The organism is Ponticaulis koreensis DSM 19734, assembly GCF_000420665.1.
GTDB classification, from domain to species: Bacteria; Pseudomonadota; Alphaproteobacteria; order Caulobacterales; family Hyphomonadaceae; genus Ponticaulis; species Ponticaulis koreensis.
The window spans coordinates 1,076,917-1,134,092 of record NZ_ATVJ01000001.1; the positions used below are offsets into that span (position 1 = coordinate 1,076,917).

Here is a 57,176-nt window from a genome sequence, read left to right on the forward strand (position 1 = left end):
ACAATAGCCTCGCTGGCCTGGGCTTCTTCTTCGCCGCGTCCGGAGAGGAGTACAGCACGCTTCACGCCATGTTTAATGGCCTTTTCAACGAAGCCCTGAATTTTGTCCGTCGCGCCCGGAACGGCGAGGTCTGGCGCGTAATTGATGTAGACGGCCTCAACGCCCGAAAGGACATCATCCCAGCCGGCCTCATTATCCCAGTCAAAGGCAGGTGACGCGCTGCGTGAGCCCTTGCGGACCGGCACACCGAGGTCTTCAAGGCGATTGTAAATTCGGCTGCCAGTTTTTCCCGTTGCACCCAGAATGAGTGTCAGCGCGGCAGCTTTTGAGTGTTTGCTGAGTGTCTGTTCCATGATTTGCTCCGTTCATCTGGATTGGGTCCAGTGATGACGGAAGCGTGATTGGTTTTCTTGACCGGCTGCGCCTGAGTTTTGACACTCCGTGCCAGAACGGGCGCTTAATGCGTTGTCAGCCGGTAATTGCGAGGTGTCTGACCCGCCCAGCGGCGAAAGGCGCGTGTGAACGCGCTTTGTTCTGAAAACCCGGTCAGAAAGGCAATTTCTGCCAGCGAGTATTCAGTGTTTGCCAACAGTCTTTCAGCCAGTTCCCGCCGCGAGGCATCAATCAGGTTCTGAAACGTATAGCCGCGCTCAGACAAACGGCGCTGCAGAGACCTCGCGCTCATTCCCAGACGAAGCGCAATGTCGTGTAAAGTCGGGATGCCTCCTGAAAGGCTCTGAGTTATCTGAATACGAACACGTTGTTCTAGGCCCATATCATGTTCGAGCTCGGCCAGTTCTTTTTCCAGATGCGTATCGAAAAAGGCTGAAAGCCCGGGATCGCCCAGACGGTTGGGAATATCGAGCGCATCGCGCGTGAGTTCCAGGGCATCCTTGTCTGAACCATGAATGATGCGACAGCCAAAATAGTCCTCATGTGCTGAAAGCGCCCTCGGCCGTGAGTGTTTGAAATGGACAGCCTTCGGGGTGAAGGGCAGTGAAACAACCTCACGTGCAATGGCCATTATGGCGGCCAAAGTCTGTTCGTTGGAAATACCCATTCCGGCGCATGGCGCACCAGCGCGATGATGGATAAAGAAATTGGTCAATGGGCCTGTTTCGAGCTCATAGGTAGAAACACTGGTCAGCATACGTCCATAGCGTTCAGCCCGGGCAAATGAGTCTTGAAGCGTTGGCGCAGATTTCCAGGCAAGCCCGAACGCCTTGTAGTCTGCACATCGCATCGACCCGCCGACCTGCATGGTCAGGCTGGTCTTATCCGGAAATGTTTCGGCAATGCGCTCGCAAAGGCCGTAATAATCGATATCGGCGACCATGACCGCTGCGTCGATGGGCGCGCTGGCATCAATACCGACCCTGCTCAAAAGGTCAGCGCGGTATTGCTCGTGAGAGAGTTCGCCCTCCACGGCCATGGAAACCATTTTATGGACGAAGAGTGATGATATGAGCCCCAAATTCCTGCGCCTCTGATCCGGTCGAGGCTAAAACCTTAAGTTGGGTGATGATCCAGTAAAACCCCTCGTGCGATATGTTACGATAACACTTCACATTTGCCTGAAAACTGGTTGCGCGGCAGTGTCACTTGTTTGATGCTGCAAAAAAATGGGGAGACATCCGGATTATGGACGAAACGCTACGTGCTGCGCTGACGGGCGGAATTTCGCTCATGGCCATCATCGGCCTCGCCTCTTGTTCTGACACAGATGAGCCAGAGGTTGATCGTGGGCGTGAAATTACTGAACTGCCGCAGGGCTCCAGCTGTGCTGATCTGGAAGGGCTCGCGCTGACTGATACTGTAATACTCTCCTCTCAAATGATTGAAGCCGGGACGTTCGAAATTCCGGTCACTCCAGGGTCGAGGCCGGTTGATGCTTCCGGGTTGCCGGAGTTTTGCCGCGTATCGGGCTCCATCCGCCCTACGGTAGAATCCGACATTTTATTTGAAGCCTGGCTTCCACTCGAGACGAGCTGGAATGGTCGCTTCATGCAGGTTGGCAATGGTGGTGCGGCTGGCTCCATCGTTTACACTTCCATGCTGGAGCCGCTGGCGCTCGGCTATGCGGTGATCAACACCGATACGGGGCATCGCGGCGCTATGGGAGATTTCTCTTGGGCGCTTGGCGAGCCCGAGCTGCTGACAGATTATCAATTCCGAGCTGTTCGTGAGACGACCCTCAAAGGCAAGGATATCACCGAGGCGTTCTACGGGACGCCGCCAGAAGCATCCTACTGGTTTGGCTGTTCTACTGGCGGGCGTCAGGGGCTTGTCGAAGCTCAGCGCTATCCGGAAGATTATGACGCGATCATCGCCGGCGCGCCGGCCAATAACTGGGAGCCGTTGCAGCTGTCTTCGGTCGCTTTTTCCAATGCTCTGGGTGATGATGGACTTCCTGTCTCGCAACTCGGCCTTCTGAAAACCGCTGCTATTGCTCAATGCGACGGGCTGGATGGTCTCGACGATGGCATCATTTCCAATACAGCGGCGTGCCAGTTTGATCCGGCCAGCCTTACCTGTTCAGACGGGGATGAGGCCGACAGATGTCTCTCGCCGGCCGCTATAGACGCTGCGCGCCGCCTTTATGCGGGTGTCGTCACCGGCAACGGTGCGGTTGCTTTTCCGGGGCCTGAGTATGGTAGCGAAGCAGAATGGGCGGCACACGCCACGCCGTTCTTTCGTATTGGCACCAGCTACATGCGCAATGTCGTCCTCGAGGACCGCGACTGGGACCCGACTACGCTGAATGTTGATGCCCACCTGACTGCTATTCGGGACCATGATCAGGGCCGTACTGCCGCAATGGACCCCGACCTTTCCGTCTTCGTTGAGAATGGTGGGCTTCTCCTGATGTATCACGGCGCGGCGGACGGTATTATCGCGCACGACAACACGCTGAACTATTATGAGAGCGTCGTTGAAACGCTGGGTGAGGACGTTGCGGGCCAGCATGTCCGCTTCTTCTCAGTGCCAGGCATGGGCCACTGTTCCGGCGGCAACGGAGCTTCGGCCGTCGACTGGATCTCTGCCATTGAAGACTGGGACGAAACCGGCGTTGCTCCAGTTCTTCTGGAAGCCACTCACCCTGACGAGGGTTTTACCCGCCCGATTTGCCCACATCCATATTCCGTGACCTATGATGGCGAAGGGCCTGAGGACGAGGCCACCAGCTTCACGTGTGAGGCGCCATGACCCCGCTTAAAACCGGCCTTCTGGCGCTCGCCTTCAGTTTTACCCCGATCACGGAAATCGCCATGGCAGAGGATACCCCGCCTGTTTCAGCCCCGACCCTCAGCCTCGTAATGGAGGGCGTGGTCGATATCGGCATGCCGCGCCAGATGGGCGAAAGCCCGAATGGCGTGCGCCGTGAAATCCCGATCACCGGCGGCACGTTCAGCGGGCCGGACTTTGCCGCAACGGTTCTGCCGGGCGGGTCGGACTGGCAGCTCCAGCGCGCAGATGGCGGGCTTGAAATCGTGGCGGATTACACGCTGCAAACCGAAGATGGCGTCTTCATCCGTGTCATCAATGAAGGGGTGAGCTATCCCGCCAGTGACGATCGCGCGCGCTACACCATGACGACGCCGCGCTTTATCGCGCCGGAAGGGCGTTATGGCTGGCTGAATGAGGCGGTATTTGTCGGCACGCTCCGCGTTTCGGGCGATACTCCGCCGAAAATTCTCATTGGCGTCTATCGGGCGGAATAGGGCGCACATGAAGGACCCGACCCCGAAGACTATATTTGTGCGGTATGCCCTGTTCGTCATCACGGCCATCGCCGTAGGTGCCGTCTACAGGTTCTGGGGGGCACCCATTCCGGCGAGCTATCATTGGCTGGGTGCCGTCTGGATTGTCCTGATCATTGTGCTCGCCTTGTTCGGCACGATTTCACGCAGAGACCGTTTGAAGAAGATGCGCCGCGAAATCTGGTTCGGTGAGCAGGACGATACCTGAGGGCGTTGTTTCAAAACGCTCCGAAGATGCCCTTGCAGAAGGGCATCCATGCTCAGGTCTTTGACTAGGTGTTGGTCTATACATCTGAGTATGTTTCCCGCCTTCGCGGGAACCTGCGGGCATAAATCAGGGTGACCCACCTCACCCTGCGAATGTATGTGAGGGCGCTGGTAGGGGATAGTTTATTGCGGTCAAAACGATTTCATACGCAAAGTGTTTAATAGCGAGCTGTTCGACAGACGTTTAAAAACATCCTCAATCAGTTCTTTGATTTCGTTCGGATTTGCAGAGCGTGGCGAGCCCTCCATATATCGTAAAGACTGGATGATGCCCCGTGCATCCCTTGGTGTATGTAGAAGAATTTTGGCCAACTTTTCCGCACCGAGAGAAAGAATTTTTATCTCTATCGAACGGTCGTGCCATTTGCCCTGCTCAAGCTTATCTAAAATGCTTTCTGTAGTAATTTGTTGAGATCTAGCGGCGAATTCTTCTTCCATTTTCGATACAAGGAGTTTGTTTGGGTCTTTCAAAAAGAATATCTCGTGCGAATTGATATTGAAGAACTCTGTCTCCTTCCCAGAATTTTTGGACAAATAATTGTCAATCAATTTCGGAATAAGGTCGTCTTTTTTTAGATCAGACAAAAGCCTCAGCGCACCATTGAAATTTGAGAGGTCTATTTGGTCGGCCCATTCAATTTGGGCGTCGTACATGGTTTGGATGAATTCGTCATCGTTTGGGGCCAATGAGTGGTGAAAATTATGCCAAGCTAAACCCACGGGCGTTTTAACGCGTGCGTCAATCGGCACATTCGCCTCCAATCCTTTCTTTAATTTTGACTTGTCGAACCAGCCTCTAATGATCCCTTCGCCTAGCGCTCGTTCAAACTCCGTAGTGTAGTGATAATTATGTTTTTCTAAGATAGGGTATGAAGGCGCGTCTTGAGAAACGACGGAGCCAATTGCCCCATAGACTGATTTGTCGTCCAGAATAGCACTCAGAGCTGGCCACCCTTCGATCTCTGCATGACACAACGACAGTATGGTGCATTGCTTTACACAAAAAACTTGGGCTTCCTCTCTCGTATCATCAACTGCTTCAAGTATTTCTAAGCACCGTTCAATGATAATGCGTAAGAGTCTGATGTTTCCAATAGAAAACTTGCTGAGTTCCTCAGTTGCTTGAGAGGGTAATTTCTTCTCAGAACCAAGCGCGATATTTATTAGGTCGCTAGTGTCTCGCTCAATTTTCAGCGTCTTTTGGATGCACTTATCAGACTGCTTCCGCAAGGTTTCTGCGTCGCTGGGTTTGAGCTGAGAAATGTTGCAAACTATAATGACTTTGCAGTTTTGCGTTTCTTGAAGCCGCGAGGAGAATGAGAGGACAGATTCTAATCGTAAATTGGGGCCCCTTCTTTCCAGATCATCTAGAACCACCACAGCATCCTTAGTTGTCAAGGCTGAGGCGGCCGCCGGAATTCGATCATTCAAAAGGCCACTAAATTTCGATGCGATATCCAAAACCTTTTGTTGCAACTCTGTTGTTTCGGCTGAACCGAATTGCGCCATGACGGTAGCGGCTTCCATTTCAGAAACTGAATTAACGTCGTACAATGAGGCGTGGATCACTGTCTGTTTGGTGTCGTTTTGATACCTTTTTGTCGCTTGGTTGACAGCGAACGTTTTTCCGGAACCCCAATATCCATCCACCAGCATGCCGGTCAGTAGCTCGTTGGCAAGGAAGCGGTAGATTGAATCTGAAAAAACGTCTGAGTGTGCCATCCATGACTTTCTAAAATGCTCGTTCGAGCTTCGCGAAGTTTCTTCTTTTGAGAATAAGAAGCCTGGAAACTGAACACAAGAAAAAGCCCGGGCACTGCCCGGGCTTTTCTGATTTGGATGTTTGTTCACTTTGCTCCCGCGAACCTGTGGTTCGCATGGAGCGTGCTCAGGGCTGCTGCCCTTACAGAGCGTCTGTGAGCTCTGGAACGGCTGTGAACAGGTCAGCAACCAGACCGTAATCAGCAACCTGGAAGATAGGTGCTTCTTCGTCTTTGTTGATTGCGACGATGATCTTGGAGTCTTTCATACCAGCAAGGTGCTGGATCGCGCCGGAAATACCGATGGCGATGTAAAGCTCAGGCGCAACAATCTTACCTGTCTGACCAACCTGATAATCGTTCGGCGCATAGCCAGCGTCGACAGCCGCGCGGGACGCGCCGATGCCTGCACCCAGCTTGTCAGCGAGCGGCGTCATGTACTTGTTGAAGTCTTCTTCAGACCCAAGTGCACGGCCACCGGAAACGATGATCTTGGCAGATGTGAGCTCTGGACGATCGCTCTGAACGATTTCCTGAGACACGAATGCAGACTTGCCGTTGCCAGCTGCCGCGTCGACAGTTTCAACCGCTGCAGAACCGCCTTCTTCAGCCGCGTCGAACGCCGTACCGCGAACGGTGACGATTTTCTTTGCATCAGCTGTAGAGACAGTCTCGATTGCGTTACCCGCATAGATCGGGCGAACGAATGTGTCAGCGCTTTCAACACCGATAATGTCAGACAGCTGCATGACGTCGAGCTTCGCAGCGATGCGAGGCGCTACGTTTTTGCCGGTTGTCGTTGCTGGTGCGAAGAATGCGTCATAGCCGTCCATGAGTGGAACAACCAGAGCTTCAACCGCTTCAGCCAGAGCGTTCTCAAGCGCGTCGCTCTCAGCCACGAGGACTTTACGAACGCCAGAGATTTTCGCCGCTGCTTCAGCAACCGCACCGCAGCCTTTACCGGCCACGAGAACGTCAACGTCGCCACCGAATTGGGTCGCAGCCGTTACAGTTTTGTGAGTCGCGTCACCAAGAGACGCATTGTCATGATCTGCAAATACAAGAACAGCCATTAGAGTGCGCCTTTCGCTTTCAGTTTGGAAACGAGGGTCGGAACGTCTTCAACGATTTCGCCAGCTTCGCGAACCGGTGGCTCGGTCACTTTGACAGTTGTGAGACGTGGAGCAACATCAACGCCGTAGTCACCGATCTCTTTCATGTCGATCGGCTTCTTCTTCGCTTTCATGATGTTTGGCAGAGACGCATAGCGTGGCTCATTCAGGCGAAGGTCAGTTGTGACGATCGCTGGCAGGTCGAGTGCAACAGTCTGCAGGCCGCCGTCGATCTCACGGGTGACGTTAGCTTTGCCGCCGTCAACTTTAACTTCGTTCGCGAATGTACCCTGTGGCCAGTCGAGCAGAGCTGCGAGCATCTGACCGGTTTGGTTGGAGTCGTCGTCAATCGCCTGCTTGCCGAGGATAACCAGCTCAGGAGATTCTTCAGCGACAACAGCTTTCAGAAGCTTGGCAACAGCCAGTGGCTCAACCTTGTCGTCTGTCTTGATCAGGATGCCACGGTCAGCGCCCATAGCGAGGGCTGTGCGGAGTGTTTCCTGGCACTGCTGAGGACCGATAGAAACGACAACGACTTCAGTTGCTGTACCAGCTTCTTTCAGGCGAACCGCTTCTTCGACGGAAATTTCGTCGAATGGGTTCATGGACATTTTGACGTTCGCGAGGTCAACACCTGACTGGTCAGGTTTCACGCGCGCTTTCACGTTGTAGTCAATTACCCGTTTGACGGGTACCAGGACCTTCATGGCGTTCTCCGTGATCACCGCAGGAATAGGTTTTCCTGCTTATTATCTTTACGGATTCCGGACGGGCCGTAATCCGTTCGCTGCAGGTGCTAAATGCTAGGAGCGACCTCGTCAAGCTTACGCAAGCGTAAGCGACGAAATGCCCGATCAGAGAAACTTTATTCCGCCTGCGCATAATTTGGTGTGCAGGTGCGAAAGATTTCTCCTCTGACCATTCAACACGTCAATCTGTTCCGCCGCCGGGGCGGGAGAGACTGAGATAGTTTGTGATCGCGGTGTGACAAGTTGTTACTGCGAGTAGCTCGCATTTGCTCTTGATAATCTCGTTTAGGTCTGCGAATGAGCCTGAAAATCATTCTCATAAGGGGAGCCCTCGAAAGGGGAGGGCGATATTTCATGACACGATTGGGCAATCGACTTCTCAGCGCGACCATGCTGTCCATGGCGCTTTCCGGCTTCGCGGCTATGGCGGATGACGCTGACGATACGCTGGTGCAGAACACGGTCGAGGTAACGGGCAATTACCTCTACACAGATCAGGTGAACGCGCTGAAGACGCCGACGCCGATCATCGACGTGCCCCAAAGCCTTTCCATTGTGACGGCGGACCAGATCGCAGAGCAGGGCTTCAGCTCTATTGGCCAGATCATCGAATATACACCTGGTGTGTCTACCTCTCAGGGCGAAGGTCACCGCGACTCTGTCGTCTTCCGCGGCGTGCGGTCTACGGCGGATTTCTTCCTCGATGGCGTGCGCGATGACGTTCAGTATTATCGTCCGCTTTACAATCTGGAGCAGGTGGAAGTGCTGCGTGGCCCGAATGCGCTGCTCTTCGGGCGCGGCGGCACGGGGGGTATTCTGAACCGTGTGACCAAGAAGGGTGAGATCGGCGAGACCTTTACCGGCTACCAGCTCGGCCTGAATTCCTTCGGCGGCTATAACGGCCAGATCGATTACAATATCTCCCCGAATGACACCTCAGCGTTCCGCATTAATGCCATGTATGAAAGTCTGGAAGGCCATCGTGACTTCTTTGAAGGTGATATCTTCGCGGTAAATCCGACGGCGCGTTTCCAGCTCTCTCCGCAGACGACGCTGGATGTCTCTTACGAGTATATTGATCAGGAACGCTTCATCGACCGCGGCATCCCGACAGGTGCGGACGGGCGTCCGGTTGAAGCATTCGAAGATATCGTTTTCGGCGACCGCGACATCAATACGACCACGCTGGAAGCGCATATCCTGCGCGCAGCCGTCAGCCATTCTTTCTCTGAAAATCTGAAAGCCAATGTCAGCGCCTTCTATGGCGACTATGACAAGATGTATCAGAACTTCTATGCGGCGGGTTATGACCCGGTGACCAACATCGTCACGCTGGATGGCTATCTGGACACGACACAGCGCGAAAACCTGATCCTGTCCGGTAATTTGATTGGCCAGTTCGAGACAGGTCCGCTCGGCCATACGGTCGTTGCTGGCGCAGAATACATCGACACGACGAACAATAATGACCGCTGGAACAGCTTCTTCGATCAGTCGGCGGACGATCAGGAAGACTTCTTCGTTCAGCGCCCGATCAACCTCATCAATGGCGTCGGTACGAATGCGAATGGCCTGACCACAACGAACGACTTTACCGTTGATCTGAATGACGACACGCATGCCAGCGTCGATGTCTTCTCGGCCTATGTGCAGGACGAAATCGAGATTGCAGACTGGCTGGATGTGATCGTTGGCGCGCGCTTTGACCGTTTCGAGATTGAAGTGCTGAACGTCGTCGCAAACGACACACGATCACGCACGGATGAAGAGATTTCTCCGCGCCTTGGCGTTGTTCTGAAGCCGCAGGAAAACATCTCCTTCTATGGCAGCTATTCAGAGACCTTCCTGCCGCGTTCAGGTGAGCAGTTTGCCAATATTAATGGCGCGAACGATGCGCTCGATCCGGACACGTTCACCAACCTCGAAGCGGGTGTGAAATGGGATTTCGCCTCTGGTCTCAGCCTGACCGCTGCGATCTTCGAAATCGAGCAAAGCTCTCCGCAGGTGGCGGATAATGACCCGTCTACGCTGGATGTGATCGATTCTGAAATCACCGGTTTTGAAGCGCAGCTTCAGGGCTATCTGACAGATGACTGGTTCATCACGGCGGGGTATTCAAACCTTGACGGTGAGATTGTGAACCGGTCGGGCCCGACAGGTCTGCGCCCGCGCGAGCTGCCAGAGCATATGTTCTCCGTCTGGAGTACATATCAGCTGACAGAAGCGTTCGGCTTCGGTCTTGGCGCGACTTATCAGGATGAGAGCTTCATCGATAACGGCAATAATGCGGTTCTGCCGAGCTATACCCGTATCGATGCGGCAGCCTTCTACGATGTGTCAGAAACGCTGCGCGTGCAGCTGAATGTTGAAAACGCAACGGACGAGCTTTACTTCCCGAATGCGCACAGCACCCATCAGGTGACCGTCGGTGCGCCGCTCAATGCACGCCTTGCAGTGATAGGACGTTTCTAGGCGCGCGGTTCAGAATTGAAATCAGGAAAAGCGGCGGACGAACGTTCGCCGCTTTTTTGTTGGTAACTACCGGTTCTTGCCAGGCACCCATTTAACGTCCGCTGCGCCATTCTCATTGGCGCGGCGGCCCGCCACAAACAGCCAGTCTGAAAGCCGGTTGATGAAGGCCAGAGCTTCATCAGAGATGATCTCGCTCTCGTCATTATAGGCTTCGGCAACATGACGCTCGGCGCGGCGAGCGGTCGTGCGGGCTACGTGCAAATATAAGGCAAGCGGTGATCCACCTGGCAGGATGAAGCTATCCAGCGGGGGGATACCGGCGTTCATCTCGTCAATCTCGGTTTCAAGGCGCTCTACCTGCTTCTGAACGATGCGCAGAGGTTCCCAGCCTAGGTCTTTGCCGCGGTCGGGTGTTGCAAGGTCTGCGCCCAGATCGAACAGGTCATTCTGCACATGGAGAATGGCGTCTTTCAGCCAGTCGTCGCCGTCAGCATGCAGGGCAGCAAGGCCGAGTGCAGCATTGACTTCATCAACGGCGCCATAGGCTTCCACGCGTGCGCACCATTTTGGAACCGGCTCACCTGTTGCTAGCCGTGTTGTGCCTTTATCGCCCGTGCGGGTGTAGATCTTGTCGATTTTTACCATCTGTATCGTGCTCGCTGCGTTACTTCGACTTCGTCTCAGCGCAGCTGCGCCTGCGCGTTGCTTGTGGGGGGGCTCAGCCTTGAGCCTGTTCTATGTGAGCTATCGGCTCACGAGAGTGAACTAAAAGCTGATCATTCCGGAAACGATGCCGACGCCGACCAGAAGCGCAATCGCGACGGCCTGAACGATGACGCGAAGACGCATCAGCTTGTTAGAGCGCGAGGCCTGTTCAGGGTCGGTGCGTGCCAGATTGACGATACCGAAAATCAGAATGACGACCAGAAGCGCCATTGCGCAATACATGGCAATTGTCAGTGCCTGTTCCATGAGAACTCCGTTTCTTACGCCTCTGATATGGACCCAACGGACCTAAAAGAACAGGCGTGAATTGTCACGGGGTAACAATCAGCCATCACCTTGCGCTGAGGAAAACGTTGCCTGTGATGAAACTGGCGTGTCTGCCGCGCATTAGTGTCTCATGACTTCGTTATCTGATATTTCGCTGCCCTTCTTCAAACGAAACCCGGCGCGGCCCAACCGTTTGCGTGAGCGCGTTTCGGAATTTCTGGACAGTAAATGGGCGCTGCCCTGGTGTGCGTTTATCGGATTTCTTGAGAACTCAATCATCCTGTTTGCGATGGAGCCGCTTTTTCTGCCCGCCATGGCAAGTCGCGGTCGCGGAGCATGGAAGGTCGCTGCAGCGCTGCTCATCGGTAACGTTATCGCCGGCGTGATGATGTATTTTCTGGGCATGTGGGCAGATGAGGCGCTCCTGCAGCCAGCATTCGCCATGTTCGAGGCGACAGGCACATATCAGAACCTCACCAACGAGCTTCAGGCAGACGGTTTCTGGCCGCTCTTCATGGTGGGGATTACGCCTATACCGTTCCAGCTTGGCGCTGCGGCCGCTGGTGCCGCGAGCTATAGCTTTGCATTTTTCCTGCTTGCGGTGACCCTGTCACGCGCGATCCGTTATTTTACGGAGGCCGGTATCGTCATGGCGCTTGGTGAGCGCGGAGAGAAATTTATCGAGCGCCACGAGCTGGAAATCTTCCTGCTCGGCATCGGTATCTTTGCCGGTATGGCGCTCGTCTATTTCCTGATGTGATTAATGGTGCGGATCGACATTGATCTTTCCGCACTTTCCGCATTTCACGATGAGGCCGTGGGCATCATGGTGTGAGACATTCACAAACAGCTTGGTCTTGCACGCGCCGCAGCGATAAGTTTCGTTGCTGTCGCCTTCTTTGACCGGTGCGCCTTTGGTGTGCTCGATCACGTCCATGCCTGCAACGGCAGATTCCGGGACGACGCGCATATCAAGCTGAGGCATGAGGAACTTCCTTATCTATTCGCCAGACCGCGCGCGCGCAGCTTCGCGGACGGCCTGACTATATGGTTGTCCATTGATTGTTTCAGGTGACAAGTCAATTCGCTCATCTTCAGCGCAGTCCCAGCCGTCAGCCATGCTGGTGATGACCTCTCGAGCAGCGTGGTCTACACCTCGTACCTGCCCGAATTCGACACGCGACATAATGCACGCTGATGGCGTCTGGTCGGGCTTCAGAGCAATGGAATACATGTTGTACGCGCCGTCTGTCTCGCCTGCGAGCGGAACTTCGCCATATCCAACAACAAGCCCCAGAAGCGTGTCATCTGCATACACCCATTGCAGGCGGTTGATGATTTCGCCGTCACTTCCGAAGCGGAGGAATTCGAGCTCACCTGAGTTGTAGCCGCCTTCCGGTTCAAGGCTGAGGCTCATATAGGTGGCGTGGTCATGCAGATAGAGCGTCCAGCCATTTTCGCCGTCGCAGGCGGATACCACCTGGTCTGACGGACTTTCTGAACTCACCACACGGCAATTGCTTTCGGAGATCAGCGTGCGTGACACGTTAATTTCAGCGTCATGGTGTTCAGCAAAAGATGGCGCAGCCGCTACAGCGAAAAGCGCCGCCGTCGCGGGGAGCTTTAGTCTGAAAGACATCATATTTCAGGCCCTTCTTACGTTCGTTAGCGACAGTTGAGCATAATCCGGATCAGTGTTTTAGCCTTTTGGCTGTTTTTTCTTTTTCGGCTTTGGTGCGGGTAAAGCCGCTGTTGTGATGCGCACTAGTTCTGACACCCAGTCAGCATCTTCAAGCTGATCACCAGAAATCTTGAACTGGTCCTTTGCGCCGTCATAGGGCGGCCCCATCTTCTGATCGGGCGCAAAGGCATGGCCCTGCTTGGTCGGTTTAATGAAGAGGGTGTCGTCGCAGACCGAGGCGACAAACTTTCCATCACAATAAAGGCCGAACTCGCCAAACATTTTGCGGGCGGAAACCTCACCAGCAGAAGAGAGCTGGTCGAGTATGTAATCGACAGTGGATTGGGACGTGGCCATTCATATGCCTCTCAACGTGGGTGAATACCGCTCTTGATAAAGCCTTCCAGCATTTCCGGAAAATCACTTTCGTCAGGAAAGCGGTCAAACGACATGGTCGCGCCCGTTTGCGCAGCGGGCAGTCTCTCGCAAGTGAAGGTTTCAGCAAACGGGATAACCCAGCTGGAATCATCGAGAAGCGATGGCCGGAAGTTGACGAGGCCCTCTGCGAAACCGTCCGTGTAGAGCCAGTTCTTGCAATATGTGCAGAAATGATGACGCAGACTGTCGCGATGCAGGCCACCAACTTCGGTCTCGCCTTCACTCTGGAGGCCGTGCGCGGGAAGCATGAGGGTGAGTGAGTAGGCGCCACCTGTCAGCTTCTGGCAATCACGACAGTGGCAGGCAAAGCTCGCCATAGGCGGCTCTGAAATGGTCATGCTGACCTGTCCGCACAGGCATTGCGCCTGCCATGGAAATTTCCAGTCTATCATGGGCCCGGCTCCTTTCGGCTTTCTAAAGTCTTAGGCTGATATTCATTGTTGTGCCAGACGACCAAATTATATACATATTGTATATGATTCATATATTGATTGGAGAATCCTATGGGGCTCGTGAAAATTGACGACCAGCTTCATGAAGACATTCGTAAAGCCAGTGCAGTGATGTGCCGGTCCATCAATTCTCAGGCTGAGTTCTGGATGAAGATGGGTATGCTGGCCGAGGCAAATCCGACGCTTTCATTCAATGAATTGGTCAGAATACAGATGGAATCTGTTGACCTGACAACAGTCGTGGACGCCGTCGCCTGATGGTGAAAACACCTGATGAAATTGCGCTGTTGCGCATTGCTGGCAGGTTGCTCGCGTCAGTGTTCGAAATGCTCGATAAGATAGAATTTGAAGGGATGAGCACGCTGGCGGTGAATGATCTCGTAGAGCGTTACATTACCCATGATCTGTCCGCGCGGCCAGCGAGCAAAGGTCAGTATGGTTTCGAGTTCGTGCTGAATTGCTCAATCAACAATGTCGTTTGTCACGGCGTCCCCAGTTCGGACGATATCATTTGCAGCGGCGACATTATAAATCTGGACATTACACTCGAAAAGAACGGGTTCATCGCGGATTCGAGCAAGACCTATATCGTTGGCGAAGTGCCTCCATCGACTAAAAAGCTGGTCAGGGTCGCACGTGAAGCCATGTGGAAGGGAATTCGGGAAGTTCGCCCAGGTGCACGACTCGGGGACGTCGGGTTCGCTATAGAGCGCCATGCCAAACGCAACGGATATTCTGTTGTGCGAGACTATTGCGGACACGGCATTGGTCGCGAGATGCATGAAGCGCCGAATGTGCTGAACTTTGGAAAGCGCGGAACAGGTGTTCGGCTGATCGAAGGAATGGTTTTTACGATTGAGCCTATGGTCAATCAAGGTACTGGCAGGGTGTCGACGCAGGATGATGGTTGGACTGTTACGACCAATGACGGAAAACTGTCAGCGCAGTTTGAGCACACGATTGCTGTGACGAAGACCGGTTATGAAGTTTTGACGCTTCGCAGTGACGGACTTTAGAAAAGGGGAGAGCGCCAATGCGCTCTCCCTAAGCGGCATATATTTAGTTCTTCGTGTCGAGTACGCGGCGGGCAATGACCATCGCCTGAATCTCGCCGGCACCTTCGAAGATGTTAAGGATGCGGGCATCCTGCAGAAGACGGCTCACTGGATACTCCAGTGCGAAACCGTTACCGCCATGGATTTGCAGCGCGTTATCTGCTGCAGCCCATGCTGCGCGGGCACCCAGAAGTTTCGCCATACCCGCTTCCAGGTCACAGCGCTTGCCAGCGTCTTTCTGGCGGGCAGAGAAGTATGTCAGCTGACGCACAGCAATCAGCTCTGCGGCCATCATGACGAGCTTGTTAGCGACGCGCGGGAATTCGAAGATCGGGCGTCCGAATTGTACTCGGTCGAGCGCGTACTGAAGGCCTGTTTCGAATGAGGATTGCGCCACACCAATTGCGCGGGCCGCTGTCTGGATACGCGCGCCTTCAAATGTCGCCATCAGGTGCTTGAAGCCCATGCCTTCGACTTCACCGAGGAGGTTTGAGGCCGGAACTTCGAATGCGTCAAAGCCGATCTCATACTCTTTCATGCCGCGATAACCGAGCACCTCGATTTCGCCGCCAGTCATGCCTTCAGCCGGGAACGGGGTGGCATCATCGCCGCGTGGCTTCTCGCAGAGGAACATTGAGAGGCCGGAGAAATTGTTCGTCGCAGGGTCTGTGCGGGTAAGCACCGTCATCAGGTCGGCGCGGACAGGGTGGGTGATCCATGTCTTGTTACCAGTGATTTTATAGGTGTCGCCGTCTTTGACTGCGCGTGTTTTGAGGGAGCCAAGGTCAGAGCCTGTGTTCGGCTCAGTGAAAACCGCGGTTGGCAGGATTTCACCCGATGCGATTTTCGGCAGGTACTTTTCTTTCTGCTCGTCGGTGCCGCCAATAAGGATCAGCTCGCCAGCGATTTCAGAGCGCGTGCCGAGAGAGCCTGTGCCGATATATGCGCGGGAAAGTTCCTCAGAGACAACGCACATCGCCGTCTTGCCCATGTCGAGGCCACCGAACTCTTCCGGAATGGTCAGACCGAATACGCCGAGCTCGGCCATGTCGTTGACGACATCCATCGGGATATATTCGTTTTTGAGGTGCCATTCATGTGCGTAAGGGACGATGCGGTCATCGGAGAAACGGCGGAACTGGTCGCGGATCATGTCCAGCGTTTCATCAAGGCCCGTATTCTCGACCGTCGCACGGCCAAGCGCATCTGGCAGGTGCTTGGCTGCGGCAGCCATAATCTCGGAAGATTTGCCCTCATTGAGGAAGCGCTGGATCGCCTCGGACGAAAGATGTTTCATCCCGTCGGCGGTCACGCCGATGTCGGATGGGCGGATCGTTTCGCCCTGGTTCATCGGAATGCCACCAATCAGCTGGGCGCAATATTCGTGAAACAGGATCTGGGTGAGCAGCGCTTCGATTTCGCCAAACTTGCCTTCTTCATCAAGGCGGCGCGCCCATGCAGCGACTTCGCGTAGCGTTTCGCCATAGGTCGCGATCCAGCCAAAGCCGTGAGCGGCGTGCTGATGGACGTCCATGAGTTTGCGGTCGATCTTGCCATCTTTGGAGACAAGTTCGTTGAGCGCTGCTTTCGCATCTGCAATATAGAGGTCTACGCTGGATACGGCCTCATCCATGCAGGCGATGAGGTCGGGCATAATAATGCTGGCTGAAGCAGCTTCAGCCGTCGTTGCGGGCATGTTCATCTTATATTTCCTCCAGAGATGGGTTTAATTAGCGCGCTCATACTGCTCTGACCATATGCTGCGACGCAGCGACGCGGATTTTTTTGCCATTCTGCGTCATTATTGCGACGCGCGCGCCATGCGCCCGGGTGCGCGATTGGTTCCCAAAATTAGAAATTTTTAAGATTGCACCCCGCAGCGGAACAGCGGGAGGGGTTGGCCGTTTTCCATGCATCGGTCCGCAACGGGCCAAAGCAAAACAGGAGGACATCCTTATGAAAACGCTTATCGCATCTACGGCACTTGCTGCCGCAATGATTACACCAGCGGCTTTTGCAGGTGAGGAAACATACACAGAAACTGAAACAGACGTCGCTGTCGCAGCCGACGTCACACTGACGGGGTTCACCGATGACAACGACTGGGTCAATAAGCCGGTATTTGATGAAGAAGGTCAGCCAGTCGGAGAAGTCGAGCGCGTATCCTTTAACGATGATGGCGCTGTCAGCGACATCGTGGTGGAAACGGGTGGCATCCTCGAAGTTGGCGGCGAAGAAATCCTCGTCACTGAAAGCGAGTACACCGTAGTCGTCGCACAGGGTGACGAAGACGAGTCTGAAATTCGTCTGGAAATGACAGCAGCAGAGTTTCTTGATCTGCCAGCGTTTGATGAAGACCTCGCATCGGAATACCCGCTGTCTGATAACGACCTTGTAGATGGTGTTGATGAGTCCGAGGGCGAGATCGACGACCAGATCGGTTCAAGCGAGACTGGCGTGGACCTCGAAAACGGTACACGCACCGATATCGACCTGTAAGTCAGGTAGAGCGTAGCGTGAAAAGGGCGTCGCACATGCGGCGCCTTTTTTATGCCTGGCTTAGCTGCGCCAGCGCAGAACACGTGGCTCGATAGGGTTTTCAAATCCGGCGTTTTCTGTGCGGGCCTTTACCCAGGCGCGTTTGAGCACCTGATACCATTTTGCCTGAACATCGATGTCATCAATCCACATCATGTTCTTCTGATATTTCATGCCTTCATTCTGAAGGTTCACCATGTCGCCGTCCTGATTGAGGAACATGCGCGCGGCCGGAATAAGGATCGGCTTCATGACGGAGAGAAGCGGGGCGTTGGCCCAGTAAGTGACCTGCGTAATGCGGGTCTGTTTTTCTTCGATTGGCGTCAGGCAGGTCAGCGTGAACAGCGTCGCCTTGTCATTTTCAACGATTTCCCAGCGGAAGCCTGGAATCTGAAAGGCAATCTCGGTTGAGACCTTGCCACCAAAGAGTGCCTTATAAGCCAGTGAGTTGCCCGATGGCTGGTGGCGTTCAATCGCCCAGCCGCGTGTTTTCGGAACAAATTGCTTCTCTTTGACTTTGAAGCCCGCGGACGGCGGTCGCCACCACCATTGATTATGTACGAATGGCACGTGGGCAGGGTCCATCAGGCCAACGACCGCGTCATCCATGTGGGCGTTGAAGATTTCCGAGACCACAAAGCGTGGCTTGTCCGGAATGTCGCCGAAATCAGGCGGCGGCACGACGGGCGGCTCAGCCGAGCGGGGATTGTCCGAGATATAGACGAATACCATGCCCTTAGCTTCGTGGATTGGGTAAGAGCGGACCTTCACCTTGCTCGGGTCGTATGGGTCACCCTCAACAAGCGATGGCATGTGTTTGCAGACGCCATCAGTGCCGAAGCGCCAGCCGTGATACGGGCACTGAACAGTCGGTTCGCCATCAGTGTCGACCTGTTGACCGGCAGAGAGTGGCACGAGGCGGTGCGGGCAGATATCGCGCATGGCGAAGGCTTCGCCTGCCTTTGTCCGGCCAACCATGATCGGCTGGCCGAGCAGGATTTCACGGCGCTGGTCACCGGCTTTCAGATCCTTTGATGTGGAAATGAAATACCAGCTATCGGTCAGCCAGCCTTCTGGTGTCTGTCCGGTTTTTGCTGCCGCGTCTGCCATATCGCTACCTGTTATTCGCTCGACATGGCGACCATGATTTGCGCGTAACCGCGGGCCATGCGTTCGAGATTATCAACTGAAATGCGCTCATTGGTTCCATGGAACCCCTGAAGATCGCCGATAGGTAACACGCCCGGCGCAAATCGGTAGATGTTGTCTGAAATTTCTGTGGTCCAGCGGGAATCCGTCGCACCTAAAACGAGCGCTGGAACGGCTGGAACGCCGCCTCCTGCATCACTCGCAACGGACGCCAGAACCTGGTAGGCGCGGTTTTCTGTCGGGGACACCGGCGAAGCCTCAGATCCAATGCCGCCAGACTGGTCGACGTGTGCTGTGACGCCATCAATGTCGGAGATCACATCGAGGACATGTGCGAGCACAGTTTCTACGCTGTCATTCGGGTGGATGCGAAAATTGACCAGCGCGTAGGAGTTTTGCGGGAGGACATTTTCCTTGATGGAGCCGGAAATCATGGTCGGCGCGGTCGTCGTGCGGATCATGGCATTGGAGGCGCCATCAGCGGCAAACTGTTCTTCAATCATCGGGCGGAACAGCCATTGGTTTGCAAAGGCCATCCGCGTCATGAACGGCATGTCTGCGGCAACCGAAGAAATCATCTCCGACATGGGCGGGCGGGAGAAGTCCGCCGGCATTTGCTGCTCATCCAGCGCCACCAGCGCGCGGGAGAGCTGGACGTTCGCAGAATTGCGCGGCGGTGTGGAGGAGTGACCGCCCTGCGCGGTAGAGGTCAGGCGGATGGTGACGTAGCCCTTTTCCGCGATCCCGATCACGCCGGTAGACGCGCCGGTCAGCGGAAACGGATCAACGATGAAATAGCCTTCATCGAGGACCATCTCCATACGGATATCGCGTTCCTGAAAGAAGTCGACGCCAGCTTGCGCGCCGGAGCCTGAGACTTCCTCGTCATGGCCAAACATAATCCAGATGGAGCGTGTCGGCTGGTAGCCGGATTCCGCAAGTGCTTCGGCCGCTTCCATAATCGTGATGAGCGAGGTTTTGTTATCGACCGTGCCGCGGCCATAGACATAGCCATCCTGAACGATGCCCGCGAATGGTGGTGCGTCCCACTGGTCTTCCGTTCCGAGATTGATCGGCACAACGTCCTGATGCGCCATAAGCAGGATCGGGTCGAGTGAGGTGTCACTTCCCTGCCAGCCATAAAGAATGGTGTGGTCTGCCACGAGGTGGCGTTCTGCAACGGCATTGAAGGCTGGGTAAGTCGCCTGAAGATAGTCGCGCAGCTCGATCCATGGGCCTTCCTGTCCCTGGCGAGGATCACCCGCAGTGAGGGTTATGGTCGGCAGCTGGAGAATGTCGGAAAGGTGGGTGGCAATCTCGTTGGAGCTGAATTCCGGAACGTCTGGTAGCTCCATCCGGTCGGCGTCGCTGCTCGTGCCAAAAGACAATGTTCTGACAACCACAACAGCAACCAGAACGAGGGCGAGTAACACCAGCAGTCCTATGAACTGCCCGATCCGCTTCAACATATTAATGACCTTCCCAGATATTTTTATGATTCTTAACACTGTTGTCTCGAACGGCGCAAAACCCAAGAAAATTGGTAGAAATTTATTCACTATAAGAGGCGTAATCTGGGTGATGGCTTAAATACGAAGAGGGTTGGGAGTCCCCGTCGCGTTGCTGGCCGGATACCTGGGGGAAGAGTTGAGTATACAGACTATCAGAACGCTGGTGCTGGATGATAATCGTCAGATGCGCCGTCTGATCAGCGTGACGTTGGAAGCGTTTGGCATCAAGAAGGTTTATGGTGCCGACACGATTGAGGAGGCTATCGACCTTTATCGTGACCATCGCTTCGACTTGGTGATTGCCGATCAGCGTATGGGAAATACGTCCGGGCTGGAATTTGTGCGCTGGCTGCGGGCGCAGACAGACCGGTCGACCAGCTTTGTGCCTGTTATCGTGATCTCTTCATATTCTGAAAAGACACGCATTCTCGAAGCTATCAATGCTGGAATTGACGAATTTCTGGTGAAGCCGTTCAAGCCGGTCGATCTGGCGCGCCGCATTGATGCTGTGACCTATAAGCGACGTGATTTCATCCGTACGCTGGACTATTTCGGGCCAGACAGGCGCCGCTTCAAGAATCCTCATTACACCGGGCCCATGAAGCGCGCTGACGATATTGTTGTCGATTGTGACGAGTTCGAAATCGGCTGATCCGCGCGACGCCTCCAGACTGTCCAGATATTGAGCGTTCGATCAAATACGCGTGCTTGTCGCTGGACAGATGAAAATCACAGCTTAGGCTGCGCCGTTCAAATCTAGAGATCGGGGCGCATTGGGGCAGCCCGATCTGTAAAAAGATTAAAGGGCACATCATGGACGGCTTCGTTCAAATTCTTGAGACCGTTAACGGTCTCGTCTGGGGATCTGCTGACTCCCTCATTGGTGCGATTGATTATCCGCCGGTACTTCTCCTTCTTCTTGGTACCGGTCTTTATCTCACTGTTCGCCTCGGTTTTATGCCGATCCTCAAAATTCCATACGCTTTCGGCCAGCTGTTCAGCAAAGACCACAATAAGGATGAAGGCGACGTGTCGCCCTTTGGCGCTCTGATGACGGCGCTCTCCTCCACAATCGGTACAGGTAATATCGCTGGTGTAGCCGTTGCGATCGCCATTGGTGGCCCAGGTGCGGTCTTCTGGATGTGGATGACGGCACTTGTCGGTATGGCGTCGAAATTCTGCGAAGGCGTACTGGCTGTAAAATTCCGCGAAGTTGATGAAGAGGGCCGCCATGTGGGTGGCCCTATGTATTACATCAAGAATGGTATGGGGTCTAAATGGGCATGGCTTGCCAGCCTGTTTGCGATTTTCGGAATTCTGGCCGCGTGGGGCACAGGCGCGTCTATTCAGGCAAACTCGATTGCTGATGCGCTGAACGCAAATTATGGCGTTGCGCCATGGGTGTCAGGTCTGGTTCTCGCAGGTGCTGCTGCAGCTGTGATTCTCGGTGGTATCTCACGTATCGCAGCTGTGGCTGAGAAACTGGTTCCGGCCATGGCGATTGGTTATCTCGTGGCTGGTATCATCGTTGTTGCGATCAACGCGCCTGAGGTTCCGAACGCTTTCATGCGTATCATCACGAACGCATTCGGCTTCCGTGAAGCCTCCACCGGTATCACGGTCGGTCTTCTGCTTCTGGCAATGCAAAAGGGTGTCGCGCGCGGCATCTTCTCTAACGAAGCCGGTCAGGGCTCTGCTCCGATTGCGCACGCAGCAGCGCGTAACAATGACCCGGTAAACCAGGGTATTGTCGCTATGCTTGGTACGTTCATTGATACGATTGTCGTGTGTTCGATCACGGCGTTTGTTATTCTGACATCGGGTATGATCCCTGAGATGTGTGAGCCGTTTGTCCGGCCGGACCTCGTCATGCTGCCTGAAGGCTGTGAGACGGGCGCGCCATTGACCGTTATGGCCTTCGAACAGGCGCTTCCAGGCATTGGTAGCCACATCGTTGCGATTGGTCTGGCTGTCTTCGGCTTCACCACAATTCTCGGCTGGAGCTATTACGGCGAACGCTGCTGTGAATACCTGTTCGGCGTGAAAAGCATTTTTGCATTCAAGATCAGCTGGATCGTTGTCGTCTTCGGCGGTGCGTTCGTTCTGATGCTTGAAGAAGGCGGTGCGGTGACTGACGTTGTCAGCCTGTTCTGGCTGCTTGCAGATACGCTGACCGGCCTGATGGCTGCGCCAAACCTCGTTGCGCTTCTGGTGATGTCACCGCTCGTCGCGGCAATGACGAAAGCGTATTTCGACCGCAAGGATACGCCGGACGCTTAAGTCGCGCTGGCTGATTTAACGAAAACCCCGGAGTTCAGGCTCCGGGGTTTTTTGTTTGAGGCGGCGCGTCCACGGATATGCCTTGTTTTGACCGCGAGGCTGTCCAATAAGGTGCCATAACGACAAACCCGACGGGAGGCAGGTTCGGACATGGTGAATTCTAACGTTAAGGCAGTGATCTGGGATTTCGGAGGCGTGTTCTCCTCATCTCCGTTCGAGGCGTTCAACCATTACGAGGCCGAGAAACGCCTGCCAAAGGATATCATCCGGAAGATCAACTCCATAAATCCGGACACGAATGCCTGGGCTCTGCTGGAGCGTTCAGAGCTCACGCCTGACGAGTTCGACAAAAAGTTCGCTGAAGAGGCCAAAGCGCTGGGCTACACCATTCCGGGTAAAGACGTTCTGGGATTGCTGTCCGGCCGTCTGCGTCCAGCCGTGTTCGAGGCGCTGAAAACCTGTAAGAAACACTTTGCTGTTGCCTGCATTACCAACAATGCGCCGATCGGCAAAAGCCCGTCCATGACGTCTGATCCTGAGAAGATCAAAGCGGTGGCTGAAATCTTTGCGAACTTCGATCATGTGATCGAAAGCTCCAAGGTTGGCTTGCGTAAGCCTGATCCGAAAATATATGAATTGATGTGTGAGGCTTTGAATGTTGAGCCCGCAGCGTGCGTGTATCTCGATGATTTAGGTATCAACCTCAAGCCTGCGCGAGCCATGGGCATGACCACCATCAAGGTGCTCAACGAAGCCCAGCTACTCAGCGATCTCTCGGAGGCGACCGGACTGGAGTTCTGATGACGCGTATCCGGCATGCCATTCTAGCTAGCTGTCTGCCTGCACTTTTTGTGCTGAGCGGATGTGATCTCTCTGACGAGATCGATGCGCGGCGTGCCCCCGCAAGCGAGGCTGGTGACGCGCCAGCCCCGCCCCCTGTCTTCAGCAGTGAAACAGAAGAACTTCCAGAAGCGGTTCTCGCCCAGCGCGATGCGCTGCTTGAGGTTCTGGGGCGTGATTCTGTGCGCCAGCTTGCGCGCTATGCAGATCAGTTTTCGGGTTTTCGGTCCAACTATGGCGATCTCAGCCATTATGAGCACTGGTACTTGCTTCGCCGTGCTGGCATCGACCCTGTAGAGGCGACGCTCCAGATTCTGGACGAGCCCTATGCCGTCAAAGATTTCGGTGCAGAGAAATACTTTATCTGGCCGGACTTTGCGGGCCGGACCAATGAAGAGCTACAGCATGACCGGCTCACCTTTTCCGAGCGTGCGCGTATCCTCAATCTGATCGGTGAGGACGGGCTGGAGCGTATCCGCAATGGCGAGAGCTATCCGGGCTTTCGTCTGGCCATCCGCGAGGATGGAACCTGGGTCTATCTGCTGCAGGACAACTAGGCGCCCGCTCACTCCAAAACCCATTGCCAAATGAACGCCCACGTTCCACTGTCCGCGCAAACTGACAGAGGGAGAAAGTCATGGGTCGTGTTTCCGGTAAAAAAGCGATTGTTACAGGCGCAGCGCAGGGGCTTGGCGCAGCGATTGCCACCATGTTGGCTAAAGAGGGCGCGAAAGTTATGCTGACCGACCTCAATGGCGATGGTGCCGCAGACACCTGTGCGCGTATCAATGAGATGTATCCGGGTAGCGCATGGTCCATGCAGCACGACGTAACCGACGAAGAGCGCTGGCAGGATGTCGTCACAGCTGCTGTAGAAGAGATGGACGGTCTCTCAATCCTCGTGAACAATGCCGGTATTGGCGCGGGCGGCACGGTTGAAGACCTGCCTTATGCCCAGTTCAAAAAGGTGATGGATGTGGACGTCGACTCCATCTTCCTCGGCTGTAAATATGCCATCCCTGCCATGGAAGAGTATTCGCCGGGCTCTATCGTGAACATTTCCTCGATTGCGGGCCTGATCGCATCCGGCAATTACGTGGCTTACAACACGGCCAAAGCTGGTGCGTGGATGATCTCCAAATCTGTCGCGCTGCATTGCGCGAAAAAGAAGAACAGCATCCGTTGTAACTCTGTCCACCCGACCTTTATCGACACGCCGATTCTCGACCGCACGAAGGAAATGTTCGGTGCGGATGAAGCACTTGCGAAGCTGGCTCGTCAGGTGCCGCTCGGCAAGGTCGGCGATCCGGATGATGTGGCTTATGCGGTTCTTTACCTCGCATCAGATGAATCAAAATTTGTCACCGGTGCGGAACTGAAAGTCGATGGCGGCATTTCAGCGATGTAAATTGCGTGAGGGAGTGCTAAGCGCTCCCTCAGTTTGAGTCTGTAGATGGAGAGTGAAGTGACCGGTTTTCTGAAAGGCGTGATCAAGTTCCAGAATGAGGTGTACCCGAGCAAGCAGGAGCTGTTCGAGCGTCTTGCGAAAGGGCAGTCTCCGGAAGCTGTCTTCATTGCATGTTCTGATGCGCGTGTGGAAACCGCAATGATCACTCAGACTGATCCGGGCGAGCTGTTCATCCTTCGCAATGCGGGCAATATCGTGCCGCCGCACACCAGCCAGACAGGCGCTATGACCGCGACACTCGAGTTTGCCATGCGTGTTCTGGATGTGCCGCATATTGTTGTATGCGGTCACTCCGAATGTGGTGCGATGAAGGGCATTATGAACCCGGACAGCGTACAGCATCTGCCACACGTTAAAGAATGGCTGGGCTTCTCTCAGGGCGCGATGGATGTCGTAGAAGAAATGTCCGCGGGCAAGTCAGAAGATGAAAAGCTGAGCCTGCTCCTGCAGGAAAATGTGAAGCTGCAACTTCAGCATCTGCGTACACACCCAAGCGTCATGAGAAAGCTGGCGAATGGCACGCTCACGCTGCACGGCTGGGTGTATGACATTAAGACAGGTCGCGTTTCGGCCTGGGATGAGGCTGATGGCCGGTTCGAGCCGGTTGATGAGCGCTATCAGGATCTGGCAGCAGAGGTCGCAGGCAATATGAGCTGCGACCACTAATCAGCTTAGCTGTTGCGGTGAATGATCGCCGCTGCAATCGTGACCTCGGCGACACCTTCGCCGAGCACCTGATCAACGGCCGTCTGTAAACGGCGGCCGATCATATCAAGGTCGGGCACGGTGCCGACTTCATAGCTCATAGACAGATAGCCGTGCACGGCGCGGCGAAGCGCATCCCGAATGCGGGGCATCTGGGCTTCTGCGCGGCGACGTTCGCGGTCGTCATTAATTTCAATACCCGCATCCAGCGCCATCAGAGACCGGAAGCCGTCCACGCCTGCAATTGGCGCATGAACGCCCGTCACGGCAATATAGTCCTGAGAACCGGTGATACGTGCGCCCGCACGGTCAGCCGGGTCGCCGCCAGCGCCAGCCGCATGTGCGCTCATCATTGCGGATGGAGCAAGCATGGCTGCGGCGAACAGAAGATGGGATAGTTTCAGTTTCATGCCTTAACGCCTAACATGACGGCGTTAAGGTGTTATGGAAACCGCGCGTTAAGATTTATCAACGGCTGGTAAGAGTTCGTTAAAACCGAAGATCGACGCATCATGCAAATGTGATGGTCGCGCATGAGATAAAGCATGCGCCATTTTCGCTTTTCGGCCCGGATTATTCTTCTCCCAGGTGGTCAGCATATCCTTCATCAGCATGCGCTGAAGCCCGTCCTGAGAACCGCACAGTGTGCACGGAATGATCGGGTAGTTCATGCCGGCTGCGAACTTTTCAATATCAGCTTCTTCAGACCGGATGAGCGGGCGCAGGACCATCACATCGCCTTCATCATTGAGAAGTTTTGGCGGCATGGCAGCAAGGCGTCCGCCATGGAAAAGGTTCATAAAGAAGGTTTCCAGCGCGTCATCGAGGTGGTGACCCAGCACGATGGCATCGCATTTTTCTTCGCGCGCGATCCGGTAAAGAATGCCGCGACGCAGACGTGAGCAGAGCGCGCAATATGTCTTCTGCGCCGGCAGTTTGTCCGTTACGATAGAGTAGGTGTCTTCGGTCTCGATCCGGTAAGGTACTTCCAGCCCGTCGAGATAATTCGGCAGGATTTCTTTTGGAAAGCCCGGCTGCACCTGATCGAGGTTGCAAGCCAGAATCTCCGCCTGCATAGCGCCAAGGTATTTCAGCTCAAGCAGGATAGAGAGGAGCGCATAGCTATCCTTGCCGCCTGACAGACAGATCAGCCAGCGCGCAGGCTCGGTGGAAGACTTGGATGTATCAAGTCCGTAAGTCTGGATGGTTTCCAGCGCCTGACGGACTAGACGTTTGCGGGTCTTCTTGAAGGTGACACCATCGGGCGCATTGGCAAAGGCTGCACGAAAGCTCCGCTCGACATCCAGCTTCGTAACGGTGGAGCGGATGGTGCGGGTCGGCATATCGTCGTTGAGCGCGGTTTCCGGGAGCATGTCCAAGGCGAAAAATCCTGAATGTCTGGGTGTTCTGGTCTGAAGCTCTGGCAAGCTTTCACGGGCTTCCTATCTGAAAACGCGCAAAGCTGCCAGAGCCGCCAGACATTCCGCTGACGAGCGTTGTGTGTGAGGACGCAGTTAAATGCGTCGCAAGCCAGCATCGTTCGGGCGGGGCCAATAAAGCAAAGCCTGTCTGAACCGGACTTAAACGCTGTATTCATGCAGGAAGAAAGTGTTCAGACTGATGCGGTATCAGGTGGCATTGCGTTTATTCACCGCTTCAATATAGGTGAAGCGAAATTATGAAGGACTGGAAGCATGGGCTATCCGATTTACTGGCTGATCCACAATGTGATCTTCTTCTATCAGATCGTGATCTTTATCTATCTGATCACACGCATTCTGATTCAGTTCGAAGTGGTGAACAGCTATAACCAGCTGGTTCAGTTTATCCTGCGATTTGGGTCTGCGCTGGTCGAGCCTGCGCTCGCGCCAATCCGCCGTTTCCTGCCATCGTTCAACGGAATCGATCTTTCTCCACTTGTCCTCCTGCTTGGACTCGGATTTATCGACCTCGTGGCGGCGCAGCTGCTGCTTAGTCCAGCTCTCAACTAACAGGATCTCACATGGGCGCGCTGATTGACGGAAAAGCCATTGCCGCAGGCATTCGTGAGGATGTCGCCAAAGAAGTCGCCGCCCTGAAATCCGAGCATGGCTTTACGCCGGGCCTGGCGGTTGTGCTCGTCGGTGAAGATCCGGCAAGCCAGATTTACGTCCGCAATAAAGGCAAGATGACCGAAGAAGCGGGCATGAACTCTTTCACGCACCGCCTTCCGGCTGACGCGACGCAGGATCAGGTCGAAGCGCTTCTGGAAACGCTGAATAATGATGACAGCGTGGACGGCATTCTGCTTCAGCTGCCTCTGCCAAAGCATCTGGATGAAGCCAGCGCGATTGAGCGTATCTCGCCGAACAAAGACGTAGACGGTCTGACAGAAGCGTCAGCGGGCCGACTGTCGCTTGGCAAAAAGGGTATTCGCCCGTGCACGCCTGCGGGCTGTGTCATCCTCGCCAAATCCGCGCTGGGCGATGATCTTTCCGGTAAGAACGTCGTTGTGATTGGCCGTTCCATTCTCGTCGGCAAGCCGGCTGCGCTTTTATTCCTTGAGCAGAACTGCACGGTGACAATCGCTCACTCGCGCACCAAAGACCTTGGTGAGGTCTGCCGTCAGGCTGACATTCTGGTTGCTGCGGTTGGTCGCCCGAAAATGGTGCCTGCCGAATGGGTGAAGCCCGGCGCATGTGTGATTGATGTCGGCATTAACCGCATTCCAGCCCCTGAAAAGGGTGAGGGCAAAACCCGCGTTGTGGGCGATGTTGATTTTGACGCCTGTAAGGATGTTGCTGGCCAGATTACGCCTGTTCCGGGCAGTGTCGGCCCCATGACGATTGCTGGCCTTCTGGTGAATACGGTGACGGCTGCGAAACTGCGCCGCGGGCTTTAGTCAGGCGGCTGCATGTCCCAGCCCTTCAAGCCAAAAGAGAATGAGTTGTTCCGCAGCCTTTGGGAGGCGCAGGCGGGAAAGTGCGCGCTCTGCGGCGAGGAGATGCCGCAAAACCGGTTCGAAACGGCACATTCCACGCTCTGGAAGAAGCTTCGTCCAACTTTTGACCATGTAAAACCCCGCTCAAAAGGCGGACCGGATACGCCTGAAAATCTGCAATTGGCCCATGCGCGGTGCAATAAAATCAAAGGAAACAGATGATTGGGGTGAATCTGCTCTCAGATTTCCCCTGTGTGGCGAAACTGGAACGAAGCTTGCTCTCTGAGCTGTGAATCTCACGGAGCCTTCAGATGGACATTTCACGCCAACGTTTCGACTCGCTCACCGGCCTTCGCTTTATTTTGGCGATCTGGATCGCCTATTTCCACGTCGGGCATATGTATGACCATGATGGCTTTGGCGCCCTGCCATATCTGGAACTCGGTGTCGCGCGGGTAGACGTTTTCTTCGTCCTCTCAGGCTTCGTGCTCAGCCATATCTACTGGAACAACCGGAACCGACCTTTCGCCTTTGGGGACTTTATGGTCGCCCGTATCGCGCGGATTTACCCGCTGCACATTCTGGCGCTTGGGATCATGCTGGGCTTCCTCGTGCTCGGCTTGGTGATGGGGCGCGCAGACATGGCTGAGGGCTATCCGCTGGAAGGCCTGTTCGCGAACCTCTTCATGATGCAATCTTTTGGTGTACCGGGCGGAGCCGCATGGAATTTCCCGGCCTGGGCGATCAGTGCAGAGTTCGCAGGCTATCTCGCATTCCCTCTCTATATCTGGCTTGCAACGAAGATGAAGGCGCATCGCACGCTCTTTTTCGGGCTCTGCCTTCTCAACGTATATCTCGTCGATCAGGTGCATCAGATGCTGCTGCACCGCGAGCTTAGTTCCTCCACCATGGCATGGGGCGCGCTGCGCGGCGCGGTCGTCATGCTGGCGGGTGTTGGGGCTCGGGTGGCGTTCGAAGACTTCAAAGTATCCGGTTTCCGCGCGGGGGTTTATGCCCTTGCCGGTGCGGGCGGCGCGCTGCTGGCAGCAATGAACCATGTGGGGACGGCGTTTGTTGCAGCCGGCGGCGCGCTGATGATCATGTCGCTTGCGCGAATTGATGCGGAAGGCAAAGGCACTTTCCTTGCGCATCCGACAATGTGCGCGCTGGGTGGCTGGTCTTATGCGATCTTTATTTTGCATGTGCCGACCTTCATGATCATGAAAAACGCGCTTGATATTCTGGGTGTGAATTTCGTCGTAAATGCGTGGACATCGCTCGGCTTTACGCTGGTTGTGGTGACGATTGCCTATCCGATCCACAAGCTGATCGAAGAGCCGTGCCGCAAGGCTATTCGCGGCGGCTGGGAGAAACGCTCCCGCCGCTCAAAAGAGGCTCAGACCGCCTGATCAGACAGCTTGACCTGCTGCGTGGGCAGACGCCCACGCCCATTGGAAGTTATATCCGCCGAGCCAGCCCGTCACATCGACGACTTCGCCGATAAAATAGAGACCCTCGCAGAGTTTGGACTCCATCGTCTTGGAAGACAGCTCGTCTGTATTCACACCGCCAACAGTTACTTCGGCGGTACGATAGCCTTCGGTGGCAGTCGGCGAAATTGTGTGCGCGGACAGACGATCAGCCAGCCGGTCGATATCGGCATTGGATAGCGTTCCGATCTGGTTTCTCAGACCCGTTTCGCCAAAAATGTCCGCTGTCAGGCGTCCGGGGAGATACTCGACCATCCAGTCCGTGACACGTTTCTTCGGATCGGTGTTGCGTGCGTGGGTCAGTTCAGACCGGACCCGTTCCGCGGGCAGATATTCCAGCGTGATCGCTTCGCCCGGATGCCAGTAGCTGGACGCCTGAAGGATGGCAGGGCCGGACAGCCCGCGATGGGTGAACAGCATGGCTTCTGAAAAGCGGGTTTTGTCTTTCGTTGTTACAGTGACAGGTGCGGCAACACCCGAGATCGCTGCAAACCGGTCATGCAACGCACCGGAAAAAGTGAAAGGCACCAGGCCCGGACGTGTCTCCACGATGGAATGGCCGAACTGCTTTGCTACATCATAGCCAAAGCCCGATGCGCCGATTTTGGGAATAGACAGCCCGCCTGATGCAATGATCAGCGAGGCAGGACGAAACGTACCTTTATTGGTTGTGACCATGAAACACGCATCTGGCTTTGTGATTTCGCTGATCTCGCATTCCATCAGAATGCGCCCGCCTGCGGCTTCAAGGTCATCCAGCAGAAACTGGATGATGGGGCCTGACTTCTGATCGCAAAAAAGCTGCCCCAATGTTTTCTCATGCCATGTCAGCTTGTGCGCGGACATGCGCTCGATGAAGTCCCAGGGGCCGAAACGGGCCAGCGCGGATTTCGCAAAATGTGGGTTCCTGGAAATGAAGCGCGAGGCTTTGGTTTCCAGATTTGTGAAATTGCAGCGCCCGCCGCCAGAGATACGGATCTTCTCTGCGGGCTTCTTTGCATGATCAACAATCAGCACGCGTTTGCCGTTTCGGGCAGCCTCTATGCCTGCGAAAAGACCGGCCGCTCCTGCGCCGACGATCACCACTTCGGGGGATGGACCAGACGGCCATAATTCGTCGAAGTTTGAACCTAAAACCGTCATTTCACTGTAATGTGATGACAAAGCAGCATCGATGTTTCATGGTGAACGCGTGCTGGAGGAGGGGAAATCATGCGGTATCTACAGGGCTTTATTGTTGCGATTGTGGCCATTCTGACATTCGGAGTGATCCAGAACAGCTTGTCGGGACATAATACCCGAACGCAGCAGACGCAAACACTCGCTTCGACTTCAGGCCAACAATCTGGCGTGACGCCCGCCCGGTCTGAAGGGCGCGACGCCCAGACCCTCCGCCGGATTGAAGAGCGTGAGCGCCTTCGTCAGGCTGCCGCAGACGCCAATGAAGAGACGTTCGGCTATCTGCGTTATCGGACAGATACAAGCGGCGCGGCCCCTCTCGCATGCCTCTCTTTTTCTGCGCCGCTCAATCCTGAAATTGACTATTCCACATATGTTCAGGTGACCCCGCGCACCTCATTGTCTTTCTCTGCCAATGGTCAGGACCTATGCATTGGCGGCCTCACATTTTCCGATACACGCGAGTTGGAACTGCGCGAAGGCCTGCCAGCGATGGATGGCCGCGTTCTGGAAGAGAGCGAAACGCTCACGGTCGATTTCACGGATCGTCCCCCTTATGTCGGCTTCTCCGGTTCGGGCGTGATCCTGCCGCGCATTGATGCCGACGGCTTGCCGATCGAGACTGTGAATGTCGACGAAGTCCGCATCGAAGTGACCCGCATTAATGACCGCGCGCTCGCCTTTAAGCGTGTGATGGAAGGCTATACCCGCTCTCAGGGCGGCTATGGCTATCTCTATGGCGACGAAAATCCGGACGATGTGGAAACGCCAATCTGGTCCGGCACGATGGACATTGACGCGCGCCAGAACGAGGCGGTCACCAGCGTCTTCCCGCTGGCTGAAGCCATTGGCGAGCTGGAAGCCGGTGCCTATTTCGTCACGCTGACCGACACGCGCGAAAACCTTGGCCGCGAAGGTCCGCCTGCGCAGGCGCGTCGCTGGATCATTACTACTGACCTCGCTCTGACGAGCTATTGGGGTGAGACCGGCCTCGATGTTGTTGTGCGTTCTCTGCAGACTGCCCGTCAGGTCGGCAATGTCAGCCTGCAGCTTATCGCAGTAAACAATGAAATTCTCGCAGAAGAAACAACTGACGGTGCGCGCGCTGTACATTTCGATCGGGCGCTTCTCAACGGCACAGGTAATCTGCGTCCGCGCATGGTGGTCGCGTTTGGCCCGTCCGGCGATTTTGCGATGCTCGATCTTGATCGCGCGCCAATTGATCTCTCTTCGGAAGGTATTGGCGGTCGCACGCCGAACTATCCGGTGGATGGTTTCGTTTACACAGAGCGCGGCATTTATCGTCCGGGTGAAATGATCCACGCGACAGCAATGCTGCGCGATGATGCTGGCCGTGCGGTGACGGACCGTCAGGGCCGTTTCGTTGTCTATCGTCCGAACGGAATGGAAGCGACACGTGAAGCCTTCACCGAAACCGAACTTGGCGGCGTGACCTTTGATTACGACCTGCCGCGCTCGGCCTCCCGTGGCCAGTGGCGTGTGGTCGTCGAGGTTGACGGTATTGGCGAGGTTGGCTCGACCCGTGTTTCCGTTGAGGACTTCGTTCCGCAGCGTATCCGCGTCGACGTTGAAGCCGACACCGAGACGCCGCTCCGTCGCGGTCAGGCGCGTGATGTTGAAGTCAGCGCTGATTTCCTTTACGGCGCGCCGGGTGCCGGTCTGGTCGTTCAGGCCGAAGCCCGCCTGGAAACCGACCCATCTCCGTTTGATGAGTTTGAAGGCTTCCGTTTCGGTGCACATGACGATGTATTCCGCCAGGAGATTATCGAATTTCCCGAACAGATGACTGATGGCGCAGGCAATGTATCGCTTGCGCTCAATCCGGAAGGCGCTGGCATTAACGCCGACCAGCCGCTTCGTCTTCGGACAGTCGTCTCAGTGCTTGAGCCTGGTGGCCGCGCCGTCTCTGACAGCGTAATTATCCCGTATCGCCCTAGGGCGGCTTATCTCGGCGTGCGTCCGGATTTCGATTACAGCCCGTCGCGCAATGAGGCATTCGCCTTCAATATTGCCTCAATCAGTCCTGAGGGCGAGGCGATGTCTGCGGATGTGAATTGGCGCCTCATTCAGGTCTATTACACTTATGACTGGTATCGCGAGGGCGAGCGCTGGCGCTGGCGCCGGTCCCGTGTCGTGCGTGAGATCAATGAAGGCACACTTGATCTTGATGCCGGTGAAATCGGTACTGTCGATTTTGAGCCGCTCGAAGAGTATGGCGATTACCGCCTGATCGTTACTGACCAGAATACCGATGAAGAAACCAGCTATCAGTTCTGGGTGGGCTGGGGCGGCCGCGCAACCGAAGGCGTGGAAGCGCCAGACCGTGTGCGTTTGTCAGTATCTGATGACCTGCCGACCGAAGGAGAGCGTGCAGAGCTTACGCTGCTGCCGCCTTATGCCGGTGAAGCGCAGATTGTCGTCGCCACCGACCATGTTCTTTCCGTCAGCTATATGACAGTCACAGAGCGCGGCGCTGAAATCTCTCTTCCGGTTACACCGGAATGGGGTGAGGGCGCCTATGTCATGGTGACGGTGTTCTCAGAGCGCGAGCTGACAGAGCGTCCTGTGCCTCGCCGCGCTGTGGGTGTCTCCTATGTGCCGGTTGATACATCTGACCGGACATTCGAGGTGAGCTTTGACGTGCCTGAGCTTGTGCGCCCGCGTACCGAACAAACAATTGGCGTGAACGTTTCAGATGGTCCGCGTGAGCCGATCTTCATGACGCTTGCTGCAGTTGATGAAGGCATTCTGGCGCTCACCAACTTCCAGACGCCGGACCCGGCAAGCTGGTATTTCGGCAAAATGGCGCTTGGCGTAGATATCTATGACGATTATGGCCGCCTGCTCGATCCGAATATGGCGGCCCCGGGTGAAATCCGCTCCGGTGGTGACCAGCTCGGCGGAGAAGGATTGTCGGTCGTACCAACACGAACAGTCGCGCTCTGGTCTGGCATGGTCGATGTGGGGCGCGATGGCCGCGCCGAAGTCGATTTTGAGATTCCGGATTTCAATGGCGAGCTCCGCCTGATGGCGGTGGCATGGTCTGCCAATGGCGTAGGCTCCGGCGATCAGGCGCTTACCGTGCGTGATGAAGTGCCGGTTGAACTCTCTCTGCCGCGCTTCCTTGCGCCAGGCGATAGCGCCGTTGCGACGGCCAGCATTGACAATGTTGAACTGGAAGCCGGTTCATTCGAAGCCTTGTTGCAATCAGATGGCCCGGTGGACTTTCTGACCGAGAGCTTCACTGTCGAGCTGACAGAGGGCCAGCGTGTCGACCAGCCGGTTGATCTGCGCTCGGAGGCCGAAGGCATTTCTGAGCTGACCATTGCGGTGACTGGGCCTGAGGAGTTCTCCGTCGCGCATGAGTATCCGATCCAGACACGCTCTGCCTTCCTTCCGGAGACACGGATCGAACGCACGCTTCTGGCGGCCGGTGAAAGCTACTCAATCCCGCAAGGTCTGATCTCGGGCTATGTGCCGGGCTCTGAGGAAACGGTTGTCTCTTTCTCGGCCCTGCCGATTGATGCCGGTTCGCTTTATGCTTCTCTGTCGCGTTATCCGTATGGCTGTACCGAGCAGATTACGTCGCGTGCACTGCCGCTTCTTTACTCGGAAGAGCTGGCGGTCCTTGCCAATAGTGATGACCCGGACGTTCGCGCCCGTGCCCGCGCTCAGGTGCAGGACGCCATCAACACGCTTTTGAACCGTCAGAGCCCTGATGGCTCGATCGGCCTCTGGCGTGAAGGCGACCGTCACTCCTCACCATGGCTTGGCGCGTACGCAACAGACTTCCTGCTCCGTGCGAGCGAAGAAGGCTATAACGTGCCGCGTGTCTCTCTTGAGCGTGCGCTCGGTGCGCTGGCGACAGTCTCTCAGGGCGAGGCATGGCGTATTTACGGCTATGACACGGATGTCTGGGAAAGCCGCTGGCATAACGATACCGAAGCGCGCCTTATGCGTCGGTCTGCGCCATTCGCGCTCTATGTTCTGGCGAAAGCCGGTGAGGCAGACATTTCTCGTGTCCGCTATATGCATGACCGTGAGCTCTCTCAGATGGAATCGCCATTGGCACGTGCTCAGCTTGGTGCGGCGCTCGCTATTCTTGGTGACCGCGCGCGTGCAACGTCCGCCTTTGAGGCGGCTGTGAACGCCCTCGGTTATTCCAATAATGGTGACTATTATCAGACGGCACTTCGTGACCTTGCCGGTATCATTGCGCTCGCTGCTGAGGTCCAGATGACAGATGTTCTGGAAGAGCTGTCTGAACGTCTCGGCGCAGATGTAAGCGATGGCGATTATCTCTCCACGCAGGAAAAATCCTTCCTGCTTCTGGCGCTTGATGCGATGACGGCAGGTGAACCTGAGCCGCAGATTGCAACAGAGGTAGACGGCGCGAATGCGCGCTATGTTCTCGACAGTGTTGTTGCGGCAGGCGAGGCGAGCTTCATCAATAATGGTGAGGCGCCGATCTGGCAGACGACTTATGTGCGCGGCGCGCCGGTTGAGGCACCGCCTGCATCATCCTCCCAGTTCCGTATCTCGAAAGAGATCATGACGCTGCAGGGTAATCGTGTGGACCTTGATAGCGTTCAGCGCGGTGACCGAATGGTGGTGCGCCTGATCCTGTCACCGGAACAGCGCCGGACAAACCCGATGATCGTTGAAGACCTGCTACCTGCCGGTTTCGAGATCGAAGCCATTCTCAAATATGACGACGGGCTGGAAGCACAGGGCGCGTTCTTCTGGGTTGGCAATATCGCGACACCGAACGTCTCCGAAGCGCGCGATGATCGTTTCGTTGCGGCGATTGATGTGCGCAATGAGCCTGTCACCCTGGCCTATGTGGTCCGTGCGGTTACACCGGGTGAGTTTGCTCTGCCGGGCGCTGTCACCGAGGACATGTACCGCGCAGACGTGTTCGCACGCTCTGACTCGCAGACTGTGACGATTTCGGGTGATGAAGGCTAAACTGTCATCCATAACCCGGCGCTTTTTGCGCCGGGGTTTCTGGCTGAAATCCGGTGCGGTTCTGGCTGGCCTTCTGGTCACGCTGGCTGCGCTGGACCTTGCCTTTCCGCCGCCAATTGAGCGTGCACGGTCTGGCTCGCTCATCGTGACGGATGTGAATGGTATTCCGCTTCGGGCGTTTCCGACAGACGAGGGGCGCTGGCGGATTAGAGCCAATCTGGAAAACACCGATCCACTTTTCATTGAAGCGCTGATCGCGGTTGAGGATGAACGGTTCTATTCCCATTGGGGCGTCGACTTTCTGGCTGTCATCCGCGCGAGTGGACAAGCCATCGGCCGTGGCCGGATTGTGTCCGGCGCGTCCACCATCACCATGCAGACCGCGCGCCTGTTGGAGCCGCGCCCGCGCAATCTCGGCTCCAAGCTGATCGAGATGTTCCGCGCCTTCCAGTTGGAGCGCCGCCTCACCAAGGATGAGATTTTAGAGCTCTATCTGACAATGACGCCTTATGGCGGTAATCTGGAAGGGCTGCGTGCGGCAAGCTGGGCCTATTATGGACGCGAGCCGGACAGGCTGACAGACGACCAGATCGCGCTCTTGCTGGCTTTGCCGCAATCACCGGAAGTGCGTCGCCCCGATCTGCGCCCGGACACTGCGCGTGCGGCACGCAGCCTGTTGCTGACTCGCATGGCTGAGCTTGATCTCATTTCTGCCCAGCGTGCTGATGAGGCGGCGGAATTGCCGCTTCCCGCCAGGAATGCTTTCCCGTCAAATGGCTGGCATGCGAGTGCGCTCATTCGGGAACGTGAATTGGCACGGCTGTCGCCTGGTGATCGTCACGGCATGCCCGTCGCTGATGTGCGCTCTACGATCGATGCCGGTCTTCAGTATGCGCTCGAAGGTTATCTGGAAGAAGTTGCGGGTGAACTCACCGATGAGGTGCAAATCTCCGCAATCGTGGTTGAGAATGAGACACGCGCAGTGCGCGCTATGGTCGGGTCTGCATCACGGGAGCGTCCTGGTGGCTGGATTGATCTGACGAACTCGCCGCGCTCGCCAGGGTCTACGCTAAAGCCATTTATTTACGGCCTCGCTTTCGATGACGGCCTCGCCATGCCGGATACCTTTATCGAGGACCTGCCGGCGCGATTTAACACCTATCGCCCTGAGAATTTTGACCGGTCCTTCCGCGGGCAGGTGCGGGTAAGCGATGCGCTCCAGCATTCGCTCAATGTGCCCGCGGTTCTGGCGCTGGACCGTATCGGGCCTGAACGGTTTGCAACGTCTCTGGAACTCGCCGGTGTGCCACTGCGCGTCTATGGGTCAGCTTCGCGTGATCCGGGGCTGGCCCTGGCACTTGGCGGTGTCGGTATGACCGTTCAGGACTTGGCGCTCCTCTATTCGGGGCTTGGCGATGGCGGCCTGATGCGGCCACTTGTCTGGACCGAGGCTGAGGCGGCTGAAGCTGAAGACTCGTCAGCGCGCCGGTTCATGAGTGCGGGCTCAGCAGCCGAGCTGATTGGTATACTGCAGTCCGCCCCGACACCTGAAGGGCGTATGCCATCCAACCTCACGCGGGATGCGCCAGAGATCGCCTTCAAGACGGGGACGTCTTACGGCTTCCGTGATGCATGGGCGGCAGGTATTGCGCGTGGTCACACGGTGATCGTCTGGGTCGGGCGCGCGGATGGCGCACCAAGGCCCGGCGCAACCGGGCGACGTGCGGCTCTGCCGATCCTGTTCAATGTGTTCGACCGGGTCTCGGCCGAGCTTGATACGCAGGGCAATGCGCAGGACCGCCTGATGGCGGAAGAGAGCTTTACGCCACAACATGCGATGGCGCGCTTTGGGCGAGATGATGATCCGCCGCTTATCCTCTTCCCGCCGGAAAATGTAATTCTGGTGCAAAAGCGGGATGACCATCCAAATCCGGGATTTGTGCTGTCAGGTCGCGGCAGCGGAGACCTTCGCTGGTTCGTGGATGGTGAGCCGATCGCGCTGGATGCAGCAGGCGCGCCATACTGGGTACCGCGAGGGCCGGGCTTTTACAACGTCTCTGCCGTGGACCCTGAAGGGCGGGAATCCCGCGTCGCGATTCGCGTACAGCCGCGTTAAGAAGTTGCGACTTTTTCGTCACGCTTGTGAGTTCTTACAGTCACATCTGCATGAGCGGGGTAGAAATACCGCGCCTTGGCCCCCTAATACGAACCACAAAAATACGCAGGCGCGAAAAATCAGACCTGCGGTTATCGGGTAAATGGGAATGAGTATGCGTATCCCAAAGAATTTCGCGGTTGCGATTGCTGCCGGACTGGCGGCGACAACCATCACAGTTTTCACGCAAGCAGGCGCTGATCAGAACAGCGACACGCCAGTAGCGGTTTCTCAGGCAGATGTCGTTTTTGCGGGTGGATGTTTCTGGTGCACTGAAGCCGATTTCGACAAGGTCGACGGCGTGCTTGAAACGATTTCTGGCTATACTGGCGGCAGTGTTGCCAACCCAAGCTATGAGCAAGTGACACGCGGCAATACGGGCCATTACGAAGCTGTGCGCGTAATCTATGATCCAAGCGTCGTCACATTCGACGAGCTGGTGGACTATTACTGGCGCACGATTGATCCGACCAATCCGAATGGCCAGTTCTGCGACACCGGCCCAAGCTATCGTACGGCGATTTTCGTAGAGACACCTCAGGAGCGCGCGATTGCGGAAGCCTCTCTGGCGGAGCTGGTTGAGGGAGACACATTGCCTGCGCCAATCGTGACCCGGATCATCGATCAGGAAACCTTCTGGCCGGCTGAGGACTATCACCAGAATTACTACCGCGAGAACCGTCAGCGCTATGAGTTCTATCGCGCGCGGTGTGGCCGCGACCAGCGCATTGACGAGGTCTGGGCAAATACACCAGCGCCTGATCATGCAGGCCACTAAATAAAAAAGACGAGGCGAAGGCCTCGTCTTTTTCTTATCCGGTTATTGGTAAGGCCTTACTCAGAGCACTCACCAACGCGTTCAGCTTCGATCATCAGAACCGCTGTCATCTCACCCATGCCTGGTCCCTGACCAGACATGTTGGATGTAATTGATGCGCTGTTGCCGCCATCGCCAAGTTCTATGACCAGATCGCCGGACATGCTCATTTCCGGAGACTCGCAGACCATCGCGTATTCATGTCGGGTGGATGTTTCAGAAATCGCCGTGATCTCGCAACCATCCTGACGAAACTCATCCGGGTCAAAGGCTGCTTCTTCTTCGGTTATGCATTCCAGATTGTTCTCCGGCGGCATTGGCATCGTGTTGCCCATTACCGTAACCGCACCTTCCTGCGTGAAGGACCATTGGCCCGGATTGAGCGCGATTTCTTCTGCGTGAGCAGACGCGGCGCCGAGAAGGAAAACTGCGGCGAGGCCGGTCGACAAAAGCTTCATGAGGATCCCCTTTTTGAAAGCGTCAGCCGCGACCCTAAGGGAAACGCCGGTAGAAAGATACCGGCGCGCTGCTATTCGTTTCCGTCGCGTGGCGCCGGATCAAAACCGGATGCGCGGAAGAGGGTAAAGCGACGCTCTTTCCCGCCGCCAAGATCAATCACCAGCTCGCCTGTTTCTTCGAACGTGTCGAAGTCGCCTCGCAAGCGTTCCAGATGCGATGGGCGGAAATTCAGAACCAGAGCGTTTTCAGCATCTGAATCAGAAATCGGTGTCTCTTCAGAGAAGCTCTGCGGAACGCCTGCAATCTGCCATGACCGCAGCGGAATATCGATCACGCCGTCGCGCCCATAATAGTCGAGGCCGTGCCAGATTTCGCGTTCGTCCACGATGATGGATGTCGCGCCCATTTCGGTGGCGATGGCATTCACGCGCTCAATCGTTTCCGGCCATGCGCGAACGCGCTTGAAGCCGTTTGCAAGACCAGCCTCATTGACCACGGCAGGTGGCGCAACAAGCGCGCCCAAATAAAAAAAGCCGAGTAGTAGGTTGAAGCCGATGCCCGTCATCAGAATGGCGCGCAGGCGTCCGCTGCCGTGAACTGCCCACGCGCCGATCAGGATCGCAGCTGCCGGATAGGCGGTTGCGGCCCAATTAGCGTGCGCGCGGCTGAGAAAAGCTTGAACCAGAATGATCAGCAAAGGCGGCAGCACAAAACCGAGAAGTAGTCTGGCGCGTGTGTCGCTGTGCAGCTGTGTTCGTGACAGGGCAAACAGGATGAAGAAGGTTACAAGCAGGCCAAAGCTCACCGGGCCAAACACGCCAAACTGGTCAAAGAAGAAGGTGAAGAACTCGTCCGGATTGAACATGTCCCCGCCCCAGTTGGCGTTATCAGCAGTATGACCGATAGTTTTGAAGCCATTGCCAAGGCTCCAGAGGGCATGCGGGGTGAGGATAAGACCTGCAGCCAGCGCGGTGACGGCGCCGCGCGGCGAAAGAAGAGCGCGGCGGCTCGCCTGATCGAAGAGGAGCGCAAGCGCCAGACCGATCAGGAAATAGACCATCGCGTATTTAGAGAGAAACCCAAGGCCAATTGCGATGCCGAGCAGGGCTGCGTTCGTCAGGTTCTGTTGGTCGCGCAGGCGTGTCAGCGCATAAAGGCCTGCACTCCAGAACATGAGAAGCGCAGCGTCCGTCGAAATGATCGTGGACGACAGCCAGACACCTGGCATGGTGAGATAAATGGCGGCAGCAAAGAATCCCTCCTTCTCTGACCAGAGGCGGCGCCCAGCCAGAAACAGGAATGTGCCGGTTGTCGCGTGGAGAAAGGGTGCAAGCAGGCGGATCGCCCATTCATCATGCCCGAAAATGCTCGTTGAAAGACCAATAATCCATGCGATCATCGGTGGTTTGGAATAATAACCCCAGTCAAACTCGGTCGACCAGCGCCAGTATTGTGCTTCATCGACACTCAGATTCAGCGTCGAAAACATCAGCGCAATCAAGCGGAGAAGCAGCAGTATAACGCTGAATATAATAAAGATTTTTTTCCAGTCAGTTTGCACTGACTTGTCTGCAGAAAACACGCTTTTCTCCGCTACCCGTGACATGGGTAATTTTTTGCGGGACACTGTGAAAATCAAGCTTGCATGGCAAGCCTAAAATGATTATTTCCGCCGCTCCATTACACCGGGGCCGCGAGGGTCCTGCAATACAAGGTTTATGGCTATGGCATATGGAGTCCCGGTAGAGCCGGATCTAGAAGATAACGTCGAACAGGAGCTGGCCGCATCGGAACAGCGATCTGATGCGGCAGGCGAAGAAGAGCGTCTCGACTTTTTCATCAAACGCGATGGTGTCGAGTTTGCTGGTACCCACCTGATCATCGATCTGTGGGATGTGTCCCGAATTGACGACCCAGCTCATATCGAAAATTCACTTTGTGACGCTGCCGTTCGTGCTGGCGCTACAATTCTCAGCTCAGACTTCCACGTCTTTACACCAAACAATGGTGTGTCCGGCGTGATCGTCCTGTCCGAGAGCCATATCTCCATCCATACCTGGCCAGAGCGTAACTTTGCTGCGGTTGATGTGTTCATGTGCGGTGCCGCACAGCCACACCGAACGATCGAAGCGCTGAAAGAGGCTTTCAACCCGTCACGGGTTGGTCTGACAGAGCACCGCCGCGGTCTGACCGTCTAACGGACCGAAAAGACACGCGCAGAGTGTGACCAGAAATCAGCAGCCGCTGATTAAAAGTTAACATGTCGTTAACTATGAAGCCGGGCAGTCTTGCCCGGCTTTTATTTTTCCCGTTACACAGTTTTAGCGGCATGGGGGTGTGACCATAAAGACGCAATTGGGAAAGTTATGCTGCAGCGCACACGCTTGTCACAAAAGCTTTGCAATCGCGTCATTTAAGCGTCATCAGTCGCCTTTAGAGGCCGCCAAACGTGTCACGCGGACTGCGTTGCGTGATCAACAGGGGAATCACATGTTTAACTGGAAAATGTTCAAAGGCGGTGTTGCTCTTGCTGCTCTGGCAGCTGCATCAGCCGTTCCTGCGTACGCGCAGGTCACCACGTCTACAATTCGTGGTACGATCACAACAGAAGCTGGCGCACCAGTTTCAGGCGCGGCGGTTATCGTCGTTCACGAGCCAACAGGTACAACGTCTTCAGCGCTGACGAGCACTGACGGTATCTACTCTGCGCGTAACCTGCGCGTTGGTGGTCCTTACACTGTCACGATCTCAGGGGCTGACATCCGTACAACGGAAGTTACCGACATTTACCTGAACATCGATGAAACGCTCGACCTGAGCCTTCCGGTTTCTGAAGAGCGCACACTCGACGCTGTTACAGTTACAGCGCCTGCAATTGCAGCTGGCTATCTCGACACAGGTATCTCTACAAACCTTGGTCTTGAAGAACTTGGCCGTGTTGTTTCTATCGACCGCGACATCGCTGACGCAGCTCAGCTCGACCCGTTCGCGTCTATCAATGTTCAGTCTGGTGGCGGTAAAGAGCTTTCCATCGCGGGTGCAAACAACCGTTTCAACTCCCTTACGATTGACGGTATTGCGCTGAACGACCGCTTCGGTCTCAACTCTAACGGCTACCCGACACAACGTTCGCCAATCCCTTACGACGCTATTGCGTCTCTGCAGGTTGAAACCGCACCGTACGACACACAGTTCAACGGCTTTACTGGCGGTACAATCAACGCTGTTACCCAGTCTGGTACTAACGAATTCCACGGTTCCCTGAGCTACTTCACAACTGACGACAGCATGGCTGGCGACCGTATCGGTGACCGCGTTGTCAACCGTACATTCGATGAAGAAGGCTATGCTTTCACGCTCGGTGGTCCGATCATTGAAGATAAACTCTTCTTCTTTGTTGCTTACGAGCATTTTGAAGAGTCTGCAGCATTCCGACGCGGCCCACAGGGTTCCGGCGCGCTGAACGAAGTCGACATCACAGCAGCCGAAGCTCAGCAAATTTCTCAGATTGCTCAGTCTGTATACGGCCTCGACACTGGTTCATTCTCTGGCGTTCCGCCGGTTGAAGATGACAAAATCCTCGTCAACCTTGACTGGAACATCACTGACCAGCACCGTGCACGCCTGACATACATCAACACTGATGGTGCTTCTATCGTCGAGCAGAACGGCAACAACTTCGTTCAGGGCGCTGACGTTGCATTCCCGTCTTCATGGTACAATCGTTCAGAAGTGATCGAATCGTGGATTGCTCACGTTTATTCTGACTGGACACCGAACTTCTCTACGGAGTTCAAATACGCGACAACGACACAGGCAACTGGCCAGGACTCACTCCTCGGTGCTGAGTTTCCACAAATCTCCATCGGTGGCCTCGGTTCACAGGGCGATTCTGTAATCGCATTTGGTCCTGACCGTTTCCGTCATGGTAACTCTCTTGACCAGGAATTCACTCAGTACAAAGCGCTCGCGACGTACATCTATGGTGACCATGCGTTCCAATTCGGTTTCGAGCGTGAAGAAGTCGACGTAAACAACCTGTTCGCTCAGAACTCTGAGGGTACTTACGGTTTCGCGACGATCGCGGACTTCCAGAACAACACACCGTTTGAAGTCACTTACAACAACGCGATCACAAACGACGAAAACGACCTCCGCGCGATCTGGGGTTACAACGTTAACTCTCTATACATTCAGGATGAGTGGAACGTTTCTCCAACGCTGACACTCCTCGGTGGTCTGCGTTACGACTGGTACGAATCTGAAGGTTCTATCCGCGAAAACGCTAACTTCCAGTCTCGCTATGGCTATACAAACACAACAGACCTTGACGGTCTGGATGTTCTCATGCCGCGCTTCGGCTTCACTTGGGATGCAATGGATAACCTCACCGTTCGCGGTGGTATCGGTCGCTTCTCTGGCGGTGCGCCAACTGTTTGGGTATCTAACAGCTACTCCAACGATGGCGTTATCTCCGACGGTGTTGAAAGCGGTGACTTCACGGGTGTTACGCCATACCTGCCAACATCTCCGGATGCGGCAACTGGCCAGTACATCCAGCCGGAATACCTTGCGGCACTTGCTTCTGGTGCGCCAGACGGCCAGGTGAACGCGCTTCACCCAGACTTCGAAATCCCGTCCACGCTGAAAGCGAACCTCGGTTTTGCTTACAATATTGACCTGGGCACATCTGAAGACTGGACGTTCTCGTTCGATGTTCTTTACAACGATTATGAGAACGCGCCTTACTGGACAGTTCCAAGCTGTACCGTAAATGGTACAGCCCCTGATGGTCGCAACACATACGATTGCCCCACATACGACATTGTCGTGAACAGCGCTGACATTGGTGAGAGCTTGCTCTACGCTGTGTCTGTAGACAAAGAGTTCGACAACGGCTTCGATCTCTTCGCAAGCTACACACATCAGGATGTCGAAGACATTGGTGGCGGCACGTCTTCAACGGCAACGTCTAACTTCTCTGACTCTGCTCGCTTTGATTACATCACGCCGACAGCTGGTACATCAAACTTCCAGGTTGAGCATCTGTTCAAACTGCGTCTGAGCTATGAGCGTGAGTTTGTTGAGAACTTCCCGACGACTGTCTCTATGTTCGCGACACGTCGTTCAGGACAGCCTTACTCTTATACTTTCTCAGAGAATAACAATTGTGTGTTCCAGGGCGGTGGTCGCTGCCGTATCGAAAGTGCGGTTGATGATGCGGGTCACCTTCTGTACGTCCCATCAGGCCCATCCGATCCGCTGTTCTCTTCAGCGTCTTTCGGCGGTGATGCTGCGACTCAACAAGCGTTCTTCGATTACATCAACAGCTCCGAGCTTGCTCAGTACGCTGGTGGCATCGCAGAACGTAACGGTGACAACTCTCGCTGGTCTACAATCATCGACCTCCGTTTCGAGCAGGAATTCCCTGGCGTTCTCGACGGTCACCGTTCGTTCTTCTTTGTTGACATCGAGAACCTTGGTAACCTGCTGAATGACGATTGGGGCCGTATCTCTCGTACTGAGTATGAGTATGAGCGCGACGTGGTTGTTGGTGCTATCGACAACGGCCAGTTTGTATACGGTACTGGCGTTGGTGCAGACGGAGTATTTGGCACTGCTGATGACGCAAACCTCGGTCTGGCAAGCAATATCAACAACCTTGAAGATCTGAACCAGTCTCTCTGGCAGATCCAGCTTGGTGCACGTTACGAGTTCTAAGAACCCGTTTCGGATAAGAATTGAGAAAGAGCGGCTTCGGCCGCTCTTTTTTGTTTTGCTCTCGCGAAATTTCATTTCGCATAGAGCGCGCTCAAGGCTGTCTTTCTTACAGAGGCCGAACGGCAGACGGGCGTATGCCCGCTCTCGCGGAGCCGCGGCGCGGCGTGAGCGCAAATTTTGCGAACGAAAGTTCGCGAGAAGAAACGAAATTACCACCCAAACGACTGTGCAGGCGCAGGACGGTAAACGAAGTGCACAACGCGTCCGAGCACATACCGAACATGTAATTTCACTTGCGCTTGTAGCGTTTAGTGATATGTGCGCGAAATGACTGAAATTATCCCGAAACTCCCGCCTGAATGGGCGCCACAAGAGCGTCTCCTGATCGGCTGGCCATCTCATCCAGCCCCGTGGGAAGAGCCTTTTGAGGCCGCCCGCGAGGAAGTTGCCTCTTTGGCAAAGCATCTCATCAATGCGGGCGAGAGCTATGTGGGCGAGGCGACAAAAATTGTGCTCGTTGTTGACGGGCAGGTTGCTGAAGCGGCCGCGCGAAGAATGGTTCCGGGTGCTGAGATTATCAATTTGCCTTGCGGTGATACCTGGGTGAGGGATACCGCGCCGATCTTTTCCCGTGATGGAGGCAAGCTCCACGCGCGCAGCTTCCGCTTCAATGGCTGGGGCGGCAAATACGTCTATCAGGGCGATTCAGAGCTTTCCGAGGCGCTGTCTGAACGCCTTGCTCACGATATGAAGCGTTTTGATTTCATCCTCGAAGGCGGCAGCGTGGATTTCGACGGGGCGGGCCACCTTCTGACAACGGAAGACTGCCTGCTTAACGTGAACCGCAATAAAGGCTGGACGCGAGAGATCGCTGAAGCGCGCCTTAAAGATGCGTTCGGCGTTGAGCATATTATCTGGCTGAAAGATGGTCTTCTGAACGACCATACAGACAGCCATGTAGACAACATTGCGCGCTTTGTGGCGCCGGGCCACGCGCTCTGTCAGGCGCCGCAGCCGGATGATCCGCATGCGGAGCGCCTTAAAGCTGTAGAGACTGATTTGCGAAACTGGCGCGGCGCGAATGGTGAAGCGCTGACCGTCACAACAATTCCGTCTCCGGGCCGTGTGCTCGATGATGAGGGAGGCGTGATGCCGGCCAGCCATATGAATTTTGTGATCACCAATCAGGCTGTTATTGTGCCGATATATAATGATCGCGGTTATGACGCCGTTGAGGCGCTGAAGCCATTCTTCCCCGGCCGTGAGGTGATCGCCTCTTCTGCGCAGGCGATTTTGACGGGCGGCGGCGCGTTTCACTGCATTTCTCAGCAAATTCCTGCTGTTTCAAAGGGTTAATAAATGTCGGTTGTAAAGCTTGGTGTCGTTCAGTGTGAGCTTGGTGGCTCGCTGGAGACCAATCTGGAAACTTTGACCGGGCATATCCGTGAAGCGTCCGGTCAGGGTGCGCAGATTATTCTGACACCAGAACTCATCGAAGGGCCTTATTTTTGCAAGACGCAGGAAGAGGAGCGTTTTGATCTGGCGCGTCCAATCATTACCCATCCGGCCGTTGCGCATTATCAGGCGCTGGCGAAAGAGCTGGATGTCGTACTGCCGCTATCAGTATTCGAACGCGATGGTCCGCATACATACAATACGCTGGTTATGATCGACGCCGGCGGCGAGAAAATGGGTATTTATCGTAAAAGCCATATTCCGGACGGCCCGGGCTATCAGGAGAAGTTTTACTTCCGTCCTGGCGATACCGGTTTCAAAGTCTGGGATACCAAATACGCTAAACTCGGTGTTGGCGTATGCTGGGATCAATGGTTTCCGGAAGCGGCCCGTATCATGGCGCTCAAGGGTGCTGAGATCCTGCTCTATCCAACGGCTATCGGGTCTGAGCCGCATAATCCGGCGCTCGATACGGCCAAACGCTGGCAGCGCGCAATGCAGGGTCATGCAGTTTCTAACTGCATGCCAGTCGCGGCGGCAAACCGGATTGGCGTGGAAGAAGGCCAGCTTTTCTATGGAAGCTCCTTCATTGCGGATCAGGCCGGCGAGATGATTATCGAAGCGGGTAAGGTTGAAGAAGTGGTTTTAATGGCAGAACTCGATCTGGAGTTTCTTCAGCGTGACCGGTCGGCATGGGGTTTTTTCCGTGACCGGCGACCGGAGCTCTATGGCGACCTTCTGAAATAGGGCATTAAAAAAGCTCCCGGACCTGAGGTCGGGAGCTTTTCGTTTTTTAGGTCTGACTGTCTGACTACGCAGAGAGTTTGAGAAGGTTCTGCGCCTGCTCAACCCAGCCTTCACGCTGCACACGGCCTTTGAAAGACAGCTTTTCGTCCAGCCATGCAATGTTCTCAGGCGTCCAGCCTGCAATCTGGCTGAAGTGGTAAATTCCCTTATCGTTCAGAACAGCGCTCAGTTTCGGGCCGATGCCTTTGATCTGGGTGAGGTCGTCGGCTTCGCCTTCGGCCGCTTCCAGAAGCATTGGCATGTCGGAGACGGTTTCAACCGTGTCTTCGACGATCTCCTCGGCTGTGTCCTCTACGTCTTTGAACGCTTCCACGACTTCTTCGACAGCCGCTTCAGCGGTATCTTCAACCGTGTCTTCTGCAGGTGCTTCAGGAGGCGTCATTACGAGTTCGACCTGATCCGCGCATTTCTTCGCCGCAGCAGTCATCGTCGCCATAACGGTGTCCATGCTGGCAGGTGACATCGCGTCAAACTTGCCGTCCTGCCATTGATCAAACCATTTGGACCAGAATTCGCCGGGCATTTTGTACGGCATTTTCATCCAGCCTGGCAGCGCGGCATAGGCCACAGCAGCATTTTCCCAGGCCTTCATGTTTGCATCAGCCATCAGGTGGAAGGCTTCGCGCGTGCTATCAGCAGAAGAGGCGGTGTAGCTGACATTCGGCATTGGCATCGGGCCTTTGCTCCAGCTAACCTTCCATGGCATTTCAATTTTCGTCGCCAGTTCGCGCTGGCGTTCCATGGTTTCTTGAGTGGCGCGCATGTTATCAAAAGCCGCCTGCATGAGTGTAGTCGCGGTTTTGTTTGCATCGCGTACAAATGTCGGAAACAACATGATTTGTATCACCTCTCAGTTATCTACGCTAGGTATAACATATTATTGTGCACTGCACAATAATTCAGTCTAAATGAAGTTTGCGAGTGCGAAATGAAGACGCCCCATTGTTTAGTGTTTGATTCAGGCATGGGTGGCCTGACTGTTGTATCTGAACTTGAAAAACAGGGCTTTTCAGGGCGCGTATCTTATGCGGCGGATACGGGCTTCTTTCCCTATGGAAACAAATCCGATGCAGAACTGACGCGTCGTATTCCCGCCATCGCGCGTGGACTGATCGATGCAACAGCGCCGGATATCTTTGTGATTGCCTGCAATACCGCCAGCACGCTTGCGCTACAAATTGTGCGGGCAGTTATCGATATACCGGTTGTCGGGACTGTTCCGGCGATCAAACCGGCGGCTTTGAAAACGCAAACCGGAACAATCGGCGTGCTCGCGACGCCCGGCACGTTGAGGCGCGCTTATACGGATGCACTCATCCACGAATTCGCACGTGAGAAACGCGTCCTCACGTACGGAAGCGTTGAGCTTGTGGAAATGGCAGAACGTTTTGCCGCCGGTGAGCCGGTTTCTGATGCGGAACTCAAAAGCGTTCTGGACCAGTTGATCCTGCAGCTCGGTGGAGACGCCATCGATATCATCGTGCTTGCCTGCACGCATTTCCCGTTGCTTCGTGAGCGCTTGTCGGCGCTCGTGCCCGCGGGCGTCCAACTCGTTGATTCAGGTGAAGCCATTGCAAGGCGGGTGCTGAGCCTGCTCCCTGAAAACGCGATGAAATCTGAAGCCGGGAATGTCGAGCGAGGCGAACTCTATACTACGGGTGCATCGCCATCTATGGAGCGGCTGGTGGCGGCCTCCGGCCGGTTCGGGTTCACCGACTTCAAGACGATAAACCCGACTGACTGGCTCTAGGCTGATCAGCCCTTCATGTAGAAGACAGCAAGTTTGTTGCCGTCCAGATCGCGGAAATAGCTAAAGTCGCCGAATTCGCCGCGTGGGCCCGGCTCGCCTTCGCACGTACCGCCAAGTTCCAGTGCTTTATCGTGAGCTGCGGCGACGATGTCCGGCGAGTCGACCTTGAAGGCCGTCATCTGGCCATTGCCGATCGTCGCAGGTTCATTATTGCCCGGCGTGTTTACGGCAAAAAGCTGGCCTGAAGCAAAGGCATAGCCTTGGCCGTGTTCACCGAATTTCATGGCAGGTTTTGCGCCGAGTACTGGCATGAGCTGGTTGTAGAATTCAACGGCTTTATGGACATCATTCGTGCCCACCATTTGATAACCGATCATATTTCCCTCTCCTGTATGTGACCTCAGGAGAGGGTAGATGAAGCGGCTTTCGCGGCGTAATAAATTATTTGTGAACAGTGTTCACTCTTTTGACGTGGAGTACCAGTCAGCGTCCGCAAGCACTTGTTTTTTCGAGAAAACAGACTGCCATGGCGTGTCGTTTGTGATCAGATCGCGCGCTTCGCCATAGCCATTGAAACGGGTCTGCATTGTCACGCCATAAGCGCCCAGCATACCGATTTCGATCACGTCGCCTTCTTCGATATCTTCCGGCAGGAAGATCGGGCCCTGAACGACATCAGATGAGTCACACGTCGGGCCAAACAGACGGAACGCTTTGAGGCGTTTTGACGGTTTGGAGCCGTTGCGGATCAGACGTGTCGGATAGGTCCAGTCGCAATGAGCTGCGTCATAGAGCGTGCCGAATGCGCCGTCATTGATGTAGACAGAGTTGCCGCGAACCAATGTGACTTCAGTCAGAATGGAGCTGCTCTCTGCAACAAGCGCGCGGCCCGGCTCACACCAGAGCTCTGCGTCTTTTGCGACAGGCATAGCTGCGAAGGCTTCGTGGATCGCATCCGTGAACAGGTGCATTGGAGGCGGCTCTTTGCCCGGATAGGCAACAGGGAAACCACCACCGACATCGATAATGTCGACGGCAACATCTGCTTCAAGAATGAGGCGGGAGAGGTGCTCGCAATGAACTGACCATGCGTAAGGGTCCATGCACTGGCTGCCAGGGTGGAAGCTCATGCCGAGACGTTCAGCATATGGACGAACAGCGCGCAGAATGTCTGGCGTGTCAGTCGCGTTTGCGCCAAATTTGCCATCGATCGGCATTTCCGCACCCTGGTTTGATACGCCGACGCGCAGGACAAGTGTTAGGTCTTCAGCTTCACCAGTGGCAGCGAAGATTTTCTCTGCTTCTTCCATGCAGTCGAAAGAGAAAGTACGGACGCCGTAATCGAAATACGCGCTTGTAATTGCTTTGCGGGATTTCACCGGGTGCATGAACGCGATCTCTGCATTCGGGCAGAGACGGGCGACCGCTTCGACTTCGCGCATGGATGCAGCGTCGAAATGCGTGATGCCATTCGCATAGAGCTCTTTGAGCACCCATGCAGAAGGGTTGGCTTTCACTGCGTAGAGTGCGTGGCCTTTAAAGTTCGTGGAGAACCATTGCGCCGCCTGACGAAGCAGATGCGGGCGATTGCAAGCAATGGGCCGGTCGGTATCCTCATGCCGGACCAGGTCCCAGGGTGTGTCGTAGGAAGTCATGACACAAATACCCCCGTGTTTAAGTTTCAAACCCAAACCGGCGTTAGTGCGGCCGTCGACCTATATTGCTTTCGCAGGGAAAGGAACATGGATCCGATGTCCGCCGGAACGGTGCACATAATGATTCACGACCCCCGAGTAAACCGTAAAATTCACCTGACACGAATATTTCACGCCGCTTCAGCCAGTTATTGTGTAGAAGGAACGTTTTTGTCGGGCCGAATGTTCCGGCGTGACGGGCACTCTGCGAGATATGCGGGCTTTGAGTAAGACTATGAAATTTTTCACGGGCAAGGCAAGTTTTGCAGCTGGGCTGGGGTTGATGCTCTGTCTTGCTGCGTGCGAACCGTCTGCCGGTAGCGGCGTGGATGCTGGTCGCACAGACGAACGGATCGTCATTGCGGGCAGCTCAACCGTTGCGCCCTTTGTGACGCGGGCTGCAGAGTATTTTGGCGCCACCAGCGAATACCGGGTCCCGATTGTCGAGACGACCGGCACGGGTGGCGGCATTCGCCTGTTTTGTGAAGGTGATGGCCCCGATACGATTTCTATCGCGACAGCATCTCGGCGCATGACAGAGAGCGAACAAGAATACTGCGCGAGCAATGGCGTGTCAGACTTTCTGGAATTGCCGCTTGGCAGTGACGGTATTGTGCTGATCAATGCGCTCAACGGGCCGGAGATCGAGCTCACGGACCGCGAGATCTTTCTGGCCCTCGCGAAGACCGTTCCAACACGGCGTGGTCTTGCCGCGAACCCTTACCAGTTCTGGTCGGAGATCAATCCCGAATTGCCGGATATGCGGATCGAGGTGTACGGCCCTCCACCGACATCGGGCACGCGCGATGCCTTTACTGAGATTGTCTTGGAGCGCGGCGCGCTGCGTCTGCCGGAGATTGTCGATCTGCGTGAGAGTGACGCCGAAACCTATAATGCCGTAGCGCATACAATCCGCACAGATGGGCACTGGCTGGATTCCGGTGAAAACGACACACAAATCGTGCAGGCGCTAATCCGTAGCCCGTCTGCGCTTGGCGTTGCCGGCTATTCCTATCTTGAGCAAAGCAGCGACCGCGTAAAACCGGCCTCGGTCAATGGCACACTGCCCGACGAGGCTTCCATTATGAGCGGCGATTATGCCGTTTCGCGTTCACTCTTCCTCTATGTGAAGCGTAGCCATATCGAGCAAGTGCCTGCGCTTCGCCCGTTTCTGGACGAGCTATTCTCAGATGTTGCGATGGGTGAGGGCGGCTATCTGGTCGAGGTCGGGTTGATCCCGCTTTCGCTGGATGATCGGGCAAACGTATTGACGATTTCGCAATCAGAAACGCCCGACCCTTAAGGGCCGGGCGGTAATCCGGTTTCGATTTCTACAAGCCTTATTCGGCAGCCGGAAGCTTTGATTTATCGAAGCGGGACCAGACGCCTGCATCGCCATGCCAGTCGCCTTGCGTCGCGCCTTTGGAATACTCGGTTGCGCGCGCTTCGAAGAAGTTTGCGTGCTCAACACCGTTGAGGATTTCCGTCAGCCAAGGAATAGGGTGTTTGTCGACACCGAAGATCGGCTTCAGCTTGAGCTGTCCGAGGCGCCAGTCAGCGATATAGCGGATATATTGCTGGATATCGTGCGGCGTCATGCCTTCAACTTCACCGGCCTCGAAGGCCAGCTCGATGAATTTGTCTTCCAGCATAACCACTGTGCGGCAGGCCTCGGTGATACGCTCTGCGAGCGTGTCGTTCATAATTCCTGTCTCATCACAGAAGGTGTGGAAGAGCTTGATCATGCCTTCGCAGTGAAGTGACTCATCGCGCACAGACCAGGTCACGATCTGTCCCATGCCCTTCATTTTGTTGAAGCGCGGGAAGTTCATCAGCATCGCGAAAGACGCAAACAGCTGCAGACCCTCAGTGAAGCCGCCGAAGACAGCCATGGATGTGGCGATGTCTTCATACGACTCACAACCAAACTGACCCAGATAGTCATGCTTGGCAGCCATTTCCTCATACTCCATGAAGGCGGAGAATTCAGAATCCGGCATGCCGATGGTTTCCAGAAGCAGCGCGTAAGCCGCAATGTGGATCGTCTCCATATTGGAGAAGCATGACAGCATCATGGACACCTCTGTCGGTTTGAACAGAGGCATGTAGTTTTCCATATAGTTCGCGCCGACTTCCACGTCGGACTGCGTGAAGAAACGGAAAATCTGCGTCAGGAGGTTGCGCTCCTTATCGTTCAGCTTGACCGCCCAGTCTTTACAGTCTTCACCCAGCGGAACCTCTTCCGGCATCCAGTGAACCTGCTGCTGTTTCTTCCAGAAATCATAGGCCCAAGGATATCGGAAAGGCTTGTAAGCCTTTGAAGGAATTAGGAGTCCCGGTTTGCCGGTGATGAGGCCGTCTGCCATGATGTGCTCCACGAGTCGCGTTAACTACAAGATATAGTGCGCCTCTTGTTAAAATCACGCAAGTGATGGTGTGTCGTAGCCAGATGTTTTCCACTGTTAACCTCTGTCTGTGGATAAGTTTGGCCCCTCCAATTCTGGGATATGGATTCAAATGTTTTCGACGGTCATGATCAAGTATACCTTGACCGCCAGTTCTCATAGCGGATGACCACGGAGAATTCTGTATGACTGACTTCGAGCGATCAAACTACATTATCTCTACGGTTGCAGCCCATATGCGCAAGAAAAAGCGACGACTTGGGGATGTTAAAAATGCACATCACAACAGTGGGGCTGTCAGATTTGACGACTATGTGTCGGGACGAGGCAAAGGCAGAGTGAACTTTCCGGCAGAACTGAAGCGGTTCATGAAAGAATACCTGCCAGAAATAAAGTTTCAGCGCAAAGCAGGTGATAATTTCTTGTTCCGAATGGAAATCTCGGACACGGCATGGCTGATGTTCGAAGTCGAGAAAATATTTGGCTACGGTGTTGGAAAAGAGTTCGGTCTCAAATTGATCTGTAGGAGTGATGCCGAAGAGCGCATTGTTTATCGCAGTTCGATTTTCGAATTATTTGATCGTGAACCGATGCGCTGGGTGTACGGTACGTTGGACGACCTGCTGAGTTGCTTCACTGAAATGGCAGAACTTATCGAGACTATCCTTCCAGCTTTACGAGAAGAATTGTTGAAAATGCTGGCGCGGCCACACGAATCGTTTCGCGAAAGTCTGCCGAAAACTGGTGAATTGGATTATTTCGAAGCCAAAAATCTGGCTCGCGAATATTGTGCGTCTGTCCTCCCGCAATGCGATAAAGTGTTTGGGGCCTCGGCATCTTTTCCTGATGTTAAACTTACTAAAAGCGGCATTCTTCAGCTCAATAGAACTCGTCCGAGTTGGGGCTGGATGATCACTTTGGCCGACCGGAATAGTGCCGAGTATATCAATGTCACCATTCCAATCTTGGGAACGCCGATCTTCAGGCGCGGATTTGGCGGCATATTTGCAAGCAACATAGGAATGCAGCGTTCACGGTATGAGCGAAATCCCGATGAGCTTCTGGCTTTACCGGATACGTGCATGGACGTCTCGTCAATCGATCCACCCAAGACTGAACCGGAAGAGTATTTGAACAGCAGTGAGATTTGGCAGTGTTTCGCTGAACGTGCGGGATCTTTTGGTATGCAAACTGACAGGGTCTACAGCGTCGATATTCGACTGGATGCGGGCGATTATTGTCGTAAACAGCGGTCAGAATGCTGGAATTTCTTCCTGGGATCTGGACCCAATGAAGAAATGAGACAAGCTTCGCATCAACTGTACTTGTGTTTCTCCGCCAGAGACGGTGAACGCATGCTCGAAACAAACCTTTGATACAAAGAACGCAGAGCTTAGCGGTTGAGTTCGGTCTCCAGATGTCAGAATAGCTTTTTCTGCTAAGAAGCTTTGGCGTTGGCTAGTCTGTCAGCGAGAAGCGCGATGTCTATGTGACATGGTTTCGACGCTCCTCTCTATGACCGCGCAATTCAAACGCCGCCTGCAAGGCGCTTCTTCATCCACGTAATACAGCCCGCCTTGCTGACGGGCTGCCAGTTCAGAACGGTTGATCAGAACCTGAGCCGGACACCTCCATTAATGATGAAGCCGTCATTGCGCGACCATATATCCGTCGTCCAGCGTCCTGATGGCGCACGCGCAGGTAGCAGGATCGGCTCCTCACGGGTCTGGCGGACATCCAGAATATTCTCCGCATTGATGAACCAGCTTGCCGGGCCAACGGTGATTTCGCCGAGTAGTCCGACATCCAGAAAGCTATCGCTTTGAAGTCTGTAAGGGCTGTCTTCCACGCGTTGCTCGCCAGTGTAATACATTTCAAGGCCCAGCCGGAATTCGCCGTGCCGCTCCCACATGGCAACCATGCCAGCCGAGTGGCGCGGCGTGAGGGCTATATCTTGTATCCCGCCCAGCCCGTCCGGCTCGCTGGAATCGACGAAGAGATAGCTGCCGGTAATTTTGAAATCTTCCCACATATAGCGGAGCAGGAGCTCGGTACCGCGTATTTGCGACGTGCCGTCCGAATTGACGAGTTCTACCCGATCAAGCGAACCACCCGCCTGGCTAGAGAAGGGTTCAAGTTCTGTCACGCCGTCTACATTAGAGGCGAAGAAGGTCGCATTGGCTTCTATAGAGCCCGAACGGTATCCAACATCGAAAGCGGCCGTCTGGGCCGTTTCTTCGCGTAGCCCGCTTAGCGGTGATAGACGCGATAGACCAGCTGCCTCTATCTCTTCCACGAACGGGGTCGGGGCAAAATAGCCCTCTGCCACAGAGCCGCGGAACGTCCAGTTGCCAGGGCGATATAGCACCGAGAGGCGTGGACTGAACTGCGTGCCATATGTGCTGTGGTCATCCAGCCGCCCGCTAAGCGACAGTGTGAGGTCTGCGTTCAGATCGTAATCCACCTCGCCGAAAATGCCCGGCACGTCATAGGTGTAATCGAATGCAGGATAGGTATCCGACTGGAAACGGTCAGACTGGTAAGCGATGCCGAGCACCCAATCGAGCCGGTTAAGGTCGCCGGAAAGAGAGGCTTCCAGAAGATAGCTTTCATGGCGGTCCTCATCCCGCGCGTCACCAAACTGGTGCTCATGGTTCTGGACCATGGCCGACGTTCTCAGGTGAGCTGAGAGGGTGTCGGTAAGCTCTGTGTTGGCGATGAGGCCGCCATCAATTCGTGTCGTCTCCTGTGACTGGATGAATGGCTGCCCGTCAGGCGCAACGCGTCCGTCCAGCGTTCCCCCATCGCGGTCTTCTGCCATCAGGCCGAGCGTGGCATAGATGTTTGTGCCCTCGCCATTCTCCCAGAACAGGCGTGGACGAGCGGTCACCCGCTCATAGCCGGGCATATCGATCCAGCCGTCGCCATCAAAATCGACTTTATCCTGACGGTGCAGACCAAGCGTGAGTGACGTACCGAGCTCGTCTGTGACGGGCGCGGCGAAATAACCGGTCAGATCCTGTCCACTGCGAGAGGTGGCATTGAGCAGAACCTCACCTTCAGGCTCATCGCCCGGTAGACGTGAGAGCAGGTTGATCACTCCGCCCAGCGCAGAACCGCCATACAGCGACGAGGCTGCGCCCTTGATCACATCAACGCGTCGAAGATCAGTTGGCGGGATTTGCAGGAGCCCCAGCGATGAGGCCTGACCACCATAGAGCGGCAAGCCGTCTGCCAGAAGCTGGGTATAGCGACCATAAAGCCCTTGCACGCGCACATTGGCCGCGCCGAGCGCAGGTGAGGTCACCTGCACGCGTATGCCGCCCGTTTCGTTGACAAGGGTCGCGATATTGCCCGGCCGCATAATCGCCTTTTCCTCGATTTCTTCGAGATTGATGCTTTCGATACGCGTGGACTGGTCCTGCGCGACACGGCCAGAGCGCGTGGTGGTGACGACAACCGTATTCATGGTGGCTTCTTCGTCATGATGTTCGCTGTCTTCCGGGTGTACGGCCTGAGCGTAGGCTGGTGCGGCCAGAAGCGCGCACAGCGTTAAACCCGCAGCGGTGCTGCGAAAATGTTTAGGCATAAGATTTTACCTGTATTGAAACTGGAATCAGTGCGCCTTGAATGAGCGCGGTGATGGCATCAGTTTCAGGCGCGCGGAGGCCGGAATAGCGATGGTGCTGCGCCGTTTACCAGCGTCTCCGCAGTCAATTGATATCGCGTAGACGGGCTGTACGGCTCTGAAACAGGCGGAACATTGTCCCGTGCCAGAATATGAACATGGCAGCTGCCGCAATTGTGCCGGTGATGCTCGTGGTCATGTTCGTTTGCGGGTGCGCTTTGTTCGGGATTGTCATGGCTGGTCTGCTCGCAGACAATTTCGGGCGCGGCCTCAGTATGGTTCGCTTCTGCAATCGGCGCTGCGATCATCACAGCGGCAAACATCAGGGCGAGCCCGATCCTCAACGCAGCGATGACTGAGTGCATTTTCATGAAGGCCATTTATTTCTGCGTGTGACGATACCCGCGCAGAGATCGCTAGCATTCCGACTGTCGTTTTGCAAGCCATTCGCAAAGATTATTGGCGCACAGGGAAAC

At 55.2% G+C, this 57,176-nt stretch carries 54 protein-coding genes (2 of these 54 only partly in view); 28 read left to right on the forward strand and 26 right to left on the reverse strand.

Annotated features, from left to right (window positions below; genetic code table 11):
* Positions 1–353, reverse strand: partial view of an NAD(P)H-binding protein gene (locus G523_RS0105690; protein WP_022694071.1) — the 5' end (the start) only. 505 nt of this gene lie to the left of the window's left edge; the window shows 353 of its 858 coding nt (coding positions 1–353); the start codon lies at positions 351–353; the stop codon falls past the left edge of the window.
* Between the two features lie 104 nt (positions 354–457).
* Positions 458–1,474 carry an AraC family transcriptional regulator gene (locus G523_RS0105695; protein WP_027441487.1) on the reverse strand — a complete coding sequence of 339 codons (1,017 nt, stop codon included), beginning with the start codon at positions 1,472–1,474 and terminating at the stop codon, positions 458–460.
* A gap of 167 nt (positions 1,475–1,641) precedes the next feature.
* Here G523_RS0105695 and G523_RS18170 point away from each other — a divergent pair, with 167 nt between their 5' ends.
* From G523_RS18170 to G523_RS0105710, 3 genes are read left to right on the forward strand one after another with little or no spacing between them, the layout of a single operon-like run.
* Positions 1,642–3,207, forward strand: a complete 1,566-nt coding sequence (locus G523_RS18170) for a tannase/feruloyl esterase family alpha/beta hydrolase (RefSeq protein WP_022694073.1) — start codon at positions 1,642–1,644, stop codon at positions 3,205–3,207.
* Positions 3,204–3,722: a DUF3237 domain-containing protein gene (locus tag G523_RS18175; protein ID WP_022694074.1), complete on the forward strand. Its 519-nt coding sequence runs from the start codon at positions 3,204–3,206 to the stop codon at positions 3,720–3,722. Before G523_RS18170 ends, G523_RS18175 begins: the two co-directional genes overlap by 4 nt.
* 7 nt (positions 3,723–3,729) lie before the next feature.
* Positions 3,730–3,969, forward strand: a complete 240-nt coding sequence (locus G523_RS0105710) for a hypothetical protein (protein WP_022694075.1) — start codon at positions 3,730–3,732, stop codon at positions 3,967–3,969.
* Between the two features lie 191 nt (positions 3,970–4,160).
* On the opposite strand, the gene G523_RS0105715 is transcribed toward G523_RS0105710, so the two are convergent.
* Genes G523_RS0105715 through G523_RS0105725 form a run of 3 tightly spaced genes read right to left on the reverse strand, consistent with a single transcriptional unit; the run spans position 4,161 to position 7,607 of the window.
* Entirely contained in the window at positions 4,161–5,879 is a 1,719-nt protein-coding gene (locus G523_RS0105715) for a hypothetical protein (RefSeq protein WP_155802595.1), read from the reverse strand.
* 52 nt (positions 5,880–5,931) lie between these two features.
* Entirely contained in the window at positions 5,932–6,861 is a 930-nt protein-coding gene (locus G523_RS0105720) for an electron transfer flavoprotein subunit alpha/FixB family protein (protein ID WP_022694077.1), read from the reverse strand.
* Positions 6,861–7,607, reverse strand: a complete 747-nt coding sequence (locus tag G523_RS0105725; RefSeq protein WP_022694078.1) for an electron transfer flavoprotein subunit beta/FixA family protein — start codon at positions 7,605–7,607, stop codon at positions 6,861–6,863. Before G523_RS0105725 ends, G523_RS0105720 begins: the two co-directional genes overlap by 1 nt.
* Positions 7,608–8,003: 396 nt before the next feature.
* On the opposite strand from G523_RS0105725, the gene G523_RS0105730 reads away from it, so the two are divergent.
* Positions 8,004–10,121, forward strand: a complete 2,118-nt coding sequence (locus G523_RS0105730) for a TonB-dependent receptor (protein WP_022694079.1) — start codon at positions 8,004–8,006, stop codon at positions 10,119–10,121.
* Between the two features lie 66 nt (positions 10,122–10,187).
* Here the strand turns inward: G523_RS0105730 and G523_RS0105735 are convergent, their stop codons facing one another.
* Positions 10,188–10,766 carry a cob(I)yrinic acid a,c-diamide adenosyltransferase gene (locus G523_RS0105735; protein WP_022694080.1) on the reverse strand — a complete coding sequence of 193 codons (579 nt, stop codon included), beginning with the start codon at positions 10,764–10,766 and terminating at the stop codon, positions 10,188–10,190.
* Positions 10,767–10,886: 120 nt separating this feature from the next.
* Positions 10,887–11,093 carry a twin transmembrane helix small protein gene (locus G523_RS0105740; protein WP_022694081.1) on the reverse strand — a complete coding sequence of 69 codons (207 nt, stop codon included), beginning with the start codon at positions 11,091–11,093 and terminating at the stop codon, positions 10,887–10,889.
* A 151-nt stretch (positions 11,094–11,244) separates the two neighbouring features.
* Between G523_RS0105740 and G523_RS0105745 the strand changes: the two genes are divergently transcribed.
* Entirely contained in the window at positions 11,245–11,874 is a 630-nt protein-coding gene (locus tag G523_RS0105745; RefSeq protein ID WP_022694082.1) for a YqaA family protein, read from the forward strand.
* On the opposite strand, the gene G523_RS0105750 is transcribed toward G523_RS0105745, so the two are convergent.
* From G523_RS0105750 to G523_RS0105765, 4 genes are read right to left on the reverse strand one after another with little or no spacing between them, the layout of a single operon-like run.
* Positions 11,875–12,099 carry an MJ0042-type zinc finger domain-containing protein gene (locus G523_RS0105750; protein WP_022694083.1) on the reverse strand — a complete coding sequence of 75 codons (225 nt, stop codon included), beginning with the start codon at positions 12,097–12,099 and terminating at the stop codon, positions 11,875–11,877.
* A 15-nt stretch (positions 12,100–12,114) separates the two neighbouring features.
* Complete coding sequence (locus G523_RS0105755; protein WP_022694084.1) at positions 12,115–12,756, reverse strand: hypothetical protein; 642 nt, start codon at positions 12,754–12,756, stop codon at positions 12,115–12,117.
* Positions 12,757–12,813: 57 nt separating this feature from the next.
* Positions 12,814–13,152, reverse strand: a complete 339-nt coding sequence (locus G523_RS0105760) for a TfoX/Sxy family protein (protein WP_022694085.1) — start codon at positions 13,150–13,152, stop codon at positions 12,814–12,816.
* Between the two features lie 11 nt (positions 13,153–13,163).
* Positions 13,164–13,625: a GFA family protein gene (locus tag G523_RS0105765; protein WP_022694086.1), complete on the reverse strand. Its 462-nt coding sequence runs from the start codon at positions 13,623–13,625 to the stop codon at positions 13,164–13,166.
* A 111-nt stretch (positions 13,626–13,736) separates the two neighbouring features.
* Here G523_RS0105765 and G523_RS0105770 point away from each other — a divergent pair, with 111 nt between their 5' ends.
* Both G523_RS0105770 and map read left to right on the forward strand, forming a co-directional pair.
* Complete coding sequence (locus tag G523_RS0105770) at positions 13,737–13,943, forward strand: ParD-like family protein (RefSeq protein ID WP_022694087.1); 207 nt, start codon at positions 13,737–13,739, stop codon at positions 13,941–13,943.
* Positions 13,943–14,701 (forward strand): type I methionyl aminopeptidase, encoded by a 759-nt coding sequence (gene map / locus G523_RS0105775; RefSeq protein WP_022694088.1) that lies wholly within the window; start codon positions 13,943–13,945, stop codon positions 14,699–14,701. The genes G523_RS0105770 and map overlap by 1 nt, the downstream gene beginning before the upstream one ends.
* 43 nt (positions 14,702–14,744) lie before the next feature.
* On the opposite strand, the gene G523_RS0105780 is transcribed toward map, so the two are convergent.
* Positions 14,745–16,436: an acyl-CoA dehydrogenase family protein gene (locus G523_RS0105780; protein WP_027441489.1), complete on the reverse strand. Its 1,692-nt coding sequence runs from the start codon at positions 16,434–16,436 to the stop codon at positions 14,745–14,747.
* 260 nt (positions 16,437–16,696) lie between these two features.
* Between G523_RS0105780 and G523_RS0105785 the strand changes: the two genes are divergently transcribed.
* Positions 16,697–17,239, forward strand: a complete 543-nt coding sequence (locus G523_RS0105785; RefSeq protein WP_022694090.1) for a PRC-barrel domain-containing protein — start codon at positions 16,697–16,699, stop codon at positions 17,237–17,239.
* Between the two features lie 60 nt (positions 17,240–17,299).
* Here G523_RS0105785 and G523_RS0105790 read toward each other — a convergent pair whose 3' ends face one another.
* Both G523_RS0105790 and G523_RS0105795 read right to left on the reverse strand, forming a co-directional pair.
* Positions 17,300–18,388, reverse strand: coding sequence for an aromatic ring-hydroxylating oxygenase subunit alpha (locus tag G523_RS0105790; RefSeq protein ID WP_022694091.1), 1,089 nt, complete (start codon positions 18,386–18,388; stop codon positions 17,300–17,302).
* An 11-nt stretch (positions 18,389–18,399) separates the two neighbouring features.
* Positions 18,400–19,896 (reverse strand): M20 family peptidase, encoded by a 1,497-nt coding sequence (locus G523_RS0105795; protein ID WP_022694092.1) that lies wholly within the window; start codon positions 19,894–19,896, stop codon positions 18,400–18,402.
* A 178-nt stretch (positions 19,897–20,074) separates the two neighbouring features.
* Here G523_RS0105795 and G523_RS18180 point away from each other — a divergent pair, with 178 nt between their 5' ends.
* The 6 genes from G523_RS18180 (at position 20,075) to G523_RS18185 (ending at position 25,192) form a co-directional block, all read left to right on the forward strand.
* Positions 20,075–20,590: a response regulator gene (locus G523_RS18180; RefSeq protein ID WP_022694093.1), complete on the forward strand. Its 516-nt coding sequence runs from the start codon at positions 20,075–20,077 to the stop codon at positions 20,588–20,590.
* A gap of 161 nt (positions 20,591–20,751) precedes the next feature.
* Positions 20,752–22,218 (forward strand): alanine/glycine:cation symporter family protein, encoded by a 1,467-nt coding sequence (locus G523_RS0105805; RefSeq protein ID WP_022694094.1) that lies wholly within the window; start codon positions 20,752–20,754, stop codon positions 22,216–22,218.
* Between the two features lie 150 nt (positions 22,219–22,368).
* Entirely contained in the window at positions 22,369–23,019 is a 651-nt protein-coding gene (locus G523_RS0105810) for an HAD-IA family hydrolase (RefSeq protein WP_022694095.1), read from the forward strand.
* Positions 23,019–23,615, forward strand: coding sequence for a hypothetical protein (locus G523_RS0105815; protein ID WP_022694096.1), 597 nt, complete (start codon positions 23,019–23,021; stop codon positions 23,613–23,615). The genes G523_RS0105810 and G523_RS0105815 overlap by 1 nt, the downstream gene beginning before the upstream one ends.
* An 80-nt stretch (positions 23,616–23,695) precedes the next feature.
* Complete coding sequence (locus tag G523_RS0105820; RefSeq protein WP_022694097.1) at positions 23,696–24,466, forward strand: SDR family oxidoreductase; 771 nt, start codon at positions 23,696–23,698, stop codon at positions 24,464–24,466.
* A gap of 57 nt (positions 24,467–24,523) precedes the next feature.
* A complete protein-coding gene (locus G523_RS18185; RefSeq protein WP_233347265.1) occupies positions 24,524–25,192 on the forward strand; it encodes a carbonic anhydrase in 669 nt (222 codons plus the stop codon).
* Between the two features lie 5 nt (positions 25,193–25,197).
* On the opposite strand, the gene G523_RS18190 is transcribed toward G523_RS18185, so the two are convergent.
* Both G523_RS18190 and ttcA read right to left on the reverse strand, forming a co-directional pair.
* Positions 25,198–25,641 (reverse strand): flagellar basal body-associated FliL family protein, encoded by a 444-nt coding sequence (locus G523_RS18190; RefSeq protein WP_022694099.1) that lies wholly within the window; start codon positions 25,639–25,641, stop codon positions 25,198–25,200.
* Positions 25,642–25,689: 48 nt separating this feature from the next.
* Positions 25,690–26,604: a tRNA 2-thiocytidine(32) synthetase TtcA gene (gene ttcA / locus G523_RS0105835; protein ID WP_022694100.1), complete on the reverse strand. Its 915-nt coding sequence runs from the start codon at positions 26,602–26,604 to the stop codon at positions 25,690–25,692.
* A 321-nt stretch (positions 26,605–26,925) separates the two neighbouring features.
* Between ttcA and G523_RS18195 the strand changes: the two genes are divergently transcribed.
* From G523_RS18195 to G523_RS0105860, 4 genes are all read left to right on the forward strand, one after another.
* Positions 26,926–27,222, forward strand: coding sequence for a YggT family protein (locus G523_RS18195; RefSeq protein ID WP_022694101.1), 297 nt, complete (start codon positions 26,926–26,928; stop codon positions 27,220–27,222).
* Between the two features lie 11 nt (positions 27,223–27,233).
* Positions 27,234–28,112, forward strand: a complete 879-nt coding sequence (gene folD, locus G523_RS0105850) for a bifunctional methylenetetrahydrofolate dehydrogenase/methenyltetrahydrofolate cyclohydrolase FolD (protein WP_022694102.1) — start codon at positions 27,234–27,236, stop codon at positions 28,110–28,112.
* 102 nt (positions 28,113–28,214) lie between these two features.
* Positions 28,215–28,373, forward strand: coding sequence for an HNH endonuclease (locus G523_RS21200; protein ID WP_233347295.1), 159 nt, complete (start codon positions 28,215–28,217; stop codon positions 28,371–28,373).
* Positions 28,374–28,462: 89 nt separating this feature from the next.
* A complete protein-coding gene (locus G523_RS0105860; protein WP_022694104.1) occupies positions 28,463–29,560 on the forward strand; it encodes an acyltransferase family protein in 1,098 nt (365 codons plus the stop codon).
* Here G523_RS0105860 and G523_RS0105865 read toward each other — a convergent pair whose 3' ends face one another.
* Entirely contained in the window at positions 29,561–30,784 is a 1,224-nt protein-coding gene (locus tag G523_RS0105865) for a BaiN/RdsA family NAD(P)/FAD-dependent oxidoreductase (RefSeq protein WP_022694105.1), read from the reverse strand.
* A gap of 69 nt (positions 30,785–30,853) precedes the next feature.
* Between G523_RS0105865 and G523_RS18205 the strand changes: the two genes are divergently transcribed.
* The 3 genes from G523_RS18205 to msrA all read left to right on the forward strand — a co-directional run bounded on the left by G523_RS18205 (position 30,854) and on the right by msrA (position 38,742).
* Complete coding sequence (locus G523_RS18205; RefSeq protein ID WP_022694106.1) at positions 30,854–35,809, forward strand: alpha-2-macroglobulin family protein; 4,956 nt, start codon at positions 30,854–30,856, stop codon at positions 35,807–35,809.
* Positions 35,799–37,925 carry a penicillin-binding protein 1C gene (pbpC, locus tag G523_RS0105875; protein WP_022694107.1) on the forward strand — a complete coding sequence of 709 codons (2,127 nt, stop codon included), beginning with the start codon at positions 35,799–35,801 and terminating at the stop codon, positions 37,923–37,925. Before G523_RS18205 ends, pbpC begins: the two co-directional genes overlap by 11 nt.
* A gap of 148 nt (positions 37,926–38,073) precedes the next feature.
* A complete protein-coding gene (gene msrA, locus G523_RS0105880; RefSeq protein WP_233347266.1) occupies positions 38,074–38,742 on the forward strand; it encodes a peptide-methionine (S)-S-oxide reductase MsrA in 669 nt (222 codons plus the stop codon).
* 56 nt (positions 38,743–38,798) lie between these two features.
* Here msrA and G523_RS0105885 read toward each other — a convergent pair whose 3' ends face one another.
* Together G523_RS0105885 and G523_RS18210 are read right to left on the reverse strand one after the other, a co-directional pair.
* Positions 38,799–39,239 carry a DUF3617 domain-containing protein gene (locus G523_RS0105885; RefSeq protein ID WP_022694109.1) on the reverse strand — a complete coding sequence of 147 codons (441 nt, stop codon included), beginning with the start codon at positions 39,237–39,239 and terminating at the stop codon, positions 38,799–38,801.
* 71 nt (positions 39,240–39,310) lie between these two features.
* Positions 39,311–40,729 carry an ArnT family glycosyltransferase gene (locus tag G523_RS18210; protein ID WP_162141030.1) on the reverse strand — a complete coding sequence of 473 codons (1,419 nt, stop codon included), beginning with the start codon at positions 40,727–40,729 and terminating at the stop codon, positions 39,311–39,313.
* Positions 40,730–40,964: 235 nt separating this feature from the next.
* Here G523_RS18210 and speD point away from each other — a divergent pair, with 235 nt between their 5' ends.
* From speD to aguB, 4 genes are all read left to right on the forward strand, one after another.
* On the forward strand, positions 40,965–41,438 hold the full coding sequence (gene speD, locus G523_RS0105895; RefSeq protein ID WP_022694111.1) for an adenosylmethionine decarboxylase: 474 nt from the start codon (positions 40,965–40,967) through the stop codon (positions 41,436–41,438).
* 292 nt (positions 41,439–41,730) lie between these two features.
* Entirely contained in the window at positions 41,731–44,961 is a 3,231-nt protein-coding gene (locus tag G523_RS0105900) for a TonB-dependent receptor (protein WP_022694112.1), read from the forward strand.
* Positions 44,962–45,288: 327 nt separating this feature from the next.
* Positions 45,289–46,317, forward strand: a complete 1,029-nt coding sequence (locus G523_RS0105905; protein ID WP_022694113.1) for an agmatine deiminase family protein — start codon at positions 45,289–45,291, stop codon at positions 46,315–46,317.
* Between the two features lie 3 nt (positions 46,318–46,320).
* The gene (gene aguB, locus G523_RS0105910; protein ID WP_022694114.1) at positions 46,321–47,163 is read left to right on the forward strand and encodes an N-carbamoylputrescine amidase; all 843 of its coding nucleotides are present in this window, start codon (positions 46,321–46,323) and stop codon (positions 47,161–47,163) included.
* A 64-nt stretch (positions 47,164–47,227) separates the two neighbouring features.
* Here the strand turns inward: aguB and G523_RS20185 are convergent, their stop codons facing one another.
* Entirely contained in the window at positions 47,228–48,058 is an 831-nt protein-coding gene (locus tag G523_RS20185; protein ID WP_022694115.1) for a hypothetical protein, read from the reverse strand.
* Between the two features lie 93 nt (positions 48,059–48,151).
* Here G523_RS20185 and murI point away from each other — a divergent pair, with 93 nt between their 5' ends.
* Positions 48,152–48,973 (forward strand): glutamate racemase, encoded by an 822-nt coding sequence (gene murI, locus G523_RS18220; protein ID WP_022694116.1) that lies wholly within the window; start codon positions 48,152–48,154, stop codon positions 48,971–48,973.
* 5 nt (positions 48,974–48,978) lie between these two features.
* On the opposite strand, the gene G523_RS0105925 is transcribed toward murI, so the two are convergent.
* Both G523_RS0105925 and G523_RS18225 read right to left on the reverse strand, forming a co-directional pair.
* The gene (locus tag G523_RS0105925) at positions 48,979–49,350 is read right to left on the reverse strand and encodes a VOC family protein (RefSeq protein WP_022694117.1); all 372 of its coding nucleotides are present in this window, start codon (positions 49,348–49,350) and stop codon (positions 48,979–48,981) included.
* A gap of 81 nt (positions 49,351–49,431) precedes the next feature.
* Positions 49,432–50,628 carry a type III PLP-dependent enzyme domain-containing protein gene (locus tag G523_RS18225; RefSeq protein WP_022694118.1) on the reverse strand — a complete coding sequence of 399 codons (1,197 nt, stop codon included), beginning with the start codon at positions 50,626–50,628 and terminating at the stop codon, positions 49,432–49,434.
* Between the two features lie 274 nt (positions 50,629–50,902).
* On the opposite strand from G523_RS18225, the gene G523_RS18230 reads away from it, so the two are divergent.
* Positions 50,903–51,970 (forward strand): substrate-binding domain-containing protein, encoded by a 1,068-nt coding sequence (locus tag G523_RS18230; protein ID WP_022694119.1) that lies wholly within the window; start codon positions 50,903–50,905, stop codon positions 51,968–51,970.
* A gap of 37 nt (positions 51,971–52,007) precedes the next feature.
* On the opposite strand, the gene G523_RS0105940 is transcribed toward G523_RS18230, so the two are convergent.
* Entirely contained in the window at positions 52,008–53,033 is a 1,026-nt protein-coding gene (locus G523_RS0105940) for a ribonucleotide-diphosphate reductase subunit beta (protein ID WP_022694120.1), read from the reverse strand.
* A gap of 224 nt (positions 53,034–53,257) precedes the next feature.
* On the opposite strand from G523_RS0105940, the gene G523_RS0105945 reads away from it, so the two are divergent.
* A complete protein-coding gene (locus G523_RS0105945; protein WP_022694121.1) occupies positions 53,258–54,448 on the forward strand; it encodes a hypothetical protein in 1,191 nt (396 codons plus the stop codon).
* 233 nt (positions 54,449–54,681) lie between these two features.
* On the opposite strand, the gene G523_RS0105950 is transcribed toward G523_RS0105945, so the two are convergent.
* From G523_RS0105950 to G523_RS0105965, 3 genes are all read right to left on the reverse strand, one after another.
* Positions 54,682–56,661 (reverse strand): TonB-dependent receptor plug domain-containing protein, encoded by a 1,980-nt coding sequence (locus G523_RS0105950; protein WP_022694122.1) that lies wholly within the window; start codon positions 56,659–56,661, stop codon positions 54,682–54,684.
* A 65-nt stretch (positions 56,662–56,726) separates the two neighbouring features.
* Positions 56,727–57,080, reverse strand: coding sequence for a hypothetical protein (locus tag G523_RS20855; protein WP_155802597.1), 354 nt, complete (start codon positions 57,078–57,080; stop codon positions 56,727–56,729).
* A gap of 76 nt (positions 57,081–57,156) precedes the next feature.
* Positions 57,157–57,176, reverse strand: partial view of a hypothetical protein gene (locus tag G523_RS0105965; RefSeq protein ID WP_022694125.1) — the final stretch only. Its footprint extends 715 nt past the window's final position; only the last 20 of its 735 coding nucleotides appear in the window; its start codon lies beyond the right edge, outside the window — the gene reads right to left on this strand; it ends in the stop codon at positions 57,157–57,159.

Coding starts and splice junctions, on each gene's coding strand:
- G523_RS0105815 (WP_022694096.1), top strand. CDS start 23,019: ATGACGCGTATCCGGCATGCCATTCTAGCTAGCTGTCTGCCTGCACTT.
- pbpC (WP_022694107.1), top strand. CDS start 35,799: ATGAAGGCTAAACTGTCATCCATAACCCGGCGCTTTTTGCGCCGGGGT.
- G523_RS18210 (WP_162141030.1), bottom strand. CDS start 40,729: ATGTTTTCGACGCTGAATCTGAGTGTCGATGAAGCACAATACTGGCGC.
- G523_RS18230 (WP_022694119.1), top strand. CDS start 50,903: ATGAAATTTTTCACGGGCAAGGCAAGTTTTGCAGCTGGGCTGGGGTTG.
- G523_RS18170 (WP_022694073.1), top strand. CDS start 1,642: ATGGACGAAACGCTACGTGCTGCGCTGACGGGCGGAATTTCGCTCATG.
- speD (WP_022694111.1), top strand. CDS start 40,965: ATGGCATATGGAGTCCCGGTAGAGCCGGATCTAGAAGATAACGTCGAA.
- G523_RS0105860 (WP_022694104.1), top strand. CDS start 28,463: ATGGACATTTCACGCCAACGTTTCGACTCGCTCACCGGCCTTCGCTTT.
- G523_RS18175 (WP_022694074.1), top strand. CDS start 3,204: ATGACCCCGCTTAAAACCGGCCTTCTGGCGCTCGCCTTCAGTTTTACC.
- G523_RS18205 (WP_022694106.1), top strand. CDS start 30,854: ATGCGGTATCTACAGGGCTTTATTGTTGCGATTGTGGCCATTCTGACA.
- G523_RS20855 (WP_155802597.1), bottom strand. CDS start 57,080: ATGGCCTTCATGAAAATGCACTCAGTCATCGCTGCGTTGAGGATCGGG.
- G523_RS0105950 (WP_022694122.1), bottom strand. CDS start 56,661: ATGCCTAAACATTTTCGCAGCACCGCTGCGGGTTTAACGCTGTGCGCG.
- G523_RS0105900 (WP_022694112.1), top strand. CDS start 41,731: ATGTTTAACTGGAAAATGTTCAAAGGCGGTGTTGCTCTTGCTGCTCTG.
- G523_RS0105740 (WP_022694081.1), bottom strand. CDS start 11,093: ATGGAACAGGCACTGACAATTGCCATGTATTGCGCAATGGCGCTTCTG.
- G523_RS0105885 (WP_022694109.1), bottom strand. CDS start 39,239: ATGAAGCTTTTGTCGACCGGCCTCGCCGCAGTTTTCCTTCTCGGCGCC.
- aguB (WP_022694114.1), top strand. CDS start 46,321: ATGTCGGTTGTAAAGCTTGGTGTCGTTCAGTGTGAGCTTGGTGGCTCG.
- G523_RS18195 (WP_022694101.1), top strand. CDS start 26,926: ATGGGCTATCCGATTTACTGGCTGATCCACAATGTGATCTTCTTCTAT.
- G523_RS0105820 (WP_022694097.1), top strand. CDS start 23,696: ATGGGTCGTGTTTCCGGTAAAAAAGCGATTGTTACAGGCGCAGCGCAG.
- G523_RS0105770 (WP_022694087.1), top strand. CDS start 13,737: ATGGGGCTCGTGAAAATTGACGACCAGCTTCATGAAGACATTCGTAAA.
- G523_RS0105750 (WP_022694083.1), bottom strand. CDS start 12,099: ATGCCTCAGCTTGATATGCGCGTCGTCCCGGAATCTGCCGTTGCAGGC.
- G523_RS0105940 (WP_022694120.1), bottom strand. CDS start 53,033: ATGGCAGACGGCCTCATCACCGGCAAACCGGGACTCCTAATTCCTTCA.
- ttcA (WP_022694100.1), bottom strand. CDS start 26,604: ATGCTCCCGGAAACCGCGCTCAACGACGATATGCCGACCCGCACCATC.
- G523_RS21200 (WP_233347295.1), top strand. CDS start 28,215: ATGCCGCAAAACCGGTTCGAAACGGCACATTCCACGCTCTGGAAGAAG.
- G523_RS0105810 (WP_022694095.1), top strand. CDS start 22,369: ATGGTGAATTCTAACGTTAAGGCAGTGATCTGGGATTTCGGAGGCGTG.
- G523_RS0105945 (WP_022694121.1), top strand. CDS start 53,258: ATGACTGACTTCGAGCGATCAAACTACATTATCTCTACGGTTGCAGCC.
- G523_RS0105725 (WP_022694078.1), bottom strand. CDS start 7,607: ATGAAGGTCCTGGTACCCGTCAAACGGGTAATTGACTACAACGTGAAA.
- G523_RS0105710 (WP_022694075.1), top strand. CDS start 3,730: ATGAAGGACCCGACCCCGAAGACTATATTTGTGCGGTATGCCCTGTTC.
- folD (WP_022694102.1), top strand. CDS start 27,234: ATGGGCGCGCTGATTGACGGAAAAGCCATTGCCGCAGGCATTCGTGAG.
- G523_RS0105805 (WP_022694094.1), top strand. CDS start 20,752: ATGGACGGCTTCGTTCAAATTCTTGAGACCGTTAACGGTCTCGTCTGG.
- G523_RS0105745 (WP_022694082.1), top strand. CDS start 11,245: ATGACTTCGTTATCTGATATTTCGCTGCCCTTCTTCAAACGAAACCCG.
- G523_RS0105735 (WP_022694080.1), bottom strand. CDS start 10,766: ATGGTAAAAATCGACAAGATCTACACCCGCACGGGCGATAAAGGCACA.
- murI (WP_022694116.1), top strand. CDS start 48,152: ATGAAGACGCCCCATTGTTTAGTGTTTGATTCAGGCATGGGTGGCCTG.
- G523_RS0105780 (WP_027441489.1), bottom strand. CDS start 16,436: ATGCCCGCAACGACGGCTGAAGCTGCTTCAGCCAGCATTATTATGCCC.
- G523_RS0105865 (WP_022694105.1), bottom strand. CDS start 30,784: ATGACGGTTTTAGGTTCAAACTTCGACGAATTATGGCCGTCTGGTCCA.
- G523_RS0105765 (WP_022694086.1), bottom strand. CDS start 13,625: ATGATAGACTGGAAATTTCCATGGCAGGCGCAATGCCTGTGCGGACAG.
- G523_RS18225 (WP_022694118.1), bottom strand. CDS start 50,628: ATGACTTCCTACGACACACCCTGGGACCTGGTCCGGCATGAGGATACC.
- G523_RS0105790 (WP_022694091.1), bottom strand. CDS start 18,388: ATGGCAGACGCGGCAGCAAAAACCGGACAGACACCAGAAGGCTGGCTG.
- G523_RS0105925 (WP_022694117.1), bottom strand. CDS start 49,350: ATGATCGGTTATCAAATGGTGGGCACGAATGATGTCCATAAAGCCGTT.
- G523_RS18190 (WP_022694099.1), bottom strand. CDS start 25,641: ATGAAACTGAAACTATCCCATCTTCTGTTCGCCGCAGCCATGCTTGCT.
- G523_RS0105760 (WP_022694085.1), bottom strand. CDS start 13,152: ATGGCCACGTCCCAATCCACTGTCGATTACATACTCGACCAGCTCTCT.
- G523_RS0105755 (WP_022694084.1), bottom strand. CDS start 12,756: ATGATGTCTTTCAGACTAAAGCTCCCCGCGACGGCGGCGCTTTTCGCT.
- G523_RS0105730 (WP_022694079.1), top strand. CDS start 8,004: ATGACACGATTGGGCAATCGACTTCTCAGCGCGACCATGCTGTCCATG.
- G523_RS0105785 (WP_022694090.1), top strand. CDS start 16,697: ATGAAAACGCTTATCGCATCTACGGCACTTGCTGCCGCAATGATTACA.
- G523_RS0105720 (WP_022694077.1), bottom strand. CDS start 6,861: ATGGCTGTTCTTGTATTTGCAGATCATGACAATGCGTCTCTTGGTGAC.
- msrA (WP_233347266.1), top strand. CDS start 38,074: ATGAGTATGCGTATCCCAAAGAATTTCGCGGTTGCGATTGCTGCCGGA.
- map (WP_022694088.1), top strand. CDS start 13,943: ATGGTGAAAACACCTGATGAAATTGCGCTGTTGCGCATTGCTGGCAGG.
- G523_RS20185 (WP_022694115.1), bottom strand. CDS start 48,058: ATGTTGTTTCCGACATTTGTACGCGATGCAAACAAAACCGCGACTACA.
- G523_RS0105795 (WP_022694092.1), bottom strand. CDS start 19,896: ATGTTGAAGCGGATCGGGCAGTTCATAGGACTGCTGGTGTTACTCGCC.
- G523_RS0105905 (WP_022694113.1), top strand. CDS start 45,289: ATGACTGAAATTATCCCGAAACTCCCGCCTGAATGGGCGCCACAAGAG.